The 57,671-nt window shown below is 38.8% G+C and carries 54 protein-coding genes (1 of these 54 running past the window's edge); all 54 read right to left on the bottom strand.

Features of this window, described 5'->3' with window-relative positions; all coding sequences use genetic code 11:
- Nucleotides 1-701, bottom strand: partial view of a M16 family metallopeptidase gene (locus AC4E8C_RS08320; RefSeq protein WP_490211641.1) — the 5' portion only. Its footprint begins 538 nt before the window's first position; 701 of the gene's 1,239 nt are visible here — the first part of the coding sequence; the start codon lies at nt 699-701; its stop codon lies off the left edge, out of view.
- A gap of 101 nt (nt 702-802) precedes the next feature.
- Nucleotides 803-1,750: a polysaccharide deacetylase family protein gene (locus tag AC4E8C_RS08315; RefSeq protein ID WP_490211640.1), complete on the bottom strand. Its 948-nt coding sequence runs from the start codon at nt 1,748-1,750 to the stop codon at nt 803-805.
- Nucleotides 1,751-1,912: 162 nt separating this feature from the next.
- The gene (pnp, locus tag AC4E8C_RS08310; RefSeq protein ID WP_490211639.1) at nt 1,913-4,030 is read right to left on the bottom strand and encodes a polyribonucleotide nucleotidyltransferase; all 2,118 of its coding nucleotides are present in this window, start codon (nt 4,028-4,030) and stop codon (nt 1,913-1,915) included.
- Between the two features lie 246 nt (nt 4,031-4,276).
- The gene (gene rpsO, locus AC4E8C_RS08305) at nt 4,277-4,546 is read right to left on the bottom strand and encodes a 30S ribosomal protein S15 (protein WP_248733571.1); all 270 of its coding nucleotides are present in this window, start codon (nt 4,544-4,546) and stop codon (nt 4,277-4,279) included.
- Between the two features lie 171 nt (nt 4,547-4,717).
- The gene (gene ribF / locus AC4E8C_RS08300) at nt 4,718-5,671 is read right to left on the bottom strand and encodes a bifunctional riboflavin kinase/FAD synthetase (protein WP_490211638.1); all 954 of its coding nucleotides are present in this window, start codon (nt 5,669-5,671) and stop codon (nt 4,718-4,720) included.
- A 29-nt stretch (nt 5,672-5,700) separates the two neighbouring features.
- Nucleotides 5,701-6,621, bottom strand: coding sequence for a tRNA pseudouridine(55) synthase TruB (truB, locus tag AC4E8C_RS08295; protein WP_490212503.1), 921 nt, complete (start codon nt 6,619-6,621; stop codon nt 5,701-5,703).
- A gap of 76 nt (nt 6,622-6,697) precedes the next feature.
- Complete coding sequence (gene rbfA, locus AC4E8C_RS08290) at nt 6,698-7,069, bottom strand: 30S ribosome-binding factor RbfA (RefSeq protein ID WP_490212502.1); 372 nt, start codon at nt 7,067-7,069, stop codon at nt 6,698-6,700.
- A gap of 17 nt (nt 7,070-7,086) precedes the next feature.
- Nucleotides 7,087-7,368 carry a DUF503 domain-containing protein gene (locus tag AC4E8C_RS08285; protein WP_490211637.1) on the bottom strand — a complete coding sequence of 94 codons (282 nt, stop codon included), beginning with the start codon at nt 7,366-7,368 and terminating at the stop codon, nt 7,087-7,089.
- The gene (infB, locus tag AC4E8C_RS08280; protein ID WP_490211636.1) at nt 7,365-9,686 is read right to left on the bottom strand and encodes a translation initiation factor IF-2; all 2,322 of its coding nucleotides are present in this window, start codon (nt 9,684-9,686) and stop codon (nt 7,365-7,367) included. Before infB ends, AC4E8C_RS08285 begins: the two co-directional genes overlap by 4 nt.
- Before the next feature lie 20 nt (nt 9,687-9,706).
- Nucleotides 9,707-10,009, bottom strand: a complete 303-nt coding sequence (locus AC4E8C_RS08275) for a YlxQ family RNA-binding protein (RefSeq protein ID WP_490211635.1) — start codon at nt 10,007-10,009, stop codon at nt 9,707-9,709.
- A gap of 8 nt (nt 10,010-10,017) precedes the next feature.
- Nucleotides 10,018-10,290 carry an RNase P modulator RnpM gene (gene rnpM / locus AC4E8C_RS08270; protein ID WP_490211634.1) on the bottom strand — a complete coding sequence of 91 codons (273 nt, stop codon included), beginning with the start codon at nt 10,288-10,290 and terminating at the stop codon, nt 10,018-10,020.
- Nucleotides 10,291-10,304: 14 nt separating this feature from the next.
- Entirely contained in the window at nt 10,305-11,429 is a 1,125-nt protein-coding gene (gene nusA / locus AC4E8C_RS08265) for a transcription termination factor NusA (RefSeq protein WP_490211633.1), read from the bottom strand.
- A gap of 48 nt (nt 11,430-11,477) precedes the next feature.
- Nucleotides 11,478-11,948, bottom strand: coding sequence for a ribosome maturation factor RimP (gene rimP / locus AC4E8C_RS08260; protein ID WP_490211632.1), 471 nt, complete (start codon nt 11,946-11,948; stop codon nt 11,478-11,480).
- A gap of 253 nt (nt 11,949-12,201) precedes the next feature.
- Nucleotides 12,202-16,527 (bottom strand): PolC-type DNA polymerase III, encoded by a 4,326-nt coding sequence (locus AC4E8C_RS08255; protein WP_490211631.1) that lies wholly within the window; start codon nt 16,525-16,527, stop codon nt 12,202-12,204.
- 178 nt (nt 16,528-16,705) lie between these two features.
- Nucleotides 16,706-17,965, bottom strand: coding sequence for an RIP metalloprotease RseP (gene rseP / locus AC4E8C_RS08250; protein WP_490211630.1), 1,260 nt, complete (start codon nt 17,963-17,965; stop codon nt 16,706-16,708).
- Nucleotides 17,966-18,062: 97 nt separating this feature from the next.
- A complete protein-coding gene (dxr, locus tag AC4E8C_RS08245; RefSeq protein ID WP_490211629.1) occupies nt 18,063-19,205 on the bottom strand; it encodes a 1-deoxy-D-xylulose-5-phosphate reductoisomerase in 1,143 nt (380 codons plus the stop codon).
- Between the two features lie 32 nt (nt 19,206-19,237).
- Nucleotides 19,238-20,029, bottom strand: a complete 792-nt coding sequence (locus AC4E8C_RS08240; protein WP_490211628.1) for a phosphatidate cytidylyltransferase — start codon at nt 20,027-20,029, stop codon at nt 19,238-19,240.
- A 55-nt stretch (nt 20,030-20,084) separates the two neighbouring features.
- Nucleotides 20,085-20,861, bottom strand: a complete 777-nt coding sequence (gene uppS, locus AC4E8C_RS08235; RefSeq protein ID WP_490211627.1) for an undecaprenyl pyrophosphate synthase — start codon at nt 20,859-20,861, stop codon at nt 20,085-20,087.
- 298 nt (nt 20,862-21,159) lie between these two features.
- Entirely contained in the window at nt 21,160-21,717 is a 558-nt protein-coding gene (frr, locus tag AC4E8C_RS08230) for a ribosome recycling factor (protein WP_490211626.1), read from the bottom strand.
- Nucleotides 21,717-22,442, bottom strand: a complete 726-nt coding sequence (gene pyrH / locus AC4E8C_RS08225; RefSeq protein ID WP_490211625.1) for a UMP kinase — start codon at nt 22,440-22,442, stop codon at nt 21,717-21,719. Before pyrH ends, frr begins: the two co-directional genes overlap by 1 nt.
- Nucleotides 22,443-22,695: 253 nt before the next feature.
- Entirely contained in the window at nt 22,696-23,580 is an 885-nt protein-coding gene (gene tsf / locus AC4E8C_RS08220; protein ID WP_490211624.1) for a translation elongation factor Ts, read from the bottom strand.
- Nucleotides 23,581-23,771: 191 nt separating this feature from the next.
- On the bottom strand, nt 23,772-24,476 hold the full coding sequence (rpsB, locus tag AC4E8C_RS08215) for a 30S ribosomal protein S2 (RefSeq protein WP_490211623.1): 705 nt from the start codon (nt 24,474-24,476) through the stop codon (nt 23,772-23,774).
- A gap of 198 nt (nt 24,477-24,674) precedes the next feature.
- Complete coding sequence (codY, locus tag AC4E8C_RS08210) at nt 24,675-25,454, bottom strand: GTP-sensing pleiotropic transcriptional regulator CodY (RefSeq protein ID WP_490211622.1); 780 nt, start codon at nt 25,452-25,454, stop codon at nt 24,675-24,677.
- Nucleotides 25,455-25,574: 120 nt separating this feature from the next.
- A complete protein-coding gene (gene hslU / locus AC4E8C_RS08205; protein ID WP_490211621.1) occupies nt 25,575-26,978 on the bottom strand; it encodes an ATP-dependent protease ATPase subunit HslU in 1,404 nt (467 codons plus the stop codon).
- A gap of 21 nt (nt 26,979-26,999) precedes the next feature.
- Nucleotides 27,000-27,542 carry an ATP-dependent protease subunit HslV gene (gene hslV, locus AC4E8C_RS08200; protein ID WP_490211620.1) on the bottom strand — a complete coding sequence of 181 codons (543 nt, stop codon included), beginning with the start codon at nt 27,540-27,542 and terminating at the stop codon, nt 27,000-27,002.
- A 276-nt stretch (nt 27,543-27,818) separates the two neighbouring features.
- The gene (gene trmFO, locus AC4E8C_RS08195; protein ID WP_490211619.1) at nt 27,819-29,126 is read right to left on the bottom strand and encodes an FADH(2)-oxidizing methylenetetrahydrofolate--tRNA-(uracil(54)-C(5))-methyltransferase TrmFO; all 1,308 of its coding nucleotides are present in this window, start codon (nt 29,124-29,126) and stop codon (nt 27,819-27,821) included.
- 233 nt (nt 29,127-29,359) lie between these two features.
- The gene (gene topA / locus AC4E8C_RS08190) at nt 29,360-31,438 is read right to left on the bottom strand and encodes a type I DNA topoisomerase (RefSeq protein ID WP_490211618.1); all 2,079 of its coding nucleotides are present in this window, start codon (nt 31,436-31,438) and stop codon (nt 29,360-29,362) included.
- Nucleotides 31,439-31,812: 374 nt separating this feature from the next.
- Nucleotides 31,813-32,718 carry a DNA-processing protein DprA gene (dprA, locus tag AC4E8C_RS08185; RefSeq protein ID WP_490211617.1) on the bottom strand — a complete coding sequence of 302 codons (906 nt, stop codon included), beginning with the start codon at nt 32,716-32,718 and terminating at the stop codon, nt 31,813-31,815.
- A gap of 131 nt (nt 32,719-32,849) precedes the next feature.
- Nucleotides 32,850-33,752 carry a succinate--CoA ligase subunit alpha gene (sucD, locus tag AC4E8C_RS08180; RefSeq protein WP_490211616.1) on the bottom strand — a complete coding sequence of 301 codons (903 nt, stop codon included), beginning with the start codon at nt 33,750-33,752 and terminating at the stop codon, nt 32,850-32,852.
- A gap of 23 nt (nt 33,753-33,775) precedes the next feature.
- Nucleotides 33,776-34,936, bottom strand: a complete 1,161-nt coding sequence (sucC, locus tag AC4E8C_RS08175) for an ADP-forming succinate--CoA ligase subunit beta (RefSeq protein WP_490211615.1) — start codon at nt 34,934-34,936, stop codon at nt 33,776-33,778.
- Between the two features lie 194 nt (nt 34,937-35,130).
- On the bottom strand, nt 35,131-35,919 hold the full coding sequence (rnhB, locus tag AC4E8C_RS08170; protein ID WP_490211614.1) for a ribonuclease HII: 789 nt from the start codon (nt 35,917-35,919) through the stop codon (nt 35,131-35,133).
- A gap of 60 nt (nt 35,920-35,979) precedes the next feature.
- Nucleotides 35,980-36,852 carry a ribosome biogenesis GTPase YlqF gene (ylqF, locus tag AC4E8C_RS08165; protein ID WP_490211613.1) on the bottom strand — a complete coding sequence of 291 codons (873 nt, stop codon included), beginning with the start codon at nt 36,850-36,852 and terminating at the stop codon, nt 35,980-35,982.
- Between the two features lie 17 nt (nt 36,853-36,869).
- Nucleotides 36,870-37,427: a signal peptidase I gene (lepB, locus tag AC4E8C_RS08160; RefSeq protein ID WP_490211612.1), complete on the bottom strand. Its 558-nt coding sequence runs from the start codon at nt 37,425-37,427 to the stop codon at nt 36,870-36,872.
- A 223-nt stretch (nt 37,428-37,650) separates the two neighbouring features.
- Complete coding sequence (gene rplS, locus AC4E8C_RS08155; protein ID WP_235743156.1) at nt 37,651-37,995, bottom strand: 50S ribosomal protein L19; 345 nt, start codon at nt 37,993-37,995, stop codon at nt 37,651-37,653.
- A 144-nt stretch (nt 37,996-38,139) separates the two neighbouring features.
- Nucleotides 38,140-38,880 (bottom strand): tRNA (guanosine(37)-N1)-methyltransferase TrmD, encoded by a 741-nt coding sequence (gene trmD / locus AC4E8C_RS08150; protein WP_490212501.1) that lies wholly within the window; start codon nt 38,878-38,880, stop codon nt 38,140-38,142.
- Complete coding sequence (gene rimM / locus AC4E8C_RS08145; protein WP_490211611.1) at nt 38,880-39,398, bottom strand: ribosome maturation factor RimM; 519 nt, start codon at nt 39,396-39,398, stop codon at nt 38,880-38,882. Before rimM ends, trmD begins: the two co-directional genes overlap by 1 nt.
- Before the next feature lie 8 nt (nt 39,399-39,406).
- Nucleotides 39,407-39,793 (bottom strand): YlqD family protein, encoded by a 387-nt coding sequence (locus tag AC4E8C_RS08140; RefSeq protein ID WP_490211610.1) that lies wholly within the window; start codon nt 39,791-39,793, stop codon nt 39,407-39,409.
- 143 nt (nt 39,794-39,936) lie between these two features.
- A complete protein-coding gene (locus AC4E8C_RS08135) occupies nt 39,937-40,167 on the bottom strand; it encodes a KH domain-containing protein (protein WP_490211609.1) in 231 nt (76 codons plus the stop codon).
- A 12-nt stretch (nt 40,168-40,179) separates the two neighbouring features.
- Entirely contained in the window at nt 40,180-40,452 is a 273-nt protein-coding gene (gene rpsP / locus AC4E8C_RS08130; RefSeq protein ID WP_490211608.1) for a 30S ribosomal protein S16, read from the bottom strand.
- A 119-nt stretch (nt 40,453-40,571) separates the two neighbouring features.
- Nucleotides 40,572-41,924 carry a signal recognition particle protein gene (gene ffh, locus AC4E8C_RS08125; protein WP_490211607.1) on the bottom strand — a complete coding sequence of 451 codons (1,353 nt, stop codon included), beginning with the start codon at nt 41,922-41,924 and terminating at the stop codon, nt 40,572-40,574.
- A gap of 12 nt (nt 41,925-41,936) precedes the next feature.
- Entirely contained in the window at nt 41,937-42,269 is a 333-nt protein-coding gene (locus AC4E8C_RS08120) for a putative DNA-binding protein (RefSeq protein WP_490212500.1), read from the bottom strand.
- 100 nt (nt 42,270-42,369) lie between these two features.
- Nucleotides 42,370-43,356: a signal recognition particle-docking protein FtsY gene (ftsY, locus tag AC4E8C_RS08115; protein ID WP_490211606.1), complete on the bottom strand. Its 987-nt coding sequence runs from the start codon at nt 43,354-43,356 to the stop codon at nt 42,370-42,372.
- Nucleotides 43,357-43,373: 17 nt separating this feature from the next.
- Entirely contained in the window at nt 43,374-46,940 is a 3,567-nt protein-coding gene (gene smc, locus AC4E8C_RS08110; protein ID WP_490211605.1) for a chromosome segregation protein SMC, read from the bottom strand.
- Nucleotides 46,941-46,991: 51 nt separating this feature from the next.
- Entirely contained in the window at nt 46,992-47,729 is a 738-nt protein-coding gene (gene rnc, locus AC4E8C_RS08105; RefSeq protein ID WP_490211604.1) for a ribonuclease III, read from the bottom strand.
- A gap of 219 nt (nt 47,730-47,948) precedes the next feature.
- A complete protein-coding gene (locus AC4E8C_RS08100) occupies nt 47,949-48,182 on the bottom strand; it encodes an acyl carrier protein (RefSeq protein ID WP_490211603.1) in 234 nt (77 codons plus the stop codon).
- Nucleotides 48,183-48,290: 108 nt separating this feature from the next.
- Entirely contained in the window at nt 48,291-49,034 is a 744-nt protein-coding gene (gene fabG / locus AC4E8C_RS08095; protein WP_490211602.1) for a 3-oxoacyl-[acyl-carrier-protein] reductase, read from the bottom strand.
- The gene (fabD, locus tag AC4E8C_RS08090) at nt 49,031-49,978 is read right to left on the bottom strand and encodes an ACP S-malonyltransferase (protein WP_490211601.1); all 948 of its coding nucleotides are present in this window, start codon (nt 49,976-49,978) and stop codon (nt 49,031-49,033) included. Before fabD ends, fabG begins: the two co-directional genes overlap by 4 nt.
- 19 nt (nt 49,979-49,997) lie before the next feature.
- The gene (gene plsX, locus AC4E8C_RS08085; RefSeq protein ID WP_490211600.1) at nt 49,998-50,993 is read right to left on the bottom strand and encodes a phosphate acyltransferase PlsX; all 996 of its coding nucleotides are present in this window, start codon (nt 50,991-50,993) and stop codon (nt 49,998-50,000) included.
- 14 nt (nt 50,994-51,007) lie between these two features.
- Entirely contained in the window at nt 51,008-51,574 is a 567-nt protein-coding gene (fapR, locus tag AC4E8C_RS08080; RefSeq protein ID WP_490211599.1) for a transcription factor FapR, read from the bottom strand.
- Between the two features lie 143 nt (nt 51,575-51,717).
- On the bottom strand, nt 51,718-53,766 hold the full coding sequence (gene recG / locus AC4E8C_RS08075; RefSeq protein ID WP_490211598.1) for an ATP-dependent DNA helicase RecG: 2,049 nt from the start codon (nt 53,764-53,766) through the stop codon (nt 51,718-51,720).
- Nucleotides 53,763-54,644, bottom strand: coding sequence for an L-serine ammonia-lyase, iron-sulfur-dependent, subunit alpha (gene sdaAA, locus AC4E8C_RS08070; RefSeq protein WP_490211597.1), 882 nt, complete (start codon nt 54,642-54,644; stop codon nt 53,763-53,765). The genes recG and sdaAA overlap by 4 nt, the downstream gene beginning before the upstream one ends.
- Nucleotides 54,645-54,701: 57 nt before the next feature.
- On the bottom strand, nt 54,702-55,364 hold the full coding sequence (gene sdaAB, locus AC4E8C_RS08065; RefSeq protein ID WP_490211596.1) for an L-serine ammonia-lyase, iron-sulfur-dependent subunit beta: 663 nt from the start codon (nt 55,362-55,364) through the stop codon (nt 54,702-54,704).
- A gap of 127 nt (nt 55,365-55,491) precedes the next feature.
- Complete coding sequence (locus AC4E8C_RS08060) at nt 55,492-57,174, bottom strand: DAK2 domain-containing protein (RefSeq protein WP_490211595.1); 1,683 nt, start codon at nt 57,172-57,174, stop codon at nt 55,492-55,494.
- A gap of 15 nt (nt 57,175-57,189) precedes the next feature.
- Entirely contained in the window at nt 57,190-57,552 is a 363-nt protein-coding gene (locus AC4E8C_RS08055; RefSeq protein WP_490211594.1) for an Asp23/Gls24 family envelope stress response protein, read from the bottom strand.
- Nucleotides 57,553-57,671 lie beyond the last annotated feature (119 nt).

The following is a 57,671-nucleotide window of genomic DNA, read 5'->3' as shown; positions in this document are numbered from 1 at the left end:
TGCTCCGTATCCTTTTTCCTTGAAATTCGATTGGAATGAAACAAAGGTATATTTTCAGGAATTGGTTTTGAGCCGCCCTCATAGGAACCAAAGTAACTTTCTACTTCCTGAATAAAACTTTCTGAGATGTTTCCAGCAATGGAAATCACAACATTTTCAGGGGTGTATCTTTGGTGGATGTACTCCTTCAATGAATCACCTGTAAATGTGTTTAACGTCTCTTCCGTTCCTAAAATAGGGTATCCTAGCGGATGGTCTTCATATACTGCCCTGCTTAATAAATCATGAACAATATCGTCTGGTGTATCTTCGTACATTTTTATTTCTTCTAATACCACATTTCTTTCTTTGTTTAACTCCTCTTCGACAAAAGTAGAATTAAAGAACATATCTGCTAATACCTCTAAGGCAAATTTTGAATGGGTATCAAGGACTTTTGCATAATAGCAAGTATACTCTTTGGAAGTAAAGGCATTTACTTGGCCGCCAATACTATCAAAGGATTCTGCAATATCCTTTGCCGATCTTGTTGTCGTTCCTTTAAAAAACATATGCTCGAGAAAATGAGAGATCCCATTTGTTTGTGGGTCCTCATGTCTTGAACCTGTTCCAATCCAGACACCAATTGCAACAGAGCGGACGGTTGGGATATTTTCTAATACAATTCTTACTCCGTTTTTGCAAGTGTACTTATTTATCATTGACTTCCTCCTGTCTTGACACAGCGGGTGCTACTACTCCAATTACTTATTATACTTACTTCCTACTATTTTCTCCAATTTTCTGTTATATCTTTCCTAAATTATTTTATTATTCTATCCTCATCCATTAGTTCCGTAACCGTTCCAATTTGTAAATTCCTTTGCTCTATTGCAGAAATTAATTGGTCAAGTGCTTTTGCTGTAGATTCTGTTGGATGCATGAGGACCATAGAACCTTTATCGATTTTAGATAAAACCCGATTTAAAAGAGCTTCTGGGGCTGGTTTCCGCCAATCTACAGTATCTACCGTCCACATAACAGTCTTCATATGTAGTTCAGCTGCAATTTTAATGGTTTCCTCTCGAAAACTGCCACTCGGGGGTGCAAACCATACACATTTTTCCCCTGTCGCTGCCTCAATAATTTCGTTAGTCTTTATTATTTGCTCTCTTGTCTGGGCTGCCGTGATTCTACTCATATCAGGATGAGAATAAGAATGATTGCCCACCTCATGGCCTGCAGTTACAATCATTTTTGCCAGCTCTGGATTTTTTTTTGTCCAATTTCCTTCAAGAAAAAAGGTTGCAGTTACATGGTGATTCTTTAATGTGGCCAGTATATCGGATAAATACTCATTTCCCCACGCTACATTAATAATGAAGGAAACCATTGGTTTGTCTGGATGTCCTTTATAAATAGGCGAAGGCGGTAAATCTTTGAGGTGTACGTTTGGTTTTGTCTGAACATATACCAGTTTCTTTTCATCAAAAACGCCTTTCTTCTTCATCTTTTTATATGAGGCAGCTACATCAATTTTTAGTCCGTTATAACCAGGAATGGCCTTCCAAACCGAGTCAATTTTCGCATCGGAAGGTGGTATTTCATATGTAGAAGCATTTTTTATTATGTTCTCATAAAGTGGATCGGCATGCTTCACCGTCGGAAGTGCTGATTGTGTTAAAGTTGCAACATATTTATTCACAGCCGAATTGTTTACAACTAATACTGCTATCAAACCAATCAACATTAAAATACTGACCTTTTTCATCTACCTTTCCCCCTTCCATAAAGATTATTCATGAAAAGGACAAGGTAGAACATGGAAAAGCCAAAGGCACCTTTTGAATTGATGGACATCTCGTCAACCAAACGTTTTTACAACAAAAAGCCCGAAGGGAGCACCTTCTGGCTTTTCTGTCATTCTTATATCTTAATGTTTTTCTTCCGCTTTTTCACGTTGTTCTTTTAAGACAGCTTTACGTGATAAATTTACACGGCCTTGTTTATCAATTTCAGTTACCTTAACTAACATTTCATCGCCTAATTTCACAACGTCCTCTACTTTTCCAACCCGCTCTTCAGCTAGTTCAGAAATGTGAACAAGTCCGTCTTTTCCAGCAAAGATTTCAACAAAGGCACCAAATTTTTCAATTCGCTTTACTTTACCAAGATACATTTCGCCCACTTGAACCTCACGAACAATATCTTCAATGATTTTCTTCGCTTTTTGGTTCATTTCTTGATTAGTTGAAGCAATAAACACGGTACCATCTTGCTCAATATCAATCTTAACGCCTGTTTCTTCAATAATCTTATTGATCTGTTTTCCACTAGGTCCAATAACGTCACGGATTTTATCCGGATTAATTGTCATAGTTAAGATTTTTGGTGCAAATTGTGAAAGCTCTGTTCTTGGCTCAGCTATAGTAGCTAACATTGAGTCGAGGATATGCATTCTGCCAACTTTTGCTTGTTGCAATGCTTCCTCTAAAATCTCACGGGAAAGACCTTCAATCTTGATATCCATTTGAAGTGCCGTTACCCCTTTAGCTGTACCAGCTACTTTAAAGTCCATGTCACCAAGATGGTCTTCCATCCCTTGAATGTCTGATAATACAGTATAGTGTTCACCCGATTTTACTAGTCCCATAGCAATACCTGCTACAGGGGCTTTAATTGGCACGCCTGCATCCATCATGGCTAGTGTACTGCCACAAATACTTGCTTGAGATGTAGATCCATTGGACTCGAGCACTTCAGATACAAGACGGATTGTATATGGAAAGTCTTTTTCTGAAGGAATAACTGGTTCAAGTGCCCGTTCTCCAAGAGCTCCATGACCGATTTCACGACGGCCTGGTCCCCTAATTGGACCTGTTTCCCCTACGCTAAAAGATGGGAAGTTATAATGGTGCATAAACCGTTTTTCTTCCTCAATGCCTAATCCATCTAGAATTTGCACATCGCCCATTGCTCCAAGCGTACAAATGCTCAATGCCTGAGTTTGTCCACGTGTAAACAATCCAGAACCATGTGTACGAGGCAAAAGACCAATTTGAGAAGATAATGGACGAATTTCATCAATCTTACGGCCATCTGGACGAACTTTTTCGACCGTGATCAAACGGCGAACTTCCCCTTTAACAATCTTGTCCAAGATTTGTTTTACTTGTTTCATGTCTTCGTCTGTAGCTTCTTGTTCTTCATATTTTGCAATAACTTGATTTTTTACTTCTTTAATAGCATCTTCACGAGCATGCTTTTCTTGAACCTGAATGGCCTTAAGCATATCTGCTTCACAAATTTCTCTTACTTCTGCTTCAAGTTCCTTATCAATTTCATAAAGAGTAATTTCCCTCTTTGGTTTGCCAATTTCGGCAACAATTTTTTCTTGGAATTCAATTAATTGTTTAATGTGCTCATGACCATACATAATCGCCTCTAGCATGACTTCCTCTGGCACTTCTTGCGCACCAGCCTCTACCATGTTAATGGCATCTTTTGTGCCTGCAACAGTTAAATGTATATCACTTTGCTCAGCCTGCTCTACAGTTGGATTAATTACAAATTCATTGTTAACCCGGCCCACAATCACACCAGCAATTGGTCCTTCAAATGGAATATCTGAAGTGCTAAGTGCAATCGATGACCCAAACATAGCAGCCATTTCTGTTGAGCAGTCTTGATCCACACTCATAACAATACTAATCACTTGGACATCATTACGGAATCCATCGGCAAAAAGCGGTCTAATTGGCCGGTCAATTAAACGACTAGCTAAAATAGCCTTTTCACTAGGACGACCTTCCCGTTTTATAAATCCACCAGGTATTTTACCTACAGCATATAAACGTTCTTCATAGTTTACTGTTAATGGAAAGAAATCAAGGTTTTTTGGTTCTTTTGAAGCTGTTGCAGTACTTAGGACGGCAGTATCACCATAGCGGACTAGGGCAGCACCGTTTGCTTGTTTTGCCAATTGACCGATTTCAACTGTTAATTTACGGCCAGCCCAGTCCATAGAATATACATGTTTGGTTTGTTCCATCTTTTTACCCCTCTCTATCTAAATCCTTTAGAAGGATGATACGAAAGCATCACTTTCACTTTCGTTGTAATCATCTTAATTCTAACTAGTATAAAAAAAGCCATAATAGCTTAATTATTTCAATCAAATTATCTATAGTATGCACATAAAAGCCCTGACTTAAAATTTATGTATGAAAATTTCGTTTTTTATTTTAACCTACATTTTTTGGCTAATAAAAAAGCGGGAAAAATCCCGCTTCTGTGACTAACGACGTAGACCAAGCTTATTAATTAACACACGGTAACGTTGAACATCTTTGTTACGTAAGAATGTTAAAAGATTACGACGTTTACCAACCATTTTCAAAAGACCGCGACGTGAGTGATGATCTTTTTTGTGTGTACGTAAATGGTCGTTTAAATTATTAATTGATTCTGTAAGGACAGCGATTTGAACTTCAGCAGATCCAGTATCGCCTTCATGAGTTTTATACTCATTGATAAGTTCATTTTTACGTTCTTGAGTGATTGCCATCCGATTCACCTCCTAAAATTTTCATATCCCCTGTTACCGAGCAAGCGTCGGAGACTCGACTTGCCAAGTAAAGGTTGTTTTTAATACGTATTTAAGAATACATGGTTTTACGTCAAAATGCAAGTTAAAACCTGATGATAATCTAAGAAAAACTTCTTTTAAGGGCCGAAGTTAGGAAGATTGTCGAGTTTCCTCAAAATATCGAAGGGCATTTTGTTTGTCTCGTTCAATCTGTGCCACTAATTCATCAATTCCTGAAAACCTTTGCTCCTTACGCAAATATTGATGCCACTCGACGACGACTTCTTTGCCATATATATCCTGATTAAAGTCAAACAAATGTACCTCAATTGAAATCGTTTGTGATTCCTGATTAAAAGTTGGCTTCACCCCAACATTACAGACTCCATCATACCAAGTATGATCAACCTTCATTCTTACAGCGTATACCCCGATGGGAGGAATGATATAGTCATGAATGTTGTTCACATTTGCAGTCGGAAACCCAATGGTCCTCCCGCGTTTATCTCCATCAATTACTATCCCTGATGTTGTATAAAACCTGCCAAGCAAGGTCGGAAGTTCCTCCGTTTTTCCTTCCTGCAGCAGCTGGCGAATTCTAGAGGAGCTGACTTTTTCATTATCATAAATAAACTTTGGAATAACAGAAAAAGAAAATTGATCACGTGAATGGAATGGCAATGTTTCCATTGTGCCTTTCCCCATCCGTCCATACGTAAAATCAAATCCTGCAACAACGTGCTGTACATTTAAACCAATCACGTACTGATCAATAAATTCTTGCGGCAGCAAATTGGCAAATTCATTAGTAAAATGGACAATAAACACGTAGTCAACACCCATTTCATCTAAAATCCTTATCTTCTCTTCCAGAGGAGTTATATATTGAACGTGTTTATGGACTTTGCTTAATACCACCGATGGATGTGGGTCAAATGTCATCACAGCGCTGCAATACCCCGACTCATTGGCTTGTCTTATTGCTTCTTGAATCACTTGCTGGTGACCTTTGTGAACTCCATCAAAATAGCCGAGGGCCAGTGCTAATGGAGGTAAATCACTTTTTTCTATAGTATGTGGATAACTCAATCTTTTTACTTCCAATTGAAACTCACCTTTTCTATTCGTACCGTTTACTCTAAATCATTTCTAAGTACCTTGACGGGTTTGAGAAGGTCTGGTTTGCTAGGGTGTTTTGCATAGATGGCAAGTGCCTGTCCTTCCTTCGTTTCAGCGATGATCGGTCCGTTAGTATTTTTTAAAAAGTCCGGTATATTTAAGAGTGCACCATTTTTCACTTTCTCTGCTACTTTATCATTAATCACCCATTTCGGCAAATGACAAAGTGCTGACTCTAAAGGCCTTAACACACTAGATATTGTACCTGCTTCCATATGATGTTCAATCTCTTCAAATGTCAAACAATCCTTTATTGAATAAGTGGCTGATTGAATTCTTTGCAGACTTGACATATGAGCTGGAAACCCAAGTTTTTCACCAATCATCACTGCTAATGTTCGAATATAAGTCCCTTTACTGCAGCTTACCCTGAATCGAAATGTAATCGTTTCTCCTTCAAATTGCTCCCGTTCATCAAGAAGTTCTATTGAATAAATGGATACTTTTCTGGAGGGCCGTTCCACTTCAATCCCTTTTCGAGCATATTCATACAACCGTACGCCGCCTACCTTAATTGCTGAAAACATTGGAGGAATTTGGACAATTTCTCCTGTAAGTGACTGTAATACCTTAATAATCTCTTCTCTTGAAAAACTTTTGTTCACTTCTCTTTTTTCGACCACTTCACCTGATGCATCTTCAGTCGTTGTTGAAAAGCCAAGGGTCACTTCCCCCTCGTAAGCTTTACCTGCATCCGTTATGTATTCAGCTACCTTAGTGGCTTTTCCAATACAAATAGGCAAGACTCCTGTTACATCTGGGTCAAGCGTGCCTGTATGTCCCACTTTTTTTGTTTTAAGAAGCTTTCTTAATTTAAAAACACAATCATGTGAGGTTAGCCCTGCTGGCTTGTATAATGGTAGGATTCCTTCCATCTCGTCACTGCTTTCCTTTGTTTTTAAGTTCATCTGGATTAGTCAATTAAAAAAGGGATAGACAATTGTCTATCCACTATTCTTCTTCATTTTTTTCCATCGGTTTATCATCTGTGTGCAACTGATGAAGGAGTGTTTCAATACGATTACCATAATCAATTGATTCATCCCATTCAAAGATAATTTCAGGTGTTTTACGAAGGCGAATTCGCTGGCCAATTTCTGTCCGAATGAATCCTTTTGCTTTCGCTAAACCCTTTAACGTATTCTCCCTTTGCTCTTCATCACCCAACACTGAGATGTAAACTTTGGCTTGCTGAAGGTCTCCAGAAACTTCGACATCCGTAATGGTTACAAATCCAATCCGAGGATCTTTAATTTTACGGCTGATGATTTCACCTAGTTCTTTCTTCATTTGTTCTCCAACACGATTTGCTCTCAAGCTCATCATATTCACCTCTTAACTTAGAGCCATTCGATCTCGGTGATCGTTCTTTCTATTTCAGGAAATGAGTCAATAAATTTTAAAGCGTTTTGTAATTCATGCTCTGTTGAAACACGTGTGGATGTAACAACAGCAATCGCAATTTTAGTTCGCTGCCACATATCCTGAAACCCTACTTCAGAAACAGAAACATTATATTTCTGCTTTAATCGAGTAAGGATCCGCTGCAAAACGGCTCTCTTCTCTTTTAATGAGTGGGCATCATATATGATACACTCACAAACGGCTGTTCCAATGATCATTTCCGTTCAATTTCTTCCATTACATACGCTTCAATGATATCTCCTTCTTTAACATCATTAAAGTTTTTAATGGTAACCCCACATTCATAACCTTGGGCAACCTCTTTCGCATCATCTTTAAACCGTTTTAACGCGTCAATTTGTCCTTCAAAAATAACAACGCCATTTCGGATCAAGCGAATGCCGCTATCGCGAGTGATTTTTCCATCTGTAACATATGAACCCGCAATAGTACCCACTTTTGAGACCTTGAATGTTTGACGTACTTCTGCTTGACCAATAATTTTTTCTTGGAATTCAGGGTCAAGCATACCCTTCATGGCCGCTTCAATTTCCTCAATTACTTTATAAATAATACGGTGTAAGCGAACATCAACCTTTTCTGCTTCAGCTGCACGTTTGGCATTTACGTCTGGACGAACGTTAAAGCCAATTACAATCGCGTTAGAAGCTGCTGCAAGGGTGATATCTGATTCATTAATTGCACCCGCACCGCTATGAATGATTTTAATGTTGACGCCTTGAACGTCGATTTTTTGCAGGGATGCAGCTACTGCTTCTGCTGAACCTTGAACGTCGGCTTTAAGAATTATATTTAAATCCTTCATTTCACCTTGCTTCAATTGTTCAAACAGGTTTTCTAAACTAACAATAGATTTTTCCCCACGGTGGGCAACCAATGCTTGTTGCGCACGTGCTTCACCAACATGACGAGCAGTCTTTTCATCCTCAAATACAACAAAACGATCTCCTGCTTGTGGTACATCATTAAGCCCTGTGATTTCAACAGGAGTAGATGGACCTGCCTCTTTCACACGACGTCCTTTGTCATTCACCATTGCACGGACACGTCCATGGGTAGTACCAACAACAATTGGGTCACCTATTTTCAAGGTACCATTTTGTACTAATAATGTGGCAACTGATCCACGGCCTTTATCCAACTGTGCCTCAATGACTGTACCTAAAGCTTTCCGGTTTGGATTTGCTTTATATTCCTCTACTTCACTAACAAGTAAAATCATTTCAAGAAGGGTATCGATGCCTTCACCTGTTTTAGCGGAAAGTGGTACAAAAATAGTATCTCCACCCCAAGCCTCTGCTACTAAACCATGCTCTGTTAATTCCTGCATAACTCGGTCAGCATTTGCCGCTTCTTTATCCATTTTATTAACAGCTACAATAATTGGTACTTCTGCTGCCTTTGCATGGTTAATGGCCTCGATTGTTTGCGGCATTACACCGTCATCTGCAGCCACTACAAGAATGGTAATATCAGTAATTTTTGCTCCTCTTGCACGCATTGTGGTGAAGGCAGCATGCCCAGGAGTGTCAAGGAAGGTAATTTTCTTACCATTTTCAACAACTTGATATGCTCCGATATGTTGGGTAATCCCGCCAGCTTCCCCTTCTGTTACCTTCGTATTTCGAATCGAGTCAAGGAGAGTAGTTTTACCATGGTCAACATGCCCCATGATGGTTACAACTGAAGGTCTTTCCACTAAGTCTCCCTCAGCATCTTCAGTAAAATAAACTTCAAGGTCAGTGGTATCGATTTTAATTTCTTCTTCTACTTCCACTCCATATTCACCGGCAATCAATTCAATGGCATCTTTGTCTAACATTTGATTAATGGTTGCCATTACACCTAATAAAAAGAGCTTTTTAATGATTTCAGAAGGTTCACGGTATAATTTTTTAGCTAATTCCGCAACTGTTAAAGATTCACTAAACGTGATTTTAGCTGGCAGTTCTTTTTCCTTTTTCTTTACAGGCTGCGACTGCTGTACTGGTGTGTGAGCCTTCTTCTTTTTATTATTGTGATTGTGATTATTACGATTTTGGTTATTATTATATGGCTTTGCCTTTGCTTTATCCGCATTACTAAATACTTTGTTTTCTTTTGATTGCGTTTCTTGATTTTGTTTTTTGCCCTCAACCTTTTTTGGAGGTGAGACTACCTTTACCTTGCTAGGCACAGCGTTTTTATCAGCATCTTCTTCGAAAGCTTTTGGTGTTTTAGCATGGACTGGCTGTTTTTGACCTGCTTGTGATGGTCTTTGGTTTTGGCGATTTTGTGTTTGAGCCGGACGATTATTGGAACGATTTTGCTGTCCATTTGTCTGTTTTTGCTGAGTTGACTGTGCTGACTGACTGCTAGCTTTACTGAAAGCTGCATCAAGTTTTTTAATATCGCCATCTTCTATTGTTGCCATATGATTGGTGACCTCTATATTCATTTCTTTTAATTTATTGATAATTTCTTTGCTTGAAATATTGTGTTTTTTTGCATATTCATAAACACGGATTTTACTCATTTATTTCACCCCCGCAAGATTTAATCGAGCAACGTTATCAGTTTTTTTGCAAATCCATCCTCCATAACAGCTACAACAACGCGGGCTTCTTTGCCAATCGCTTGACCAAGAAGGTGACGATTTTCCACCAATTTTAATGGAACATGATAAGAATTACATTTATCTGTAATTTTTTTCGTTGTATTTGCAGATGCATCTGCAGCTAATAAAACGAGTTTTGCCTTTCCGTTTCGGATTTCCTTCACGGCAAGTTCCTCACCCGATATGATTTTACGCGCTCGATTGGCTAAGCCAAGCAATGACATCCATTGATTTTGTTTCATTTGGACTGTCAGTTCTCCTTCTCTATTAGCTCAAGTAGTTCTTCATATATGGAATCATCAATGACAACGTCTAAATGATTTGATAGGGTGTTTTTTTTCTTGGCTAGAAGGATTGCTTCTCGATCCTTTGAAAGGTAGGCCCCTCGACCAGATTTTTTCCCTGTCAAATCAATGGAAACTTCCCCTTCTTTAGAGCGAACGATGCGAACGAGTTCTTTTTTCGGTTTCATTTCACCGGTTGCTACACATTTACGCATAGGAACTTTTTTTCTTGTGTTCACACGTATCACCTCACCTAATCATCTAATTCATCATCAAAATCAAAATCAGTATCTACCTGATCATCAAACAAGCGAATTGTTTCTTCGCGTGGATAAATCCCAAGTTCACGTGCTTCTGTTTCTGATTTGATATCAATTTTCCAACCTGTTAATTTTGCTGCAAGTCGTGCGTTTTGACCCCGTTTACCAATGGCCAAAGAGAGTTGATAATCTGGAACCACAACGGTTGTTGCTTTTTCATTTTCATTCACCATTACTTCTAGTACCTTTGATGGACTAAGTGAATTTGCTACAAACACGACTGGATCGTCAGACCATTTAACAATATCAATTTTTTCACCTTTTAATTCATTAACAACGGCTTGAACCCTTGTTCCTTTTGGACCAACACATGAGCCGACGGGATCTACCTCTTGATTGTCCGAATGAACCGATATTTTAGAACGATCACCAGCTTCGCGAGCAACCGATTTAATCTCAACAGTGCCATCATAAATTTCAGGGACTTCAATTTCGAATAACCGCTTTAGTAATCCTGGATGTGTTCTAGATACAAAAATTTGCGGACCCTTTGTGGTCTTTTCCACCTTTGTGATAAATACCTTAATCCGATCATGCGGTTTATATCGTTCATTAGGCATTTGTTCATTTACTGGTAATAATGCTTCAATCTTCCCTAGGCTGACATATATAAATTTCGAATCAAGCCTTTGAACAATACCGGTCATAATATCTTCTTCACGATCAATAAATTCCGAATAAATAATGCCTCGTTCAGCTTCTCTTACACGTTGTGTAACCACTTGTTTTGCGGTCTGAGCGGCAATTCTGCCGAAGTCTTTAGGCGTTACTTCCATTTCAACGACATCTTCGACTTGGTAATTTGGATTAATCCGTTGTGCATCTTCTAATGAGATTTCTAAACGCGGATCAAAAACCTGATCCACTACTTCTTTGCGTGCAAAGACACGCATGGTACCCACTTGTAAATTCAAATCAATGCGAACATTTTGAGCCTGATTAAAGTTTCGGCGATAAGCTGAAATTAATGCTGCCTCAATGGCATCAATAAGTATATCTCTTGAAATACCTTTCTCTCTTTCAAGTATTGTAAGAGCATCTAATAATTCGCTGCTCATTAGCTTGTATCCCCCTAATCCTAAAAGTATAATTGTTTTTTTTATCTTTTATGAAAAAACAACAGCTAATCGTGCATTGGCAATTTTTTCATATGGAATTTCAATGATTTTTTTTCTTGTTTTAATTTTTACCTCAATTTTTACTTGCTGACCATCAAATTCCAGTAAGGTGCCCTCGAAGTTTTTTTCCCCATTAATTGGTTCATAAGTTTTAATAAAGACATTTTTACCGATAGCCTTTTCGAAGTCTTTTTCTTTTTTTAAGGGACGTTCTGCACCTGGTGATGATACTTCAAGAAAGTAGTTATGGGGAATGGGATCAATCTCATCGAGTTTTTCACTTAGTCGCTCGCTTACTAGACCACATTCCTCTATATCAACACCTTTTTCTGAATCAATATATACGCGAAGGAACCAGTTTTTCCCTTCCTTCACATACTCAATTTCCACTAATTCTAAGCCAAGCTCTTGAAAAATTGGTGCAGCCAGCTCTTCCACAACTTCCGTTACTTTGCTCATGCTTTACCTCCTTTTCTTTTCTTTTTCACCCATATTCTATGTAGTTCACGGAAAGTTTTATCAAGTAACATTAATAAACAAAAGTAAACTAGAACCAAGTTACGATGCGCAGCTTGATTACATAACGAAAGAGTGGGTTTCCCCACTCTTGAACACGAGAGTATTTCTTAGTATTTCCAATAAAACTATACCATAACCCTTATTTATATGCAAATGAATACAAAAGCGAAAGCGCCTGGTCTGGGCTTGAACTCTAGAACAATGAAAGCTGATTTTGTTCTGGAAGGGAAGCGAGACAGCCTTGTTTATCTAAATACTCAAGGATTGTTTTCGACACTTTTCCGCGTTGCTGTAAATCCTCTTTTGATAAAAACTCTCCATCTTCTCTTGCTTTAACGATATTAAAAGCGGCATTTGTTCCTAAGCCAGGTATTGAATTAAACGGAGGAATTAAAGAATTACCCTCAATGATAAAATCTGATGCCTCGGATTTGTATAAATCATAGTTTTGGAAGGTAAAACCTCTTTCGGTCATTTCAAGCGCAAGCTCTAATACCGTTAACAAACTTTTCTCTTTGTTAGATGCCTCTAGACCTTTTGCATTAATTTCTTCGATTTTTGCCCTGATGGATTCTGATCCCCTTGACATGGCTTCGATATCAAAATCCTCGGCACGGACTGTAAAATAAGCTGCATAATAAAGTAGAGGGAGATGGACCTTAAAGTACGCAATTCTAACTGCCATTAACACATAGGCAGCGGCATGGGCTTTAGGGAACATATATTTTATTTTTTTGCAGGAATCAATATACCATTCCGGTACTTCGTTTCTCCGCATTTCTGCTTCCATTTCATCTGTTAAGCCTTTCCCTTTACGAACTGACTCCATTATTTTAAATGCAAAGGATGGATCAAGACCCTGATAAATTAAATAGACCATGATATCATCACGACAACCGATTACTTCACTTAGGTTACAAATTTGATTATGAATGAGTTCCTGGGCATTTCCCAGCCAAACATCGGTCCCGTGTGATAGACCTGAAATCTGAACTAGCTCAGAAAAGGTAGTCGGCTTTGTATCTTCAAGCATTTGCCGAACAAAGCGAGTACCGAATTCAGGAATTCCCAGAGTACCTGTTTTACACATAATTTGTTGTTCTGTTACACCTAATGATTCGGTGCTGCTAAATATTTTCATTACTTCCGGATCGTCGGTTGGAATGGTTTTTGGATCAATTCCACTTAAATCCTGAAGCATCCGAATAACGGTTGGATCATCGTGACCAAGAATATCAAGTTTCAATACATTATCATGGATGGAATGGAAATCAAAATGGGTCGTTTTCCACTCAGAATTCCGATCATCTGCCGGGAATTGAATAGGTGTAAAGTCGTAAACATCCATATAATCTGGAATAACAATAATTCCACCTGGATGCTGTCCAGTTGTTCTTTTCACACCCGTACAGCCTGATGCCAGCCGTTCAATTTCGGCACCGCGAATTTGTAGATTGTTATCTTGCTGGTAGGCTTTCACATACCCAAAAGCTGTTTTATCTGCAACGGTTCCAATGGTCCCGGCCCGGTAAACTTTGTCCTCGCCAAAGAGAACCTTCGTATAGTTATGGGCACGGGGCTGATATTCACCAGAGAAGTTCAAGTCAATATCAGGAACCTTATCCCCTTTAAATCCAAGGAATGTTTCAAATGGAATATCATGTCCATCTTTACGATACTTAGATCCACATTGTGGACAGTCTTTATCAGGCAAATCAAATCCAGAACCCACCGAACCATCATGGAAAAACTCGGAATGTTTACAGGTTGGACATATATAATGTGGCGGTAATGGATTAACTTCGGTAATTTCTGTCATGGTTGCTACCAACGATGAACCGACAGATCCCCGCGAACCAACCAAATAGCCATCATCTAATGATTTTTTTACAAGTTTATGGGCGATTAAATAAATGACGGCAAATCCATGCCCGATAATACTTTTCAGTTCTTTTTCCAAACGTGCTTCAACGATTTCCGGCAATGGGTCTCCATAAATTTTATGAGCCATTTCATAGCTCATCTGGCGCATTTCATCTTCTGCACCCTCAATTCGCGGCGTATATAACTCATCTTTAATTGGTTTAATACTATCAACCATGTCAGCAATTTTATTGGTATTGGTTACTACAATTTCTTTTGCCTTTTCTTTTCCTAAGAACGAAAAGCAATCAAGCATTTCGTTAGTTGTTCTAAAGTGGACATCTGGCAGTTCATGACGGTTTAATGGGTTTGCCCCGCCTTGCGAGTTGATTAAAATTTTACGATAAATTTTATCATTTTCATTTAAATAATGGACATTGCCTGTAGCCACAACCGGAATATCTAATTTATCGCCAAGGGTGACGATCTTACTAATAATATCTTCCATGGACTTTTCATCTCGTACTAATTCCATTTCAATTAGCGGAGCATTTACCTCTTTGGGCATAACCTCAAGATAGTCATAAAAGCGTGCATGCGCCTCTACTTCTTCAGGGGACTTTTGCATCATCCCTTCAAATACTTCACCTTTATTACAGGCAGAGCCAACAAGAATCCCTTCTCTATACTTTTGGAGAACTGAGCGTGGAATTCTCGGTACTCTATAAAAATATTCTATATGGGAAATGGAAACGAGTTTGAACAAGTTTTTTAATCCAGCTTCCGTTTGGGCTAAAAGGGTTGCATGGTAGGGACGAGCGCGCTGATACGCATTCCCTTTCCCCATATTATCGTTAAATTCATCATGGTATTGAATCCCTTTTTCAAGGGCGTCTTTTAGCATCTTTAAAAGTAAATAACCCGTTGCTTCTGCATCATATATGGCACGGTGGTGTTGGGTTAATTCAATATCGAATTTCTTAGTTAATGTATTTAACCGATGGTTTTTCATCTCTGGATAAAGGAATCGTCCGAGTTCCAATGTATCAATAACCGGGTTTTTTGCCTTTTCTAGTCCAATTTTTTTGTATCCAACGTTAAGAAAACCCATATCAAAACTAGCATTATGAGCTACTAAGACGGCATCTCCTGCCCAGTCGTGAAAGTCCTTTAATACCTCACCAATTTCTGGAGCATTTTGCACCATATCATCGGTTATTCCTGTCAAATTGATCGTTGTTGCGGAAAGACGATGATGTGGATTTGCAAAGGCCTCAAATTTGTCAATGACTGCCCCGTCCCTCACCTTAACAGCGGCAAGTTCGATAATCGTATCATAAACTGCCGAAAGGCCGGTTGTTTCAACGTCAAAAATAACAAATGTATCTTCGGCTAACAAGCGATGTGAGTCATTGTAAGCAATCGGGACACCATCATCCACTAGGTTTATTTCAACCCCATAAAGAATTTTTATATCATGTTTCTTGCCGGCTCCGTATGCTTCTGGAAATGATTGCGCCCCGGCATGATCTGTAACAGCGATAGCTTTATGTCCCCATTTTTTTGCCTGGGCAACAAGGGTGCTCACCGGTGTTACAGCATCCATCTGGCTCATTGGGGTATGCAAATGAAGTTCAACACGTTTTTCATCCTCTGGTGCCGTATCCTTACGGCCCGCAGGCTTGATTTCATTTATATCATTTCCAATCATGACAAGGTCGCGAACAAAGGTATCATTTTGAATACTGCCACGAACTCTTACCCACATTCCTTTTTTCACGTATTGAAAAAGGGCTGCATCCTCTTTATCACGGGAAAACATTTTTACTATAATAGAGCTAGTATAATCAGTAATCTTAAACGTTAACAGCGATCGGCCGCTCCGTAATTCTCTGATTTCAGCATCAAAAATATAGCCTTGGACGGTTACTCGTCTTTCTTCATCCACAATATCAATTAAACTGCGAAGGTCATGGTCATCCTTAATGGTTAAACCAATTGAAAGCGGACCAACCGGACCGTCTCCAGAGGATTGATCTTTTTCCGTTTCCTTCTTCTGCATCTCAACGACTGCTTGGTGAGCACGTTCTTGATCTTCCTTTTGCTTAGCTAATAGGAATTTCTGGTAGTCATCATTTTTTTCTTCACTATTAATTTCTGTATCGATCGTTAAGACGGGGAAACCATAGGATTGATAAATATTCCCAATGATAGGACCATATTTTCGTTTTAATGCTAATCCTTCGGTTTCGTTCCTAACGGTAACGATTAGTTTGTTCCCGCTGACATCAGGAACTTGTTCGTTTAGAAGTTTTATAAGCGGAGGCGATATCCCATCAATATTCCTGATGCAATCATTCCAATATTCTTGAATGAGTGTTGGGGAAATGTTTGAATTTGTTACTTGGATATCGTAAGCAATAGTTGCTATATTTGAAAATGTTCTCTCTAGTTGGGTTGTAAACTTAAGATATACATTATAAGGAAGGATATTTTCAAATAAAAATTGAAAATGCCATTTTTTTGCTTTTTTTTCAACTAAAAGTCTTTCAATTTGTGCATTTTTAAAATGTACTACTACAGCATCCTCTATCAATTTCAGCTGCTGGAGCAAGAGTTGGAATCGCTCTTTATTGCCTAAGGCTTGGTCGCTCATCGTCTCTCTCCCATCTATATCAATATCTCTATTTTTATTTCATATCAACAAATAATTATAACATATGAACTACAAAGATTCGGCTTTATTCGACAGAAAACTTCATCCAATTTAGGCTTCTTTTCCTAAAAAAATGATTAGGACCGCCGCAGCGGTCCTAATCATTAGTCAGTTTGGGTTAAAGGAAAAATCTTTGAATATCATTCCATGTAACCACTAGCATTAATAGCATCAGGAGGGCAAAGCCGATAAAATGAACCATGCCTTCCTTCTGCCTGTCTATTGGTTTTCCTCTCACAGCTTCAACGGCAAAAAACATTAACCTGCCGCCATCAAGTGCAGGAATAGGCAAGAGATTCATGATCCCTAAGTTGATACTTAAGATTCCAGCCCATTTCATTAAATAATAAATACCTGATTTAGCCACTTCATCAGTGGATTTATAAATTCCCACTGGCCCTGATAATGCATCAATAGAGAACTGACCTGTGACTAATTTCCCAAGCATCAAAAAGATCTGTTTTGTCCAGAGATAGGTTTCTGTAAAACCTGACTTAACTGCTAAAATTGGAGACTTTTCGACTGGACTATATACACCGATGAGCCCCATTTTTTCTCCCTCAACTGTTTTTTCTTGAGGTGTTACTGATAAGTCTTGTTCCTTATTATCACGAATAATTGAGAAATCAAGTTTTTTATTTGGGTTTTCACGGATAATTTCCACAACATCTGTCCAACTTGAAATTTCTGACCCATTAATGCTCTGTACAATATCCCCTTCTTGCAATCCAGCAGATTTGGCTGCACCGTCTGGAGTAATGACCCCTAATTTGGGTTCATTCGAAGGGACACCTTGGAGTAAGGCAATAATGATAAAAACAATAAATGCTAAGACAAAGTTCATCATTGGTCCTGCAAAAATAGCCATAAACCTCTGTCCTAAGGTTTTTGAACCAAATTGCCTGTCAATCGGTGCAATTTGTGATTCAATTCCATTCTCCACAATAACAGCTTGAGGATGAACCTGAAATTTTACCATATTTTCTGATTCATCTTCGGGATACCCTTTAATGATTAAGTCCTTTTCAATGTCTGCATATTCAACTTCAACAATTCGACAATTAGGGAATTTTTCTTTATTATTTAAAATAATTTTGTTAACCTGATTTTCCTTATTAAATAAAAGACCAATTCTATAGCCTGGTTTTATTTCCACCATTTCCGGATCTTCTCCCGCCATGCGGACAAATCCACCGATTGGTAATAAGCGGATGGTATAGGTTGTCTCACCTTTTTTATGAGTAAATACCTTAGGCCCCATGCCAATCGCAAACTCGCGGCAAAGTATGCCTGCTCTTTTGGCAAAGATGAAGTGACCAAATTCATGAAAGAAGACAAGTGCGCCAAAAATCACAATAAAAGCAATAACTGTAGTCATTTTTACAACCTCCTTTTTTCAGGATAGGGAAGGATTCTTAAGCTACGAAAATTTGTTTATCAGCGACATGTCTCTTTCCTACATCGTAAGAATGTTTTTATAGAAGAGAATGAACAAATTGCCTTGTTTCCTTATCTACCTCTTCAATGATCGCCAAGCTTGGATTTTCGACAGTATTATGATTACTTAATGCTTTTTCAATTAAATCCTCAATTTGCAAGAAGCGAATTTTACCTTGTAAAAAGGCTCCAACAGCTGCTTCGTTGGCTGCATTTAAAACAGTAGGCATTGTACCGCCTTTTTCACCTGCCTGATAGGCAAACTGCAAGCAGCGAAACCGATTAGTATCCATTTCCTGGAAGTTCAGTTTCCCAATCTTCGCTAAATCCAATCTTTTGGCAGATTGGCGAGATAAGCGGTCAGGATAGGTTAGTGCATACTGGATAGGTACCCTCATATCTGGTGTCCCAAGTTGAGCAATGACACTCGAGTCATGAAATTCAACCATAGAATGAATGATACTTTCTTTGTGCAGCAGGACATCAATTTTACTATATGGCATATTAAACAACCAGTGTGCTTCAATGACTTCCAACCCTTTATTCATCATGGTAGCTGAATCAACTGTAATTTTGGCCCCCATCGACCAATTGGGATGGTTTAATGCCTCTTCCACTGTTACATTTTCTAATTCAGACCTAGTCCGGTCCCGAAAACTCCCACCAGAAGCAGTTAAGATTAATCGCGCTATATTCTTTTCCTTTTCTCCTTGCAAGGCTTGGAATATAGCAGAATGTTCACTGTCAACAGGCAGCAATTGTACATTATTTCTTTTTGCTGCTTCGATCACTAAATGTCCAGCAGTTACCAATGTTTCTTTATTGGCAATGGCGATAATCTTTCCACATTCTATTGCTTGTAATGTTGGATGGAGACCCACACTGCCGAGGACTGCATTAACAAGGATGGTTGATTTATCAAAAACCGCCACCTCAATTAGTCCTTCACTGCCATAGGTAAACTTTGTTTGTGGAAACTCTATTTTTAAGGTTTGACAATCATGATAATCTTGTACTGAAACAAGTGCAGGTTTAAATTCGACAATCAATTTTCGAGCTAAATCAATATTTTTTCCAACTGAAAATGCGGCTAAGGTAAATTCCGTTGGATGCTCACGAATAATATCGATTGTCTGAATTCCAATTGATCCCGTTGCACCCAATAAACTAATTATTTTCAAAAAACTCAACTCCTATTTTTAAAGCACACACATTACATCCAAAGATGAAATAAATTCAAGATGGGCCAGACAAATAATAAACTGTCAAAACGGTCGAGTATACCGCCATGGCCCGGTAATATGGTTCCAGAATCTTTCACATTAAAATGGCGTTTAAAAGCAGATTGAACAAGATCTCCAATTTGTCCAAAAACAGAAAGGACAACCGTAATCCCCATTAGCGTGACAAGATTTGCCGAGATGGAAGAAAATAGTACAAAAAGAACTGCTACGATAACAGCACATACCACTCCACCTAAGGAGCCTTCGACTGTTTTATTAGGACTGATTTCTGGCCATAGCTTATTTTTACCAAGTGCTTTTCCAATAAAATAGGCCCCTGAATCTGTTGCCCAAATAATAAATAATGAATAGAAAATATAGACAAGTCCTGCCTGACGTGTTTCCATAAAAAAATAAAAACCTGTCCCTACATATAAGGCTGACAAAATCGAAAAAGCAACATCCTCAAAGGTAAACCGATTTTTGGTGACAACCGTATAGGTTAATAATAATAATAGTAACACGATAGAAATCTCTGTTTTTGAATAATAAAAAGTTGAGAAAACATCGTTATATTGTTTTGGAAAAATTAATACCCATAGAAATAATAGTGATAACAGTCCATTTATTGAAAAAATAGATAGCTTTTTCATCTTCAGCAATTCATATAATCCAATTGCTGCTAGGGCATATGTTAATAAAATAAATGGCAGGCCACCAAAAAATACTAGGGGCAAGAATAAGGCTGCTGCTACGACTCCTGTTATAATTCTTTGCTTCATCTACAAATTCAACACCTTTATTGTTTCTCATAGAGGGAAAAGCCTGAAACGATTATTATATCCCGCCAAACCGGCGCTGACGGTTTTGGTAAGCTTGTATGGCCTCGATTAAATGTTCCTCACTAAAATCCGGCCATAAAACCTCCGTAAACCAAAACTCACTGTAGGCCAACTGCCACAACATAAAATTACTCAAGCGAATTTCCCCACTCGTACGGATTAATAGGTCGGGATCAGTGAACTCAGACGTCATTAAGTAGGAGGAAAAGATCTTTTCGTCGAGCTCCTTCTCCTTCAGTATACCATTTTTACTATCATTTATGACATGTTTGACGGCATCAAGGATTTCCGCCCTGCTGCCATAATTCAAAGCAAAATTTAAGACAAGTCCAGTATTATCTTTTGTTTCCTCTATAGCCTTTTCAATTGCTTGCAGCGTATGGTTTGGAAGTTGATCCTTATAGCCCATCATTTTCACCTGAACGTTATGCTCAATTAATTCAGGGAGAAAAGTACCTAAGAATTCTTCTGGAAGTCTCATAATGTATTCAACTTCATTTTTAGGACGTTTCCAGTTTTCAGTGGAAAATGCATATAAGGTTAACGCTTTAATCCCCAGTTTATTCGCAAGCATAGTTGTTTTACGAACAACCTTCATGCCTTCATGATGACCAGCAATTCGGGGTAAAGCCCGCTTTCTAGCCCAGCGCCCATTTCCATCCATAATAATTGCAACATGCTCTGGAACAGGCAATTCTTTTATTTCATCTATTTTATCTCGGAGTGTGGAAGAGTTATTGGGCTTCTTCCAAAGCCTTATTTTATTAAACATAACATTGCTCCTCAATTAGTTAATCATTTCCTCCGATAATAAATCATGCTTTCAAAACCATCGATCCACGGTATGTAAATGACTTTTCCAAAGTCAACTGGTTATATCATACCAAAAAACGTTAAAGATATCTCTAATTATAACTTATGTAAAATAAAAGGAATTAAGAATTATGTTCAAAAGATTTTCCGGGACAGACTTTAGGAGAAATATCTAAAAATAGTGAAAAAAACCCCCTAAAAAGAGGGTCTGTTAGTAGAAAAAGATACTCTGCGGTTACGCAGGAAATAGAATGAACTTATACTTCTAAGATTTCTTTTTCTTTGTCTTTAGTGATTTGGTCGATTTTTTGAATAAACTCGTCTGTAAGCTTTTGGATATCATCCGAATAACCACGAAGGGCATCTTCTGTAATCTCACCATTTTTCTCTAACTTTTTCAAATCATCATTACCATCACGGCGAATGTTTCGAATGGCTACTTTCGCTTCTTCTGATTCCTTCTTCACAACTTTCACAAGTTCTTTCCGGCGTTCTTCTGTCAATTGCGGGATGGCAATACGGATAACGGAGCCGTCATTAGTAGGATTGACACCTAAATCAGACTTTAAAATTGCTTTTTCAATATCACCAAGAATGGATTTATCATATGGTTGAATGACTAGGAGTCTAGCTTCTGGTGTACTAATACCTGCCATTTGATTTACAGGAGTAGGTGCACCATAATAATCAATTGTTATTCTGTCTAACAATGATGCGCTTGCTCTTCCCGCACGGATACTGGCAAGTTCACGAGAGTAAGACTGAATTGCTTTCGTCATACGATCTTTTGTAGAAGAAATGACTTGTTTTGGCATTATTTTTTCCCCCTAACAACTGTTCCAATTTTTTCGCCCATTACAGCCTTTTTGATATTACCTTGTTCCATTATAGAGAAGACAATTAATGGAATATCATTATCCATACACAAGGAAGAAGCCGTAGAGTCCATGACTGCTAATCCTTCCTTGATGACATCTAGGAATGTTAAATCATCATATTTAGTAGCATTTGCATCAATTCTTGGGTCAGCTGAATAAACACCATCAACATTATTTTTTGCCATTAAAATAACTTCTGCATCAATTTCTGCTGCTCTTAAGGCAGCCGTTGTATCTGTTGAAAAATAAGGGTTTCCTGTTCCAGCAGCAAAAATAACTACCCGATTCTTTTCAAGATGTCTAATGGCTCGTCTTCTGATATATGGTTCAGCAACCTGACGCATTTCTATAGAGGTTTGCACACGTGATTCAATCCCTAAATGCTCCAAACTATCTTGAAGGGCTAAAGAGTTCATAACGGTAGCAAGCATGCCCATATAATCAGCTGTTGCCCGGTCCATACCCATTTCACTGCCGATTTTACCACGCCAAATATTACCTCCGCCAACCACCACTGCTACTTCTACTCCAAGCTCTGCAATTTCTTTCACCTGTACAGCAATTGACTTAATTACAGAAGGTTTAATCCCAAAGCTAGACTCACCAGCAAGTGCTTCTCCACTCAATTTTAAAACCACTCGTTTGTACTTAGGAATACTCATATAAACCTCCGTATGTAAATTTGAAAAGCGCAAGCGCCTTGTTCAGCCCCGACAAGCGCTCTCTGGGCGTGACGGTGAAGTCGTTCTTTGACTTCATCGGCATGACTGAAGCGCACCTTATGGGTCTGGCTGCTTGCGCTAGACATTATTTTATTTCCTTTAAAAATAGGGAACACTCCGTGTTCCCTATTCAAAAACTATAACAGTAACATTCCCTTACTACCTATCAAGAATAAGACATGAGAATAATTGACTATTTTTTATTTACTTGATTCATTACCTCTTCAGCAAAGTTATCTTCACGTTTTTCAATTCCTTCGCCTACTTCGTAGCGAACGAATTCACGAACAGTGGCACCTTTTGAAGCAACGAATTGACCAACTTTTTGGTCAGGGTTTTTAACAAATGTTTGATCAAGAACACATACATCTTCAAAGTACTTGCCGAGACGGCCTTCAACCATTTTTTCAACGATTTTTTCTGGCTTGCCTTCGTTTAGAGCTTGTTGTGTTAATACTTGACGCTCATGCTCAACTTCTTCAGCTGATACTTGATCACGAGAAACATATTTAGGTCTTAATGCAGCGATGTGCATTGAAACATCTTTTGCTGCATCAGCATCTGTTGTACCTTCAAGAACGGTTAATACGCTGATGCGTCCGCCCATGTGAAGGTATGCACCAAATGCATCGTTATCAGTTTTTGATAAAACAGCAAAGCGGCGAAGTGTTAACTTTTCTCCAATTTTTGCAATTGCAGCGTTGATGTAGTCGGCAACATTAGCACCGTTTTCCATTGTTTGAGTTAACGCTTCTTCTACTGATGCTGGTTTGTTTTTAAGCAAATGTTCAGCAAGTTCTTTAACAAGTGTTTGGAATCCTTCATTTTTAGCTACGAAATCAGTTTCAGAGTTTACTTCAAGAATAACAGCATCGTTTCCTACTGTTAAAATAGAAGTTAAGCCCTCAGCTGCCACACGGTCAGCTTTGTTAGCAGCTTTTGCAATCCCTTTTTCACGTAAGAAATCAATTGCTTTGTCCATATCACCATCTGTTGCTGTAAGTGCTTTTTTACAGTCCATCATACCTGCGCCTGTTTTTTCACGAAGTTCTTTAACCATTTGAGCAGTAACTGCCATAATCATTTTCCTCCTTTTATACTATGTACTATACACATATCTTAGCCATTCAAACTTAAGATAAACATTTCTTTGCCGATAGGGAATTAAATTGTGCATAGAGTAATCAAAAATTTTGTTATCGGCATGTTTTCTTTAAAAAAAGGTGATAAAGGGTCTCCCTCTTATCACCTTTTGATTAATCCATAAGCTTACGCTTCTTGTTGTACTTCTTCACCTTGTTTAGCTTCAAGGATTGCATCTGCCATTTTACCAGTTAATAGTTTAACGGCACGAATAGCATCGTCATTTGCTGGAATAACAACATCGATTTCATCTGGATCACAGTTAGTGTCAACAATACCTACGATAGGAATGTTTAACTTCTTAGCTTCTGCAACAGCGATGCGCTCTTTACGAGGGTCGATGATGAATAGGGCATCAGGAAGTTGTTTCATGTCTTTAATTCCGCCTAGGAATTTTTCAAGACGCTCTTGTTCTTTCTTTAATTGTACTACTTCTTTCTTAGGCAATACTTCAAAAGTACCGTCTTCTGACATTCTTTCGATATCTTTTAAGCGGCCAATACGCTTTTGAATGGTTTCAAAGTTTGTTAATGTACCACCTAACCAACGTTGGTTAACATAGTACATACCTGAACGGCCTGCTTCTTCTTTAACAGAATCTTGAGCTTGTTTCTTTGTACCAACAAAAAGAACTGTTCCGCCGTTACCAGCAAGTTCCTTAACCCAGTTATAAGCTTCTTCCACTTTTTTAACTGTTTTTTGCAGGTCGATAATGTAGATACCGTTACGCTCAGTGAAGATATATTTCTTCATTTTTGGGTTCCAACGGCGAGTTTGGTGTCCGAAATGTACACCAGCCTCAAGCAATTGCTTCATAGAAATAACTGACATGTTTTTTTCCTCCTAATGGTTTGTTTTCCTCCGCCTATATCATTTTTAAACAGAAACTGTTGAAAACAGCACCGTCTGTTTAAATCAATAAGCGTGTGTATTAACACCATGAACTAATATAGCACATGTCTACTTAACAATCAAGATTTACTTTTCAATAAATAAAAAACCCCCAGCAACAACTGGGGATTCATGATTTTAGTTGGATCTTAATTTATCAAGTTCAACAAGAAACTTATCATTTAAGACTTTAATATAAGTTCCTTTCATTCCTAGCGAACGTGATTCAATAACCCCAGCACTTTCAAGTTTTCTTAATGCATTAACAATAACAGAACGAGTTATTCCAACACGATCAGCAATTTTTGATGCAACTAATAAACCTTCTTTGCCATTTAGTTCTTCAAAAATATGTTCAATCGCTTCTAATTCACTATATGATAATGAACTAATCGCCATTTGAACTACTGCTTTGCTTCTAGCTTCTTCTTCAATTTCTTCTGCTTTTTCACGTAAGATTTCCATACCAACAACTGTTGCGCCATATTCTCCAAGGATAAGATCATCATCATGGAATTTTTCTTGCAATCTTGCAAGAATTAAAGTTCCAAGACGTTCCCCTCCACCGATAATCGGAACAATCGTGGTTAAGCCTTCACTGAATAAATCTCCGTTTTCAATTGGGAAAGCGGTATATTGGCTTTGAATATCTAAATTTGATGATGTTTCTTGGATATTAAATAGGCCCTTTGTATATTCTTCAGGGAATTGACGATCTTCAAACATTTTTTTCATTCGTTCGTTTTCAATTTGCTGATAAATTGAAAATCCTAAAAGTTTTCCGCGGCGGCTTACAATGTAAACATTCGCTTCTATTACTTCACTCAATACTTCAGACATTTCCTTAAAATTAACTGGCTTTCCTGCCGCCTTTTGCAATAAAACATTTATTCTTCTCGTTTTTGTCAGTAAATCCATCTGTTTCTTCCTCCTAAATGACTACAACCATTATTAAATTTGCTATTATTCACCATGTACTATTAATCGTACAAGTTTTTAGTGTAATTACCCTGATGTATCAGGTTTAAGCTTTTATTGTTACAAGATAAATTGAGATAAGTCTTTATTTTTAGAAATAGCCCCAAGTTTATCATCTACATATTGCGGCGTGATCGTAATCTTTTCCATCGTAATATCTGGTGCCTCAAATGATAGGTCTTCTAATAATTTTTCCAATATTGTATGAAGTCGTCTAGCACCAATATTATCTGTGTTTTGATTCACTTCAAATGCCACTTCTGCTACTCTACGAATAGCATCGTCAGAAAATTCAATTTGTATACCTTCTGTTTCCAATAATGCTTGATATTGTTTAATTAGGGCATTATCAGGTTCAACTAAGATTCTAAAGAAATCATCTACAGTTAACTTAGTTAATTCAACACGAATCGGGAAACGTCCTTGAAGTTCCGGAATCAAGTCAGATGGTTTAGCTGTATGAAAGGCGCCTGCAGCAATAAACAATACATGGTCTGTTTTAATGGAACCATATTTTGTTACAACAGTTGATCCTTCTACAACAGGTAAAATATCTCTTTGAACCCCTTCCCTCGAAACGTCCGCGGAAGAACCTCCTGTATTTTTACTGGCGATTTTATCAATTTCGTCAATAAAAATAATCCCATTCTGTTCTGCACGATAGATGGCTTCTGATGTTACTTCATCCATATCGATAAGCTTTGAAGCTTCTTCGCTAGTTAATACCTTTCTAGCTTCACGAACAGTTAATTTTCTTTTTTTACGTTTTTTCGGCATGAAGCTGCTTAAGGCATCTTGCATATTCATACCCATTTGTTCGATGCCTGAACCCTGAAGCATATCGAACATCGAAGGAGTTTGCTCCTCAACTTCCACTGTAACCATTTCATCTTCTAACTGACCAAGGGCTAGTTTTTCTTTGACGATCTTTCGTTTTTCTTGGACAGAATAGTCTTCTTGATGTGTTTCTGGTTCGGTTGCAGAATTTCCACCACCAAATAACATTTCAAGTGGATTTTTATAGTTTGTTGGTTTTTTTGCTGAAGGAACTAGTAAATCAACAAGTCTGCTGTTTGCATTTTCTTCAGCTCGTTCCTTCACACTTTGCATCCGTTCCTCTTTTACTAAACGCACAGATGTTTCAGCCAAGTCTCTTACCATTGATTCAACATCGCGTCCGACGTAACCAACTTCAGTAAACTTTGTCGCTTCCACTTTTATAAACGGCGCACCGACGAGCTTTGCCATTCTTCTGGCAATTTCAGTTTTACCGACACCAGTTGGTCCGATCATTAAAATATTTTTAGGAATAATTTCCTCACGGAGTTTGTCGTTAAGTAAGCCCCTTCTGTAACGGTTTCGTAATGCAACAGCAACTGCTTTCTTGGCATCCTTTTGTCCAATAATATATTGATCAAGTCTTTCGACAATTTGGCGCGGAGTTAAATCAGTTGTTTTCACCATCTTTTTTAGGTCTCCTTCCCATTATAGCTCTTCAACAATAATGTTGTGGTTTGTAAATACACATATATCTGCGGCTATTTCTAAAGAAGCTTTAGCAATTTCTTTTGCAGATAATTGGTCCCCTGCAAATTTTTTTAATGAACGACCCGCAGCTAATGCATAATTTCCACCTGAGCCAATTGCGAGAATGCCGTCGTCCGGTTCGATCACTTCGCCTGTGCCAGAAACTAAAAGCAAACTTTCGCGATTCATAACAATTAACATTGCTTCTAACTTCCGAAGCATTTTATCGCTTCTCCATTCTTTAGCAAGCTCCACAGCCGCTCTTTGGAGATTTCCGTTATACTCTTCTAACTTTCCTTCAAAAAGTTCAAAAAGCGTAAAAGCATCAGCAACTGAACCAGCAAAACCAGCTAATACCCTACCATTAAATATCTTTCTAACCTTTCTTGCTGTGTGTTTCATCACTACTGAATTCCCTAATGTTACTTGCCCATCACCTGACATTGAACATTCACCGTTATGATGGATGGCAAATATAGTCGTCGCATGAAATTCACCCATACTATTCTTCCTCCTTTTGGAGTAATTTCCGTTTATAAAAACAAAAAGTATGTAAATATAACTGGGTAATTAACTACAAGTATGATCAATTATTGAACGAGCAAACACAAAATCACTGAAAACAAGTTGATAATGTTCAATTCTTTATTTTGCGTAAATTCTCTTTATTTGTAAACAGCAGACTAATAAGTTTAATAAAACTTTCACATTTTCATACAAATTACCTGACAAGGGCTACTAAATCGTATCATACTTCGATAGCCCTTGCAATAAACTTTACAAAACTTTCACAAAGTTCTGAATTGTGTCTAACGCACGATTGGCATGCTGTAAATTTCTTTCCTGTTTGCCTTTAATTTTAACTGGCAGTTCCGGAAACAAGCCAAAATTGGCATTCATCGGTTGAAAGTTATCTGGATTGGCAGTCGTAATATAATGGGCCATACTGCCAATCGCCGTTTCAGCTGGAAACTCAACAGTCTCTTCGCCAGCGGCTAACCGTGCTGCATTAATTCCGGCAATTAACCCACTTGCAGCCGATTCTACATAGCCTTCGACCCCAGTCATTTGGCCGGCAAAAAATAAATCTTCACGGCTGCGGAATTGATAAGTTGCTTTTAGAACCTTTGGAGAATTTATAAAAGTATTGCGGTGCATCACACCATAGCGAACGATTTCGGCATTCTCCAGACCCGGAATTAAATGAATAACTTCCTTTTGTGCTCCCCATTTTAAATGTGTCTGAAAACCGACAATATTAAACAGTGTTCCAGCGGCGTCATCTTGACGCAGCTGCACCACTGCAAATGGTCTTTTCCCTGTTTTTGGATCTTCCAAACCCACTGGCTTTAATGGTCCAAATAACATGGTTTTCTTACCCCTTGCAGCCATTACTTCAATTGGCATGCAGCCTTCAAAAAATACTTCTTTCTCAAATTCCTTCAAAGGGGCAGTTTCAGCTGTTGTAAGCGCATCGTAAAATTGATTGAATTCTTCTTCAGTCATTGGACAATTAAGGTATGCCGCCTCCCCTTTATCATAGCGGGATTTTAAATATACTTTGTCCATGTTAATGCTGTCTTTTTCCAAAATTGGCGCAGCTGCATCATAAAAATAAAGATAATCTTCACCTGTTATGCTTTTCAGTTGAGCTGAAAGAGCCTCACTCGTTAGTGGACCTGTCGCAATTACTGTTGGTCCACTAGGAATTTCCGTTACTTCTTCATTAATAACCGTTACATTTTCATGGTTCTTAACCATTTCCGTTACTTTAGCAGCAAATTCATGACGATCAACAGCAAGTGCACCACCAGCTGGGACAGAACACGCATCAGCAGCAGTAATAATAACAGAATCTAATTTTCTCATTTCTTCCTTTAAAACGCCAACTGCATTTGTTAATGTGTTTGCCCTTAAGGAGTTACTACAAACTAATTCAGCAAATTTATCCGTATGATGGGCAGGTGTTTGCTTGACTGGCCGCATTTCATAAAGTCGAACCTTGATGCCTCGTTTCGCAATCTGCCATGCTGCTTCACTTCCGGCCAATCCAGCGCCAACTACATTAATTACTATATCTTTCATTAAGAACCTCCTGGAATAATTTCTATCCTCACTACCATTTTGGATAAAATAATACTATATATACCTTTCCCACATTCAAGTCCATCTTGCATTTTACTATACGAATCAAAAACAAAAAAGTTTTTTGATTATAGAACTGGTAACAAACCGGTGCTGTTTCTGATTTTCACTTGAAGCAGAAAAAATTCTTTAGGGCTGTGCTTTCATAAGAAAAAGAGTGGATTTGACCACTCTTAGCTTTGTTGCTCTTCCTTGTAATCACAGGACGTACACTGTACCTGGATCCCTTTTTTTAATTTCTTCTCAACCAGCATGCCTTCACATTTAGGACAGGCGCGAGGCAGTGGTTTATCCCAAGAGATAAATTCACACTCTGGATACCTGGTACAACCGTAAAACAACCTCTTCTTCTTACTTTTCCGTTCTACTACCTGGCCTTCTTTACAACTAGGACAAGTAACACCAATTTCTTTTACGATTGCCTTTGTATTCCGACAGTCTGGAAAATTACTGCAAGCCATAAACTTCCCATATCGGCCCATTTTATAGACCATCGGGCTGCCACAGTTTTCGCAATCCTCACCGGCTGGCTCATCTTTAATTTCTACTTCCTGCATTTCTTTTTCTGCCTTAAGGAGATTAATTTCAAAATCCTTATAGAACTCATCAATCACTTGGACCCATTTCATCTTTCCATCTTCCACATAGTCTAATCCCTTTTCCATTCTAGCCGTAAATGCTACATCAAGAATTTCAGGGAAGAATTCAAGAATCATTTCATTTATTAGTTCACCTAGTTCGGTTGGAATAAAGCGTTTATTATCAAGCGCCACATATCCCCGTTTTTGAATGGTGTCCAATGTAGGTGCATATGTGGAAGGCCGACCAATCCCTAACTCTTCTAACGTTTTTACAAGTCTTGCTTCAGTATACCGAGGCGGTGGCTGTGTAAAATGCTGTTTGGGCTCGATATCTTTTTGAAATACTTCATCGCCCTCTTTAAGATCAGGGAGCATTTTATTCGGTCCATCCACCTGATCATCGGAACCCTCAACATAAAGCTTCATAAAGCCAGGAAATTTAATTTTTGAGCCTGTAGCACGAAAAATCACATTTCCATTCTTCAAGTCAACACTCATCGTATCCATGATTGCTTGAGCCATTTGACTGGCTAGAAAGCGTTCCCAGATTAATTTGTATAAGCGAAGCTGATCCCTAGAAAGATATTGTTTTAAGCTATTAGGATCTCTTAATGTACTAGTAGGCCGAATTGCTTCGTGAGCATCTTGAGCATTTGCTTGTTTCTTTTCTTTCCGTTGTTCTTCCTTTAAAAAATTCTCTCCATACTCCTGTTTTATATAACTTGCAGCCTCTGCCTGTGCAATATCAGAAATTCGTGTAGAATCCGTTCTCATATAGGTAATAAGACCTACTGTTCCTTCTTTGCCAAGTTCAATCCCCTCGTACAGTTGCTGAGCTAACATCATCGTTTTCTTGGCACGGAAATTCAACTTTCTTGCTGCCTCTTGCTGCAAAGAAGATGTAATAAAGGGCGGTGCCGGATTTCTGCGGCGTTCTTTTTTTGCTACTGATATTACTTTAAACTTATTGCCTTTTAATTGTTTTAAAATTGTTTTAACTTCATCTTCAGATCTTAGTTCATTTTTATCTTGACCCGCCAAGGAATAAAAAGCAGCGTTAAATTGATCTTTTCCTTTTAAAAATTCCCCTTCAATCGTCCAGTACTCTTCTGGAGTAAATGCTTTAATCTCTTTTTCTCTATCAATGACTAAACGTGTTGCAACAGATTGTACTCGACCTGCGCTTAACCCTTTTTTCACTTTTTTCCAAAGGAGCGGACTGATATTATAACCTACAAGTCTGTCTAAAATTCTCCGTGCCTGCTGGGCATCAACTAAATCCATGTTAATGGGACGCGGATGTTTAAAGGACTCCTTTATAGCATCCTTTGTAATTTCATTAAAGACAACACGGCAATCCGAGTGAATATCGACATCCAAACTGTGTGCTAAATGCCAAGCAATTGCTTCCCCTTCACGATCCGGGTCAGCTGCCAGATAAACTTTTTTGGCCTTTTTAGCTGCCGTTTTTAATTCTTTCAACACTGGACCTTTACCACGTATCGTTATATATTTGGGTTCAAAACTATTTTCAACATCTACGCCCATTTGGCTCCGCGGTAAATCTCGAACATGTCCCATTGATGCTTTTACTTTATATTTATTGCCTAAATATCGTTCAATTGTTTTTGCTTTTGCTGGTGATTCAACAATTACAAGATATTCTGCCATTCTATATCCTCCTTAAGAGGGAAAGTGTGAAAGCACCTCGAGCTTTAACAAAATACCTGCTTCGAAACTGCTAACCATTTGAGAAGTTTTCCTAAATTCCAGTTTTAACAACTTGAACCGGAGAAAATACTTTACAAAACTTTCTTATCCCAAATATTTTTCAATTATATGTTAAAGAACCACATTATTTATTGAATTTTAACTATAAGCCATGTTATTTTCCATGCATTGCTAGAATATATAATTTATACATTTATTTTTGAATATCTGTTGGAAAATGTATAACATAAAAGAAAATTTTGCAACCTTTTTACGCTAATTTCTCCATTTAATCGAAAAAACCTTCATTTATTACATCATAATTTTTTGAAGATCTAGCATAATCTACAATTTAAATTGAGTTCCTCCAGAATATCCTCAGCCTTCGTCACAAGTTTCGCCCCTTGTTGAATTAAATCATTCGTCCCCCCAGAATAGGGATTAAGAATACTGCCTGGAAGTGAAAATACATCTCTTCCCTCTTGAACTGCAAAATTAGCTGTAATTAATGAGCCGCTTTTTCGTTTTGCCTCAATAATAAATGTTCCACGGGATAAACCACTAATGATCCGATTTCGAGCAGGGAAATGCCATTTCTGCGGCTTTGTGTCAGGGGGGTATTCCGAGAGGACTAACTGGGTTTTCATCATATTTAATGCAAGACTCATATTTTCTTTTGGATAAATATGATATAACCCGCCTGCAATGACAGCAATCGTGTTACCGCCATTTTTGATGGCATATTCATGGGCAAGTGCATCAATTCCTCTTGCTAAACCACTAACAATAAGAACATCGTGGTCAATAAGTTCAGGAAATATAAGTCTAATCGCATTTTTTCCATATTGTGTTGCTTGGCGGGAACCCACCACTGCAAGCTTGGGCTCCTTTTTTAGAAGTGATACATCCCCTTTGGTAAATAAAGCCCAAGGCGGCTGATAAATCTCTTTTAAAAAGTGAGGATACTCTTTATCAAATAGGGTAATAACCTCAATATCATTAGTTTCATATTTACGAATTTGTTCGTGAATGATTTCAGGAGAAAAAGTAGTTTTGGAAGTAGTTTCGGAAGGGTGTTCGGGGCTATTTGCAGAGAACATGGATAATTGCTGAAAGGACTGTGTTTGTACACGATATAAGGACTGAAGTGCAGGGTCTTTTTTTAGAATTTGAAAGACTGTATCCCAGGAGATATTGGGGTAATGCAGCAAGTGAATCAATTTTTCTTTAAAGTCATCCATCTAAACAAACCTCCATTGATTTTATAATTAATTAATGAGGAATAGTCCCTCAAAAATCGAGGGACTATCTGTACTATTTCTAAGTTGAAAAGTTTATAATCTAGCACATCAGTTTTAAGAGTTTTGGACTCCTAAACCGTTTTGCATTTTTCATATAAGCCTTGTTCTTTTAATACTCCAATTAACGTTTCACCCATAACAGAAGGAGTATCAGCTACTTTAATTCCACATTCGTTCATAACGCGGATTTTTTCATCTGCTGTTCCTTTACCGCCAGAAATGATTGCCCCTGCATGGCCCATACGTTTTCCTGGAGGTGCAGTGCGGCCGCCAATAAAACCTACTACCGGTTTGGTCATGTTTGCTTTAACCCATTCAGCCGCCTCTTCTTCAGCTGTACCGCCAATTTCACCAATCATGATAACAGCATAGGTCTCAGGATCTTCATTAAATGCCTTTAGGACATCGATAAAGTTTGTACCATTGACTGGGTCGCCGCCAATCCCAACTGCAGTCGTTTGGCCAAGTCCTGCTTGTGTAAGCTGGTGAACAGCTTCGTATGTTAGTGTTCCAGAACGGGAAACCACCCCAACATGACCTTTTGTATGAATATAACCAGGCATAATGCCAATTTTACATTCGTCAGCCGTAATCACACCTGGACAGTTTGGACCAACTAAGCGAGTCTTCTTGCCTTCCATGTAACGCTTCACTTTTACCATGTCTAATACAGGGATATGTTCTGTAATACAGATAACAAGATCTAATTCAGCATCAACTGCTTCAATAATGGAATCAGCCGCAAAGGGAGCAGGCACGTAGATAACCGAAGCATTTGCCCCTGTAGCTTCTACTGCTTCTTTAACGGTATTAAAGACTGGCACTCCTTCAACCTCTTGTCCTTTTTTACCTGGTGATGTACCGCCGACAATTTTTGTTCCATATTCAAGCATTTGTTTTGTATGGAAACGGGCGGTTCCGCCTGTAATTCCCTGAACTAAAACTTTCGTATCTTTGTTAATAAAAACGCTCACGTTAATTCCCCTTTCCTTCGATCCTATTTCACTAATGAAACGATTTTTTGTGCGCCGTCAGCCATGGATTCAGCAGCAATAATTTCAACACTTGACTCTGCAAGAATTTTCTTACCTAAGTCAACATTTGTTCCTTCTAAGCGAACAACAAGTGGAACACTTAGTCCAACCTGCTTAGCTGCTTCTACAACACCCTCAGCTATAACATCACACTTCATGATTCCACCAAAGATATTGACAAAAATACCTTTTACGTTTGGATCAGAAAGGATAATTTTAAAGGCTTCTGTAACCTTTTCAGCAGTTGCACCGCCCCCAACATCAAGGAAGTTAGCGGGATCACCGCCATAATGTTTAATAATATCCATCGTGGACATCGCAAGTCCTGCACCATTAACCATACAGCCGATATTGCCATCGAGAGCAACATAGCTTAAATCATACTTTGAAGCTTCAATTTCTTTCGCATCCTCTTCTTCGAGGTCACGGTATGCCATAACATCCTTTTGGCGATAAAGAGCATTTGAATCAAAGTTTAATTTAGCATCAAGCGCCATAACCTTGCCGTCACCGGTAACCACTAATGGGTTAATTTCAGCGATGGAGCAATCCTTTTCAATGTAAGCATTGTATAAGCCCATCATAAACTTCACAGCTTGATTGACTAACTCATTAGGAATATTAATATTGAAGGCAATACGACGTGCTTGGAACGGCTGTAAGCCGATCGCTGGATCGATTTCTTCTTTAAAAATTTTCTCAGGTGTTTTAGCTGCTACTTCTTCAATTTCCGTACCGCCTTCTTCAGAGGCCATTAAGACAACCCGTGAAGTAGCACGGTCTAATACTAAACCAACATAGTATTCTTTTTTAATGTCGCAGCCTTCTTCAATTAGGAGGCGTTTTACTTCTTTACCCTCAGGACCAGTTTGGTGTGTAACTAGGGTTTTTCCAAGGATTTCGCTTGCATATGTACGAACCTCTTCAAGGTTTTTGGCAACTTTTACTCCACCGGCTTTCCCCCGTCCGCCTGCATGGATTTGCGCTTTCACTACACATACTTGTGTTCCTAGTTCTTTAGCTGCTTCTACTGCTTCTTCAACCGTGAATGCCACTTTTCCATTAGGAACCACAACCCCGAAACTCTTGAGGATCTCTTTTCCTTGATACTCATGGATATTCATTTCCCATCCTCCTATCAAACTCTTCAAAAAATTGACTCCGTTTTCATTTTATATAATGATGCAAACCTTGTCTACCATTATGCAATAAAATTATACTCATCTTTAAAAAATTCTGAATAATAAATTACAAAAATTCCTGAGAATCAGACCATTCCTAGCATAAATTACAAAAAAAAACAGGATTACCCTGTTTTTTAAGCTTTTGAAATTATATCTTGATAAAATTCCTTTATTGGAGCAAAGCTCTTTCGATGATAAGGAGTAATCCCATGCAGACTTATTGCTTGTATATGCTCCTTTGTCCCATATCCCATATTATGCTCAAAGCCATACGCTGGATAGGTTCGGGATAGTTCTTTCATTAACCCATCCCTAGCTACTTTTGCAATGATGGAAGCAGCAGCAATGGAGACACTTTTTGCGTCCCCTTTAATCAACGATTCCGATGGATAGGGTGTATCAAGCTTCATCGCATCTATAAGCAAAAAATCAGGCTGAAGTTCGAGTGAGGAAATCGCTGCCAGCATGGCCTTTTTGGTTGCTTCATATATATTAATTTCATCGATCACTTCTGCATCAATCATCGAAATACTATAGGCCAGCGCGTCCCGTCTAATAATTTGATCATATTCTTGTCTTTTTAGTTCCGATAGCTTTTTCGAATCATCAATCCCAGCTAGAAAAAAGTCTTCTGGTAAGATAACAGCAGCCGTCACAACTGGGCCTGCAAGCGGTCCTCTTCCCACTTCATCAATCCCTGCAATTAGTTTGAATCCTTGCTTTCGATACTTTTGTTCGTATTGATTCATTTCAATAAATTTATTGCGCAGAAATTTTTCATGTGCCCTCTGTTTGCTCCATTTAGTCAAACATTGTTGAACACCTTTTCTTTCATCTTTATGTAGTTCAATGAGGAAGGGATCTGTCTCTTCAACAATTGTTTTCAGTTTTGCTTCTACTTGTGCAATTGATAATTTAGTCATTTTATTCACCTTAATCGTATTTAAAAAAATGATGCTCTCCATTTGGAGAGCATGTCCTTCTTATAAAGATTCCTCAACTGGCTGAATGTCTTTTGGTCTCTCAAATGTCAGCGGACCAAACTTTTCAGAGCGGATTTCTCGTATTACCAATTCCGCCACTTTATCATAATCAACCATTCCTCCGCCCGTCAGACAGCCTCTCAGCTTGCCAATATGGTCAAATAGCTCAACCACATCTTCCGGTATTTCTGATAGCTTAAAACGTTCTTGGAATCGTTCAGGATAGGTACGTTCTAAGAAATTTAGTGAATAAATGGTCAAATCCTGCAGATTTAATAGGGTATCCTTGATGGCCCCTGTTATCGCTAATTTCATTCCAACTTCTTGATCCTCAAACTTTGGCCATAAAATCCCCGGAGTATCTAGCAGTTCCATTTCTTTTCCTACTTTAATCCATTGCTGTGCTTTCGTAACGCCTGGAGTATTACCTGTCTTGGCAATATTTTTTTTTGCCAGCCTATTTATAAGGGTAGATTTTCCGGCGTTGGGAATCCCAACAATCATTGCACGGATTGCTCTTGGTTTGACACCTCTTGCTCTTAACCGATCGAATTTTTCCTTTAGAATCTCATTAGCTGCTTGGACAATATGTTTCATGCCCTCGCCTGCCTGGGAGTTAATGGCCAATGCTTTTATGCCTTTTTCAGCAAAGTATGCAATCCATTCTCTTGTTGCTTCTTTATCAGCCATATCCGCTTTATTTAATAAGACCAACCTGGGTTTATGCTGGATAATTTCATCAATCATTGGGTTACGTGAAGAATATGGTATTCTTGCATCAACTAATTCAAAAATAATATCAACCAGTTTTAACTTTTCTGTGACCTCTCTGCGAGCCTTTGCCATGTGGCCTGGAAACCATTGGATCGTCAAAGCGCCACCTCCTATTTCTATTTCACTTTAACAATATGTGCATCAGTAATCGGCCAAAAGACAATGCTAGTCTTACCAATCACTTTACTCATTGGAACTGTTCCAATTTGTCTGGAGTCCTTACTGAAGCGGCGATTATCGCCCATAACAAACAGTTCCCCTTTTGGGACTGTTTTACGGCCAATTATTTCTTCCAACGTAAAGGAACCTGTTAATGGACCGTCCTCAACTTGTTTCTTATATTCATCCAAATACGGCTCTTTATACGCTACTCCATTTACATATAACGTATCATCCTTATACTCAACAGTATCTCCCGGCAGGCCGATAATACGTTTGATATAATCTTTTTTCTCTGGAGCATGAAAAACAATAATATCAAAACGTTTGGGCTCTCCAATATGGTAACTAAACTTATTCATGATCATTCGGTCTTGATCTTTTAATGTCGGCATCATGGATGCACCATCCACTACAATCGGAGCAAAAAGAAAGTACCGGATGACTGCAGCTAAGATGACCGCAATCAATAGGGCTTTTGACCATTCCCATAGTTCATTCTTCTGTTTTGTCATACAATCTCCACCAATCCAATCACTATAAAAATATTTTATAAAGCTATTTTACATAACTTCAACATAATTAACACGATGGGATGAATTTTTTAATCAAACTTTAATAATTTTGTTTTTTCAATTAGAAGCAAATTAATAATCAAATCCAAATAATTTATTCTTAAATAAATGAGTATGTATAAAAAAAGAGCCTGCTCCTGGCAAGCTCTTCTTTTTTTTCATTTTATCGAATCTCTTTAATTCTTGCTTTTTTACCGCGAAGGTTACGCAAGTAGTAAAGCTTAGCACGGCGAACTTTACCGCGGCGAATTACTTCAAGCTTCGCAATTTTTGGTGTGTGTACTGGGAAAGTACGCTCAACGCCTACTCCGTAAGAAACTTTACGTACTGTAAAAGTTTCGCTAATTCCACCACCACGACGCTTAATCACAACACCTTCGAATAACTGAATACGCTCGCGAGTACCCTCGATAACTTTAACGTGAACACGTACAGTATCACCAGGACGGAACGCAGGAAGATCAGAACGAAGTTGTTCTTTTGTGATTTCTTCGATTAATTTATGCATCGTTTTCAACTCCTTCCAACAGATGCTCTTGCACAACTAATTTCCTTGAATCTTGCAGCGGAACATCGTTATAAGACATAATCTGATCGTTATCAGCTCAAGTCACAAGAAGTATCATACCATAATTATTGTAGGCCCGCAAGATTACTCGTAATCTTTTTTTATTTCTTTTAACCACTTCTGTTGTTCGGGAGTTAGTTCGATTTTCTCAAGTAAATCAGGACGTCTTTCCAATGTCCGCTTTAATGATTCCTTATTTCGCCATTCTTCAATAAATTTATGATTTCCAGACATTAGAACATCAGGCACCTTCATCCCGCGGAAATCGGAAGGCCTAGTGTAATGAGGGTGCTCTAAAAGCCCTGTAGTAAAAGAATCCTTCATATGCGATTCTTGATTACCTAACACCTCAGGAAGAAGTCGGACGACACTGTCAACGACCACCATTGCCCCCAGCTCACCACCAGTTAAGACATAATCGCCAATTGATATTTCGTCTGTTACTACATGCTCCCTGATTCGTTCATCATAGCCTTCATAATGTCCGCAAATAAAAATTAAGTGTTCTTCTTTTGCGAATTCCTCGGCTTTATGCTGATCATACCGTTCTCCCTGCGGGCAAAGAAGAATGACCCTTGGACTCTTTCCCTGTGCTTGTTCCTTAAGCGCTGCAACAGCATCAAAGATAGGCTGTGGTGTTAATACCATTCCCGCCCCGCCGCCATAAGGATAGTCATCAACGGTAGAATGTTTGTTATCAGCAAAATCACGGAAATTAACGACATTATATTGTACTGCATTTTTTTCGGCTGCTTTTTGGAGCATGGATTGTCCTAGTACCCCAGAAAACATTTCTGGAAATAACGTAAGAATATCAATCCTCATCATGAAAGTAACCCTTCCATAGGTTCGATTAAGATGACTTTCTCGTTTACATCTACTTTTTTTACTACCTCATGAATATATGGGATTAGTATTTCTTTACCGCCTTTGCCTTTCACAACCCAAACATCATTGGCACCCGGTGACAAAATCTCCGTTACTTTTCCGATTTCTTCCCCCTTTGTTGTAGCAACAAGGCAGCCAATAATTTCATGGTAATAAAATTCATCTTCTTCTAGTTCGTCAAGCTGTGATTCTGGTACCTTAAGGATTCCATCTCTAAATTTTTCAACCTCATTAATATTGTAATATCCCTCAAAAGTAAGCAAATCAAAATTTTTGTGTGTTCGATGACTTCTAATTGTTAGTTCAATTGGCTTTGTACTATTGGGCATAAATAAATATAAGACATTCCCCATTTTATAACGTTTCTCTGGGAAGTCAGTTTTTGAGATTACTCGAACCTCGCCTTTAATCCCCTGCGTATTTACAATTTTTCCGACGTTAAACCATTTTTCCATTGTACTTTTCACCTAATTTCTTCAATAATTCCATCTTTAATGATGATCATGGGTTTTTCACTTTTCTCATCCCAGCGATCACCAACACTTATTTCAATAAGTGCCTGGACTTCCTTTTCCTTTATTTCACTGCCTAAGGGTAGGATATGTAATTGTTCAATTTCAAACTCAATAAGCTGGATTTTTTCCTTACGCATTTGGATTTCTTTTTCAAATTTTTCCTTTACCTGAATAGGTGGGAAAGATTTTGTTTTTTCTAACCTTTTTAGCTCGAATTGAAGTTGGCTGCATTCCTTTTCTAATTGCTGTCTTTTTCCTTGATATCTTTCAAAGAACTTCTGCCTGCTACGCTCCGTAAGGATTTGTTTTACGACAACCGACTGAATTAGCTGCAAGTTAATGCCCCTCCTCGTTTACTGAACCTTGAAAAACGGCCTTGTTTGAATGGCTAGCGGCTATTAAAAATACTAACAGTATTGTCTAACATATAGCAAAAAAGGGAGGAAATAATCCCTCCCTTTTATCTAGATGCAAAAAGCTATTCACCAATTTCTAGAAAAATTTTCTTTTGTTGAGAAGAACCTGCTGCATATACAACAGTTCTTATGGCCTTTGCAACTCGCCCTTGTTTGCCAATCACTTTCCCCATATCAGCTTTATTTACTGATAACTGATAGGTTACGCGATTGTCATCTTCCGAAACGTCCACACGAACGTCTTCCGGAAAATCAACAAGCGGCTTAACAATTGTTTCAATTAGTTGTTTCATCGTACTTTACGATTACTTGCCTAATTTTGCATTATGGAATTTTTCCATGATGCCTTGGTTAGAGAAAAGGTTACGAACCGTATCAGATGGTTTCGCACCGTCTTTTAACCACTTAAGAACTAATTCTTCGTTGATTTCAACTACGGCTGGCTCTGCCACTGGATTGTAAGTTCCAACTGTTTCAATGAAACGGCCATCACGTGGTGAACGAGAATCTGCTACAACAATACGATAGAAAGGAGATTTTTTTGCTCCCATACGTTTTAAACGAATTTTAACTGCCATTTTAAATAAGCACCTCCGAATAGTTTCACACAAGATAGTATATTATCAATTATTTTATAGTTTGTAAAGTGTTTTTTCTTTACAGATAGTATTTCCAAAAATTCACAAGCTAAAACAACTTAAAAAGGTTTAAATGGAAACTTAAATCCGCCTTTTTTCTTACCCTTTTGCTGCATTCCAGTCATTTGTTTCATCATTTTTTTCATGTCATCAAACTGCTTAAGCAGGCGGTTAACCTCTGTGACAGAGCGTCCGCTGCCTTTAGCAATCCGGTTTTTTCGTTTCGCATTTAAAATTTCCGGATTGTTTTTTTCTGCCTTCGTCATTGACCTGATAATCGCTTCGACATGGCCAATTTGTTTTTCATCGATTTGTAAATTATTCAACCCTTTGATTTTGTTTGCTCCCGGCATCATTTTCAATAGCTCATCGAGAGGTCCCAAATTCCGTACCTGGCCTAGCTGCTCCAAAAAGTCCTCAAGTGTAAAGGATGCAGTTCGCATTTTCTGCTCTAACTCTTTTGCCTTTTCTTCGTCGACATTTGCCTGGGCCTTTTCAATTAGGGTCAGAACATCTCCCATACCAAGAATCCTAGAGGCCATCCGTTCTGGATAAAACGGTTCCAGTGCATCCATTTTCTCGCCAAGACCGACAAATTTTATTGGTGTTTGCGTGACTGCACGAATGGAAAGCGCAGCACCGCCTCGGGTATCCCCGTCAAGCTTTGTTAACACAACCCCGGTCAATCCTAGTTGTTCATTAAAGCTTTGAGCTACATTGACCGCGTCCTGTCCAGTCATTGCATCAACTACAAGGAAGATTTCATCAGGTTTCGTTAATTCTTTAATGTCTTTGAGTTCGTCCATCAGAGCCTCATCGACGTGCAGCCTGCCGGCTGTATCGATTAAAACATAATCATGATGATCTTCTTTTGCTTTCTCAATCGCCTGCTTAGCAATTTCGACAGGGCTAACCTGATCGCCAAGTGAAAATACAGGCATGTCTAATTGTTTACCAAGAGTTTGCAGCTGTTTAATGGCTGCTGGACGGTAAATGTCGGCTGCAACAAGTATAGGTTTTCGATTATACTTCTTCCGGAGCAAAAGTGAAAGTTTGCCTGTTGTCGTTGTTTTACCTGCCCCTTGCAGTCCCACCATCATAATGACTGTAGGCGGCCGGTTGGATGCGGCAATCTTGCTTTGTTCGCCCCCCATTAACGCCGTCAATTCTTCGTTAACGATTTTAACAATTTGTTGACCTGGAGTTAAACTTTTCAATACCTCTTGTCCAACAGCGCGTTCACTAACCTTTTTAACAAAGTCTTTAACGACTTTGAAGTTAACATCCGCCTCTAGTAATGCTAAACGGACTTCCCGCATCATTTCTTTTACGTCCGCTTCTGAAACCTTACCTTTTCCACGGATTTTTTGGATTGTATTTTGCAGTCGGTCGGCTAATCCTTCAAATGCCATTCATGCCGCCTCCTAATCTAATTTCTCAAGCTCTGAAACAATATCATCTATTGCCTGTTTTGAAAGGTTCTCCTCATTTAGCAGTTCTTTCAGTTGTTTAATCAGACTTGTACGCTCTTGAAATTTCTGGAATAAGAGCAGCTTTTCTTCATACTCCTCGAGCATTGCCTCTGTCCGTTTAATATTATCATAAACGGCCTGACGGCTGACATCATACTCCTCTGCGATTTCCCCAAGAGAGTAATCATCTAAATAATAGAGAGACATATAGCTTTGCTGCTTAGGTGTTAACAACGAATAATAAAAATCATAGAGATAATTTATTCGAGTAGTCTTTTCAAGCATCATGCTAGTTTTCCCCCCATACCATGTTAAGTGAAAAACCTTTACAAGGATTAAGTTTACAAGGTCTGCTGGGTTCTGTCAAGAAAATACCTTTACATCTTTATTCTGAACGCTCTACTTGATCGGCAAATAACCCATACACGTATTTTTCAGCGTCGAATTCTTGAAGGTCATCCATTTTTTCACCTAGACCGACGAATTTCACGGGAATTTTCAATTCATTACGTATTGCTAACACAATCCCGCCTTTGGCAGTACCATCTAATTTTGATAGAACAATCCCGCTTACATTTGTCACTTCTTTAAAGGTTTTCGCCTGAATTAGGGCATTCTGTCCCGTCGTAGCGTCAAGTACTAAAATGACTTCATGTGGGGCTCCAGGTATTTCCCGTTCTATCACCCGCTTGACTTTTTCTAATTCCTTCATCAAGTTTACTTTATTTTGTAAACGGCCTGCTGTATCACAAAGTAAAATATCGGCTTTTCGAGATTTCGCTGCTTGAATAGCATCAAACATGACTGCTGCAGGGTCTGACCCTTCTGCCTGCTTAATGACCTCTACTCCCACTCTTTCTCCCCAAACCTCAAGCTGTTCAATTGCACCCGCACGGAAAGTATCACCGGCCGCCATTAACACCTTTTTACCTTCGCTCTTGAATTTATGTCCTAGTTTGCCTATGGTTGTTGTTTTCCCAACACCATTCACTCCGACAAACAGGATGACTGTCAAGCCATCTTCCTGAATGTTTAATTTTGAAGATTGACTTTCCCCTGCGTTATAGATATCAACTAGCTTTTCAGAAATCACACTTTGAACATCTTGCGGGTCTTGGATATTTTTACGTTTCACTTCCATTTTTAGTTCTTCAATTAACTTCATCACCGTATCAAAGCCAACATCTGCCTGAATGAGAATTTCTTCTAATTCCTCAAAAAAGTCTTCATCCACTTTCCGGTACCTTGCTACAAGATCGTTCACTTTTCCAGAAAAATTGTCTCGGGTCTTTGAAAGACCATCCTTAAACTTTTCAGTAACTGTATCAGTAGATTTTGAAATCTTTTCTTTTAATTTCTTAAAAAAGCTCATTTTTTCACTTCCTTAAATTATAATTCAACTAACTCTCTTGTATCTTCTAACCGGACAGAGACAAGCTTTGAAACACCTGATTCCTGCATGGTTACTCCGTAAAGGACATCGGCTTCCTCCATCGTTCCTTTTCGATGCGTGATCACGATAAATTGGGTTTCTTTACTATATTGTTTTAAATATTGGGCAAAACGGTACACATTGGCTTCGTCCAAGGCAGCTTCCACTTCATCGAGGATACAGAATGGAACAGGGCGTACCTTTAAAATGGAAAATAGCAGAGCAATAGCCGTCAACGCACGTTCTCCACCTGATAATAAGCCCAGATTTTGCAGTTTTTTCCCAGGAGGCTGGGCAACGATTTCCACTCCAGTATTCAACAAGTCTTCCGGTACAGTTAGAACTAAATCTGCTCTGCCTCCGCCAAAAAGAGCCCGGAAGGTTGGTTCAAAGTGTTCGCGAATTCCCTCAAAGGTTTGTTGGAAACGTCTTTTCATTTCGGTATCCATTTCATCAATGACTTTGTAGAGAGTATCTTTTGCTTCTTGGAGATCCGTCTTTTGTTCACTTAAGAACTCAAAACGTTCAGAAACGCGTTCATATTCCTCAATGGCACCGATATTAACATTTCCCAGTTCCTCAATTGCAAGTTTAATGAGTTTTACCTTTTTCCTAGCTTCCTCGACTGGGACGGTTAATGGATACTGCTCTTTCGCCCCTTCATAAGTTAAAAGGTATTCTTCTCTTAATTGGGCAAGACGATTTTCAAGTTCTACATCTAACCGGTTGATTTTTACTTCTTCATCTTTTAAAACGACTACCATACCTTTGTGAAGTCTCTTGAGTTCTTTAGCATCCAACTCTGTATCTTCTAACGCATCCTGCAATGATAAGCGTTCTTGTCTTCTATCCGTAATTAACTGCAGGGCAGCTTCTTTGTCCTGTTGTTTTCTCTTCGCAGCCGTTTCTAATTGCTCTTCCCCAGAGGAACTGTTTGTCATTTCTGATGTGAGAAGATTTAGATCCTCCGTAAAAATAGACAACTTTTGCTCGCTTTCGTCTATATCTTCGTTAAGAATGGTAAACCGTTCTTTCACGTGGGTAAATTGTTCATTTTTCGCAGCAAATTCAACCTTTAATTCATTAATTTCGTTTATCAAGGATTCTCGAGTTGTTAAATTAATGGTCTTTTGTTCTGTAAGTTTCGTAATTTGCGCATCAAGATTAGCCGCGGTTACTGTGTAAGCTTCAATTGCCTCTGATAATTCCAATTTTCTTTTATGAAGTGCTTCTTTTTCTTCAGTAAACTGCCCTTTTTCGAGGTCATAAATGGCAAGGCGGTCATTAATATTCTTTTCGCCAAGTTCCGCTTCACGCAAGTCACCTTTCACAGTCTGTTCACTTAATCTTAGTTGCTCTCCGTGCAGACGAATTTCATCCAGTTGTTGCTCCGCCCGTTGTACTTCAATTTTTAGGTTTTTAACTACACCTTCTAAACTTGCCGTTTTTTCCTCCATTACAACCAGTTTTTCTTTTAAACTTTCTAGCTCACCTTTTCGTGTTAATAGAGAAGTGGTTTTTTGTTTAACGGCACCACCGGTCATCGAACCGCCAGGGTTAACGATATCACCGTCAAGTGTCACCAGCCTGGATCGGTACTGAAGAATTTTGGCTAATTCATTCGCTCCCTTTAAGTCTTTTGCTATTACAACATTCCCCAAAAGGTTATTCATAACCTCTGCATATTTACTGTCAAATTTAACAAGGCTGACTGCAGAACCGATTAAGGATGGGTGGCCTTGAATGGATGATAGTTGAGCAGCTGATAACGTTCTTCCTTTTATAACACTTAACGGTAAAAACGTTGCCCGGCCATAAGAATGCTGCTTTAAATATTGAATCGCTGTTCGTGCATTTTGCTCGGTATCGACAACAATATGCTGAAGCGCACCACCAAAGGCTGTCTCCAGTGCTGTCTCATATTCTTTAGGGACCGTTACCAGCTCAGCTACGGCTCCTTCGATTCCTTTAAGCTTATTGTCGCGAGCCTTAAGTACTTCTTTTACCCCTTGAAAAAATCCTGCAAAATCTTCTTCCATCTCTTCAAGCAGTTCTTTTCTTGATTTAGCCTGTTGAAGCAGTTGATAGGCTTGATACAGTGTCTTTTCTTGTTTTTGATAGTTATTTTTTACTGTTTCTAGCTTCCGCTGTTGGTCGCGAAATTCAACCACCTGATTGGTTAACTTACGCTGGATATCTTCTAAGACAGTTTGAATTTCAAGCTTTTTTGTGTGGGCCATTTGCCGGTCTTGTAAGTATTTTTCATTTTCACAATCAAGGCGAGCACTTTTTCTCTCTTGCTGCTCCAATTGTTGGTCAATATATTTTATTTCATTTTTGGCGCCGGCCTGATCATTTAATAGCTCAATGTACTCACTTTTTAAGGCTTCTATTTTTTCTTCCATATTTTCGATGAATAATGGAAGTTTTTCTTGTTTTTCCTGCAACATGGATTGCAAGCTGTTAACCTGCCTGCCAAGTTCCTGTACAATTTCTGCCTGTTGGTCCCGATTTTGTTTGAGTTGGCTGACCCGTTCGGTTAATTCCGTAATATTGGTTTTTAATTGTTCTTTATTTTGGGAAGCATTTTTCTTCCGTTCCTTTAATACTTCTTTTCTTCCCTCTAGTTTTTCAAGTTCTTCACTCGCATGAAGAAGAACATTTTGCAGGTCCGTAATCGATTCATCTAACGCCGAAATCTTATCTCTTGTTTCAACGATCTTTGCCTCTTTTATTTGGAGCTCAGATGAAAGCTTTAACTCTTCCTGCTGATGTTCATCAAGCTGTTTAGAGAGACTTTCCCATTTCTGGTGCAGGTCTTCAATATCAAAGACTGTAAGGGCAACCTCAATTTGTTCCAGTTCCTCTTTTTTCTCTAAAAAGTCTTTAGCCATCGATGCTTGAATTTTTAGAGGTTCTACTTGACTTTCAAGTTCATGCAGAATATCGTTCACACGATTTAAATTATCCTGTGTTTCAAATAATTTTACTTCTGCTTTTTTCTTACGATTTTTATATTTTAACACTCCAGCTGCTTCTTCAAAGATGGTTCGGCGATCTTCCGCTTTACTGTTTAATATTTCTTCCACTTTTCCCTGGCTGATGATCGAAAATGCCTCTCTGCCAAGGCCTGAATCCATAAATAAATCAATAATGTCCTTTAGGCGGCATGACTGCTTATTAATTGAAAAATCACTGTCCCCAGAGCGCGAGACTCTTCTTGTTACACTTACTTCATTAAAATCTATTCCTAATCCTTGATCAGCATTGTCTAATGTAAGGGTTACCTCAGCATAATTAAGGGCTTTTCTCGAATCACTTCCAGCAAAAATAATATCTTCCATCTTACTGCCTCTTAAAGATTTAGCAGATTGTTCACCCAAAACCCAGCGGATTGCATCGGTAATATTACTTTTCCCACTGCCATTTGGTCCCACTACTGCCGTTACACCCGGAACAAAATCAACTTCAATGCGTTCAGCGAAAGATTTAAAGCCAATAATGTCCAACCGTTTTAAAAACATTTCATTATCCTCCTATGTTGCGTGGGGATTTCTCCTGCAAACGTGTCATTTCTATGTTGTTTTGGTTTTCAATACCTCTAGTGCCATTTGGGCGGCATGCTGTTCGGCTTCTTTCTTCGATTTTCCTGTTCCGATCCCTAGTTCGTCACCATTTAACGATACTCGAGACACAAATTCCTTACTATGCGCAGGACCTTTCTCCTCAAGGACACGGTATTCAATCATGCCCGCTCCATCCCGTTGGATAAGCTCCTGTAATTGGCTTTTAAAATCCATCACATGAGAAAAAGCACCAGCATTAATTTTAGGAAAGACTACTTTTCCAAGAAACTCCACTACCTTATCAATTCCTTGGTCCAAATAGAGCGCACCAATAAATGCTTCGAATACATCAGCAAGTAAAGCGGGACGCTCTCGGCCGCCGGTCATCTCTTCTCCTTTACCGAGTAAAATGAGCTTGCCAAATTCAAGCTCATTGGCAAAAGCAACAAGGGCAGGTTCACAAACAATCGCTGCACGCAGTTTAGTCAATTCACCTTCGGTCATAGTTGGATATTTCTTAAAAAGAAATTGTGATACGGTAAGCTCGAGGACTGCATCTCCTAAAAATTCCAGCCTTTCATTATCTTCAAAAGGCTTTCTGCGATGCTCATTCACATAGGATGAATGAGTAAAGGCTTGTTTTAAAAGTTGTTCATTATCAATCGTCAACCCAATTTTATCTTGAAAATCCTTAAAAAGATTTTCTTTTGCGCGGTTCAATTCTTTTTCTTTACCATTCTTGCGCATGAAAGTTCTCCACCTTGAATTAAATTTACTAACTACTACTTATGAGTTTAAAAAAAATTTTGTGAAAACGCAAAGAAACTTGGCAGATAGTTTTACTGCCAAGTTCTATCATACAGGAAGAAAAGCTTCTTCGCCATGCCCAATTAGACCTCTAAGCGACGTAGCTAGACATAATAAAGCTCCGTTTAAAACGGAGCTTTGTGAATAAATCTAACGAGATTACTTACTGCTATTTATGTAATTAACAGCGTCACCAACAGTGTTGATTTTTTCAGCATCATCGTCAGAAATTTCCATATCGAACTCATCTTCTAATTCCATTACTAGTTCAACTACGTCAAGGGAATCAGCGCCAAGATCATCTTTAAATGAAGCTTCAAGCGTAACTTTAGACTCTTCAACGCCTAAGCGGTCAACGATGATTTTAGTAACACGTTCTAATACCTCTGCCATGCTTGTTCACCTCCCCTCAAGCTATTATAGAGTATTTCGGTAAAATAATACACTACGTTTTTTATTATTTTAAGAATTGCTTATTCTTGCATTGAAGCAGCCTCTTTTTTACATCACCATGCCGCCGTTAATATGCAGCGTTTGTCCTGTGATATATGAGGAATCATCTGAAGCTAAGAATGCCGTCATTTTTGCAATATCTTTTGGTTCTCCTAGACGAGCTAACGGAATTTGTTTTAGCATTTCGCCTTTTACATCCTCAGGTAATTTATCGGTCATATCTGTAGTAATAAACCCGGGTGCGACGGCGTTTACCGTAATATTTCTTGATGCCAGCTCTTTAGCCGTTGTTTTCGTTAAACCAATGACGCCTGCTTTCGCAGCGACATAGTTTGCCTGACCAGGGTTACCGCTGACTCCCACAACGGAAGCAATATTAATGATGCGGCCTACTCGCTGCTTCATCATTTGCCTTGTAACTGCTTTTGTGCAAAGGAAGACCCCTTTCAGGTTGGTGTTGATTACATCATCCCATTCTTCTTCCTTCATTCTCATGAGTAAGTTGTCTCTTGTAATTCCCGCGTTATTAACAAGAATATCAAGTTTTCCAAAATGGTCTATCACTGTTTTAACCATTTCTGTAACTTCCTCACCATTTGCCACATTACATTTTACGGTAAAAGCGTCTCTGCCAAGAGCCTTAATTTCATCCACCACTTCGCCGGCTTTCTGCTCGCTGCCAGAAAAGTTAACGGCCACATTGGCCCCTTGCCTGGCAAGTTCTAAGGCGATCTCTCTGCCAATTCCACGTGATGCCCCCGTAACAAGGGCTGCTTTCCCAGCTAAATTCATCGTGAGTCCTCCTTTAGGGCTTCAATAACTGCATCAGCACTTTCCTCATCAGACACAGAATACGTTTTAACTGTCTTATCAATTTTTTTAATTAAACCAGTAAGGACCTTCCCTGAGCCGATTTCAATAAAGGTATCTACACCAAGAGAGATCATTTTTTCAACTGAATCCTCCCATAATACAGGAGAATAAAGTTGTTCAATTAATTGATCTTTTATCTCCAAAGCTGAACTTACAGGTTCAGCAGAAACATTGGCTACGACTGGGATCGATGCATCCTTCATTTCTAACCCATTTAATACCTCAAGTAATTGTTCTGCAGCTGGTCTCATTAAGCTTGAATGGAAAGGACCACTTACCTCTAACGGCAGCACTCTTTTTGCCCCAGCTTCTTTTGCTTTGACACCTGCCCTTTCGACGCCTTCTCGAGAACCAGAAATAACGATTTGACCTGGACAGTTTAAATTTGCTAACGATACTGGAAAACCAGATTCACTCACTTCTTTTGTTACGGCTGCAAGCGGCTCACGTGCGAGACCCAATACAGCAGCCATAGAACCTTCACCATTTGGAACGGCACGCTCCATGAACTCGCCCCGTTTTCTTACAGCATAAACGCCGTCCTCAAAAGAAAGTACCCCTGCCGCCACAAGAGCTGTATATTCACCTAAACTATGACCAGCGACAAAATCGGCTTGAATTCCAGACTTTTGAAAATAATTCAAAATAGCGATACTTGTAGTCAACAATGCTGGCTGGGTATTGAAGGTTAAAGTCAATTCTTCCTTTGGTCCTTCAAATATAAGTTTGCTTAATGTGACATCTAAGGTTTGATCTGCTTTTAAAAAGTATTCCATTACATCGGAATGTTTTTCTGCTAATTCCTTACCCATGCCTACCGTTTGTGACCCTTGTCCAGGAAAAACAAAAGCTATTTTCTTCATCTTCACACCCCTGTGTTTTTTATAATTGCAAATTAGTCTCTTCTACAGTTTGTTTAATTAAGTTTACAACATCATTACCTACCATTTCCCTTGTTTGCCTAATTGCACTAAAGATTGCTTGACCATTTGAGGAACCGTGCGCCTTTATAACAGGGGCATTTAACCCAAAAAGAGCAGCTCCTCCATGTTCTGAGTAGTCCAAAGTGGTTTTCAATGTCTTTAAATTAGGCTTCAATACAGCAGCAGCCAATTTACTTGTAAAACTGCTCATTAAAGCGGTTTTTAACATTTTAAACATTCCAAGGGCAGTACCTTCAATTGTTTTTAACACCATATTTCCAGTAAATCCATCCGTTACGACAACATCCGCTACACCCTCGAGCAAATCTCTTGCTTCCACATTGCCAACAAAATTCAAATTTGCATGTTTTAAAAGGTCAAAGGTGTGTTTGGTCAATTCATTACCTTTCTTTTCCTCTGTCCCAATATTTAATAGTCCAATTCGCGGCTTTTCAATCCCTCTCACCTTTTGACTATAAATAGAACCCATGATGGCATATTGATGTAAATGTTCTGGTTTTGCATCTGCATTTGCCCCTACATCTAGAAGCAAGAATCCTTCTCCGCCAATAGTTGGCAGTGTTGGTGCCAAAGCAGGCCGGTCAATTCCTTCAATTCTTCCAACTACAAAAAGACCTGCAGCCATTAATGCACCTGTATTGCCTGCAGAAATACAGGCATCAGCTAAGCCGTCTGCAACCTGCCTGGCTGCTAATACCATTGAAGCATCCTTTTTACGCCGAACAGCCCTTACTGGTTCATCTGTTCCAAGGATTACCTCGGTTGTATGTAAAACAGAAATTCTCTCATGGCTTGTTAAGTTTTCGTTAATTTTGTTTTCATCCCCAACAAGGATAATATGTATATCTGAAAAAGCTTCAACAGCTTTCATCGCACCTAAGACGATTTCTTTTGGGGCATTGTCTCCGCCCATTGCATCGATTGCTAGTTTCATTATTGCCTCATCCTTTATCGATTTTTCGAACGGTACATTTCAAAATCTCCGGTAAATACAAGCTCATTATTAACAAAGCTTTTTACTTCAACAAACGTTCGCTCAGCTTCTTCATCAATCTTGGTTACCCGCGCTTTGGCTATCACTCGTTCATCCAACTTTACCGAACGATTAAAGTGAATATTTGCTTTAGCCGTTAAGGCTAATTCATCATTTATAACAGCAACAGCAAGGGAATTGGCTTGAGCAAATACATGGTGACCCCTAGCAATATTATTCCGTTTAAATACATGTTCTTGCTTCACGTCAAAAATGGAAATGGCACTTTGGTCTAATTCTATATCAATAATTTCACCGATTACTTCATCTAGAGGTAAAGAGCGAACTTCATCTTCAAATCGTTTCTCAGCGACCGTCTTGATCCGTTCACGAAGTTCTGGAATTGACAGTTCTAAGCGGTCAAGTCGAATCGTTTGCACACTAACTTGAAATTTTTCCGCTAAATCCTCATCAGTAATAAAGGGATTCTCTTTAATGGTAGACGTTAATAATTGTTGACGTTCTTTTTTACTTCTTCTCATATTTTTTTCACACCGTCCAACATCTTATGACTAGGTACTAAGAGTAGTATAAAATTTAGAAAAGCAGATTGCAAGAATTTGTTTTCAACCCTCCACCTGCTTTTACCAATGAATAACACAGAAAAGATGGAAAGATCATTATTTTAATCCAACTTTTCCCCTTCTAAAACCCCTGATTCCTCAAGTTTATTTCTTAAATACTGATACTCTGGGTCAGTCCAAAAAATTTTCGACTGTATTAACATACTAGCATCATTTCTTGCTGTTTCTAGTGCCCGATAATCATGAACCATATCGGCCACTTTAAATTCTGGGACTCCGCTTTGTTTTTTTCCAAAGAAGTCGCCGGGTCCCCTTAGTTCTAAATCCTTTTCACTAAGAACAAAGCCGTCATTCGTATCTGTCATGATTCTCATTCTCTCTTGGCCCACTTCTGTTTTTGGACTTGCCAGTAAAACACAGAAGGATTGATCACTCCCACGGCCAACACGTCCACGCAATTGATGGAGTTGTGAGAGTCCGAATCGATCGGCATCATAAATGACCATCATGGTTGCATTGGGTACATTGACGCCTACCTCGACAACGGTAGTGGAAACTAGCACTTGAACTTCATTTGCACTAAAGGACTTCATCACCGTATCTTTCTCATCCGATGTTAAGCGGCCATGCATGAGTCCTACTTTATAGCGGTTTTGAAAATAGTGACTTAAGGTGGTATGCACATCAATGGCATTTTGCACATCGAGCTTCTCCGACTCTTCAATTAAGGGGCAGATTACGTAGGCTTGATGTCCTTTTATTAGTTCTTTCTCAACAAAGGCTAGAACACGTTCCAACATTTCTGGTTGGGCCCAATAGGTTTCAATTGATTTCCTTCCAGCAGGCATTTCGTCGATAATCGAAACATCCATCTCGCCAAAAACTGTAATCGCTAGCGTTCTTGGAATCGGAGTTGCCGTCATAAATAGAACATCTGGATTTTCTCCTTTTTCCCGTAATACCCGCCGTTGTTCAACTCCGAAACGATGCTGTTCATCTGTAATTACAAAGCCGAGTTTCTTAAATGTCACTTCATCCTGGATGAGTGCATGCGTACCTATTAGAATATCAACATTCCCGTCTGCTAGTTCCTGAAGGATTTCCCGTCTTCGTTTACCTTTTACAGAGCTTGTTAAAAGCTCACAAACCACTCCAAACGGTTCTAATAAGCTTATTAATGATTCGGCGTGCTGTTCTGCCAATATTTCAGTTGGGACCATTAATGCACCTTGGTAACCTGCCGTAACAGCAGCATACAAACCGATTGCAGCTACCACCGTCTTACCGGAACCTACATCACCTTGTAAGAGCCGATTCATTCGGTAGGGCGACTTCAATTCGGCTAAAATTTCGTTAACCACTCGTTTTTGGGCATTTGTTAATGGAAAGGGGAGACTATTGATAAATTCCATCAATTTAGGCAAGTTATATTTTTGGACTATTCCTGGTGAATGTTCTCGTTCAAATTTTCTTAATGCCTGCATTTTTAATTGGAACATGAGAAATTCTTCATAAACAAAACGTCTCCTTGCTTGCTTCAATTCCTCAGGATTACTTGGAAAATGCATGATTTTCATAGCAGCAGGCCTGTTGAGGAGGCGATATTTAGATAAGAATGAAGCTGGAAGTGGTTCTTCAATGTATTGTCCAAATTGTTGAAATGCAAGGGACATAAATTTACGCATCCCTTTTGTCGTTACCTTACCTTTTAATGAATAAACGGGTTCAAAATCATTGGTTTTCCGATTTTGTCCTACTTGCATCTCATTGGCAGTAATGGTTTGCCGATGGGCATCCCACTTACCCGTAACCGTAATGGTTTCATTGATCTGAAGTTTATTTTTTAAATAAGGCTGGTTAAAGAAGACCACTTTAATTAAATAGGCGCCAACAAAAAGCCGGATGGTCAGCTTAGATTTCTTCCTGCCATAATAGACAAGAGAAGGCTCACTGTGAACCTTCCCTTCTACCGTCACTTTCTCATCATGTTGTACTTCTGTTAGATCCCTTAGCGAATAGTCATCATATCTATAAGGGAAATATTCTAATAAATCATGAATCGTAAAGATTTTCATTTCTGCAAAAGATTCTGCCGTTTCTTCCCCAATACCCTTTAAAACGGTTATTGATTGGTTTAGATTTTCATTCATTTTTTGAGCGGTATACCGAAGATTTTGGCTTCGAGTTCTCTGCCTGTCGGTGTTGCCGCCAACCCTCCTTGCCCAGTTTCTTTTAGTGCTGTTGGCATCGACTGACCAATTCTATACATAGCATCAATGACTTCATCACATGGAATCCGACTAGTAATACCTGCTAAGGCCATATCAGCTGCAACCATGGCATTTGCTGCTCCCATCGCATTTCGCTTCACGCAAGGTACTTCAACAAGCCCAGCTACTGGATCACACACTAATCCTAACATGTTCTTCAAAGTAATCGCCATCGCATCCGCACATTGCTGAGGAGATCCTCCAGCCATTTCTACGATGGCAGCCGCAGCCATTCCGGCTGCTGACCCAACTTCCGCTTGACAGCCACCTGCAGCTCCTGAGATAGATGCATTATTAGCAACAACAAATCCAAATGCACCGGCAGTAAACAAAAACGCGATCATTTGCTCCCTTGTTGGCTTAAGCTTCTTTTGGACTGCAAACAGCGTTCCTGGGACAACACCTGCAGACCCTGCTGTCGGTGTTGCACAAATCGTACCCATTGCTGCATTTACTTCATTCGTTGCAACTGCCTTACTTACGGCATCCAAAATGGTTTCACCCGTTAAAAAATTGCCCTTTTCGATATATTTCTGCAGTAAAACGGCATCCCCGCCAGTTAGTCCAGAATGAGAGGTGACCCCTTTTAATCCCTTTTCAACTGCTTGCTCCATTACCTTTAGATTTCGATCCATAAATTCAAATACTTCTTCTTTAGAACGGCCTGTTACCTTAACTTCCTGTTCGATCATAATATCGGCTATTTTTTTATTTTGGCTATTAGCTAACTCAACTAATTCAGCTACATTACGAAACAAGTCCATCTTCCCCCTTTTTTTAAACTATCCTTCGCTCAAGCTGCTTTAAGTGGGGTTTTATTCCACGATTTTGGTTACTTTTAAAATGTTAGGGAGCTGTTCAAGTTCGAGGAGAATTTTATTGTCTATATTTTGATCCACTTCTATGGTCATCAACGCCATTTTGCCAATATCCTTTCGGGCAACCTCCATATGGCCAATATTTAATTCATATTTTGCTAATGTATTGGCCACACTGGCAATGGCTCCAAAGCGGTCATTATGAACAACCAGGATGGCCGGATGGTTTCCGGATAGCTTTAATTCAAAACCATTTAACTCAATAATTTCTATTTTTCCTCCACCAATTGAAATACCGACCAATTCTAGTTCTCCATTATGGTCCCCAACGATAATCCTTGCGGTATTAGGATGATCTGTAATGGCATCTTCTTCAATAAAGCGAAGCTTAATACCTTTTTCCTCGGCGATATCAATGGCATTAATGATTCTTACATCATCTGTATCAAAATCTAATAATCCCCCTACAATCGCTACATCCGTACCGTGACCTTTGTATGTTTTTGCAAATGAACCATACAAAGAGATATTGGCCCATTTTGGTTCCCGGCCAAATAAGCTTCTTGCAACCCTGCCAATTCTTGCCGCACCGGCTGTATGAGAACTAGAGGGACCAATCATGACAGGACCAATAATATCAAAGACACTTCTATATTTCACTAACGTTTCTCTCCCTCTGGGTAGTCTATTTATAATAAGTCTATAGTATTGAAATGGTTTGGTTACTAAAAAAGACAAAAAAGAAGGGTGCGACTTAAATAAGCCCCCCTTCTATTTTAGCCGTTCATTATTCAATTGAAAAGATAAATGAGTATAATGGCTGACCGCCATTATGAATTTCTATTTCCACATCTGAATAATTTTCCTCAACAAATTGAGTCAGTTTTGCAACTTCCTTATCTGTTACATTTTCACCATAAATGATCGTCAAAATTTCCGAATCCTCGTCAATCATATTGGCTAAAAGGTCTTCAGCTACTTTTCCTTTGTCCTTGTTTTTCACCACTATTTTGCCCTCGGCAATGCCCATGAAATCATCTTTCTCAATTTCTAAGCCGTCAATGGATGTGTCACGGACTGCAAAAGTAATTTGCCCAGTTTTCACATGCTGCAGTGCTTCCTTCATCGCGTCTTCATTTACCTCCACACTTGCGGAAGGATTGAAGGCAAGAAGGGCTGATAGTCCTTGCGGAACAGTCTTTGATGGAATCACGATAATTTCTTCTTCGGAAACATCTTTTGCCTGTTCTGCAGCCATAATAATGTTTTTATTATTTGGTAAAATAAATACTTTTTTGGCATGAACCTCTTTTACAGCCTTAACGATATCTTCTGTACTCGGATTCATCGTTTGTCCACCTTCAATAACTGCATGTGCTCCAATGCTCTTGAACAGTTCTGCTATTCCTGAACCCATGGAGACAGTCACAATACCAAATTCCTGGAGTTCTTTTGGTTTTGTAACTGGTTCTAAAGCAGGAGCTGAGTAATTATCCCCAACAATATTGGAGTGCTGCAGACGCATGTTTTCAATTTTCATGTTAATTAAATTTCCGAACTGTTGTCCATACGTTAATACTTCACCAGGTTGTTCAGAGTGAACATGTACTTTTACAACATCCTCATCAGCAATGACAAGTAAAGAATCCCCTAGTTTGCTCAGGTCATTTCTAAACTGAGTTTCATTGAACGGATTTTTTTTCACTTTATCTGCTTCAAAGCGAACCATAAATTCTGTACAGTAACCAAACACAATATCTTCTGTACTGATATGGCCTTGAACACTTTTATGGTGTTCTGCACTAACCAGTTCAGTCATGGATGGAAGCAAGTCCGAAGTTTCCGGCAGCTTTTCTCCTTTTAGTACGGAAAGGAATCCTTCATAAACAAAAACAAGACCTTGGCCACCACTATCCACAACGCCAACTTCCTTCAATACTGGCAGAAGATCTGGTGTTCTTTTTAGGGATGCTTTTGCTTCTTTTAACACATCCTCCATGATAACAATAATATCATCGGATACTTGGGCAGTTTGAGCACCCTTTTTCGCTGCATCCTTAGCAACGGTTAAAATCGTTCCTTCAACAGGTTTCATAACTGCTTTATAAGCTGTCTCTACCCCTGCCTCGAGTGCATTTGCAAAATCTTTTCCGGAGATTTTTGCTTTTGTTTCGACAGCTTTTGAAAAGCCACGAAAAAGTTGAGAGAGTATTACCCCGGAATTCCCACGGGCTCCCATTAATAAACCTTTGGATAAAGCTATTCCCACTTTACCAATATGTTCCTGGATATTATTTTTTACTTCCTTTGCCCCTGAGGTCATTGATAAATTCATATTTGTTCCAGTATCACCGTCGGGCACAGGAAAAACGTTTAAAGCATCGACCATTTTCGCATTTGCTGCCAAATGATTTGCGCCTTGAATAACCATCTCAGCAAAACGTTTTCCATCTAATGCTGTAATTGACACAAACTTTCCTCCTCACTATGGGTTCGTGACACGAACTCCTTGAACGTAAATATTAACCGAGTCAACGGCAAGTCCAACAGTTTGATCGAGGGTATATTTAACCTTTGATTGCACGTTGTGGGCAATTTCGGAAATTTTCGTTCCATAGCTGACAATAATGTACATATCAATATGTAATGCCTCATCTTCTTGGCGCACAATCACACCACGAGTAAAGTTTTCTTTTCGTAGTATTTCTGTAATACCGTCTTTAATTTGACTCTTAGAGGCCATACCAACGATTCCATAACATTCAATCGCCGCACCTCCAGCAATTGTCGCAATTACTTCGTTTGAAATATCAATTTGTCCGTACTTAGTTTTTAATTCAATGGACATGAATCGTTCCCCCTCCTGAAAAATTGCTCCTTGACTACAGTCATTTTACTATAGTCCATTCAATATTGAAAGTTATACTTGCCTGATACTATAAGAGCATTTATTTATTCCCTATGTCA

Source organism: Neobacillus sp. SRL179 (assembly GCF_984799095.1).
The sequence above is the reverse complement of the archived record's forward strand: the minus strand, read 5'-3'. Positions and strand labels throughout refer to the sequence as shown.

Bases quoted from the DNA above. Each gene is read 5' to 3' on its own strand.
- truB (WP_490212503.1), bottom strand. From the start codon at position 6,621: ATGGAAGGAATCCTACCATTATACAAGCCAGCAGGGCTAACCTCACAT.
- smc (WP_490211605.1), bottom strand. From the start codon at position 46,940: ATGTTTTTAAAACGGTTGGACATTATTGGCTTTAAATCTTTCGCTGAA.
- AC4E8C_RS08135 (WP_490211609.1), bottom strand. From the start codon at position 40,167: ATGAAACAACTAATTGAAACAATTGTTAAGCCGCTTGTTGATTTTCCG.
- fabG (WP_490211602.1), bottom strand. From the start codon at position 49,034: ATGAATTTAGCTGGGAAAGCAGCCCTTGTTACGGGGGCATCACGTGGA.
- infB (WP_490211636.1), bottom strand. From the start codon at position 9,686: ATGAGTAAAATCCGTGTTTATGAATATGCAAAAAAACACAATATTTCA.
- rpsB (WP_490211623.1), bottom strand. From the start codon at position 24,476: ATGTCAGTTATTTCTATGAAGCAATTGCTTGAGGCTGGTGTACATTTC.
- AC4E8C_RS08255 (WP_490211631.1), bottom strand. From the start codon at position 16,527: ATGAGCGACCAAGCCTTAGGCAATAAAGAGCGATTCCAACTCTTGCTC.
- AC4E8C_RS08285 (WP_490211637.1), bottom strand. From the start codon at position 7,368: ATGATCATTGGAACAGCCGTTTGTGAGTGTATCATATATGATGCCCAC.
- AC4E8C_RS08240 (WP_490211628.1), bottom strand. From the start codon at position 20,029: ATGAAGCAAAGAATTATAACAGGAGTCGTAGCAGCAGCCTTATTCTTG.
- lepB (WP_490211612.1), bottom strand. From the start codon at position 37,427: ATGACAAAACAGAAGAATGAACTATGGGAATGGTCAAAAGCCCTATTG.
- rbfA (WP_490212502.1), bottom strand. From the start codon at position 7,069: ATGAGCTTGAGAGCAAATCGTGTTGGAGAACAAATGAAGAAAGAACTA.
- rpsP (WP_490211608.1), bottom strand. From the start codon at position 40,452: ATGGCAGTTAAAATTCGTTTAAAACGTATGGGAGCAAAAAAATCTCCT.
- fapR (WP_490211599.1), bottom strand. From the start codon at position 51,574: ATGAGAAGAAGTAAAAAAGAACGTCAACAATTATTAACGTCTACCATT.
- AC4E8C_RS08100 (WP_490211603.1), bottom strand. From the start codon at position 48,182: ATGGCAGAGGTATTAGAACGTGTTACTAAAATCATCGTTGACCGCTTA.
- sucC (WP_490211615.1), bottom strand. From the start codon at position 34,936: ATGAATATCCATGAGTATCAAGGAAAAGAGATCCTCAAGAGTTTCGGG.
- pnp (WP_490211639.1), bottom strand. From the start codon at position 4,030: ATGGAACAAACCAAACATGTATATTCTATGGACTGGGCTGGCCGTAAA.
- AC4E8C_RS08055 (WP_490211594.1), bottom strand. From the start codon at position 57,552: ATGTCCATTGAATTAAAAACTAAGTACGGACAAATTGATATTTCAAAC.
- ftsY (WP_490211606.1), bottom strand. From the start codon at position 43,356: ATGAGCTTTTTTAAGAAATTAAAAGAAAAGATTTCAAAATCTACTGAT.
- recG (WP_490211598.1), bottom strand. From the start codon at position 53,766: ATGAATGAAAATCTAAACCAATCAATAACCGTTTTAAAGGGTATTGGG.
- fabD (WP_490211601.1), bottom strand. From the start codon at position 49,978: ATGAAGAAAATAGCTTTTGTTTTTCCTGGACAAGGGTCACAAACGGTA.
- AC4E8C_RS08315 (WP_490211640.1), bottom strand. From the start codon at position 1,750: ATGAAAAAGGTCAGTATTTTAATGTTGATTGGTTTGATAGCAGTATTA.
- uppS (WP_490211627.1), bottom strand. From the start codon at position 20,861: ATGTTTAATAAAATAAGGCTTTGGAAGAAGCCCAATAACTCTTCCACA.
- rimP (WP_490211632.1), bottom strand. From the start codon at position 11,948: ATGAGCAAAGTAACGGAAGTTGTGGAAGAGCTGGCTGCACCAATTTTT.
- trmD (WP_490212501.1), bottom strand. From the start codon at position 38,880: ATGAGGATTGATATTCTTACGTTATTTCCAGAAATGTTTTCTGGGGTA.
- hslU (WP_490211621.1), bottom strand. From the start codon at position 26,978: ATGGTGAAAACAACTGATTTAACTCCGCGCCAAATTGTCGAAAGACTT.
- frr (WP_490211626.1), bottom strand. From the start codon at position 21,717: ATGCCAAAACAAGTCATTTCTTCTACAAAAGATCGTATGACGAAAGCA.
- hslV (WP_490211620.1), bottom strand. From the start codon at position 27,542: ATGGGTGAATTTCATGCGACGACTATATTTGCCATCCATCATAACGGT.
- AC4E8C_RS08275 (WP_490211635.1), bottom strand. From the start codon at position 10,009: ATGAAACAAAATCAATGGATGTCATTGCTTGGCTTAGCCAATCGAGCG.
- rpsO (WP_248733571.1), bottom strand. From the start codon at position 4,546: ATGGCAATCACTCAAGAACGTAAAAATGAACTTATCAATGAGTATAAA.
- topA (WP_490211618.1), bottom strand. From the start codon at position 31,438: ATGGCAGAATATCTTGTAATTGTTGAATCACCAGCAAAAGCAAAAACA.
- trmFO (WP_490211619.1), bottom strand. From the start codon at position 29,126: ATGAAAGATATAGTAATTAATGTAGTTGGCGCTGGATTGGCCGGAAGT.
- codY (WP_490211622.1), bottom strand. From the start codon at position 25,454: ATGGATTTACTGACAAAAACGAGAAGAATAAATGTTTTATTGCAAAAG.
- plsX (WP_490211600.1), bottom strand. From the start codon at position 50,993: ATGAAACTAGCAATCGATGCAATGGGCGGAGACAATGCCCCAAAAGAA.
- nusA (WP_490211633.1), bottom strand. From the start codon at position 11,429: ATGAGCAGCGAATTATTAGATGCTCTTACAATACTTGAAAGAGAGAAA.
- rimM (WP_490211611.1), bottom strand. From the start codon at position 39,398: ATGGAAAAATGGTTTAACGTCGGAAAAATTGTAAATACGCAGGGGATT.
- tsf (WP_490211624.1), bottom strand. From the start codon at position 23,580: ATGGCAGTTACTGCTCAAATGGTTAAAGAACTTCGTGAAAAAACAGGC.
- rseP (WP_490211630.1), bottom strand. From the start codon at position 17,965: ATGACTACAGTTATTGCTTTTATTGTGATTTTTGGCGCACTTGTCTTC.
- pyrH (WP_490211625.1), bottom strand. From the start codon at position 22,442: ATGAGTATTCCTAAGTACAAACGAGTGGTTTTAAAATTGAGTGGAGAA.
- rnhB (WP_490211614.1), bottom strand. From the start codon at position 35,919: ATGACTAAATTATCAATTGCACAAGTAGAAGCAAAACTGAAAACAATT.
- ffh (WP_490211607.1), bottom strand. From the start codon at position 41,924: ATGGCATTTGAAGGATTAGCCGACCGACTGCAAAATACAATCCAAAAA.
- rplS (WP_235743156.1), bottom strand. From the start codon at position 37,995: ATGCATAAATTAATCGAAGAAATCACAAAAGAACAACTTCGTTCTGAT.
- rnc (WP_490211604.1), bottom strand. From the start codon at position 47,729: ATGCGCAAGAATGGTAAAGAAAAAGAATTGAACCGCGCAAAAGAAAAT.
- AC4E8C_RS08120 (WP_490212500.1), bottom strand. From the start codon at position 42,269: ATGCTTGAAAAGACTACTCGAATAAATTATCTCTATGATTTTTATTAT.
- dprA (WP_490211617.1), bottom strand. From the start codon at position 32,718: ATGGATGACTTTAAAGAAAAATTGATTCACTTGCTGCATTACCCCAAT.